At 48.0% G+C, this 55,274-nt stretch carries 49 protein-coding genes and 1 tRNA gene (1 of these 50 only partly in view); 14 read left to right on the top strand and 36 right to left on the bottom strand.

The window, feature by feature from the left end; translation table 11 throughout:
- Positions 1-152: 152 nt before the first annotated feature.
- The 7 genes from rpoC to KIU71_RS11315 all read right to left on the bottom strand — a co-directional run bounded on the left by rpoC (position 153) and on the right by KIU71_RS11315 (position 11,553).
- Positions 153-4,334, bottom strand: a complete 4,182-nt coding sequence (rpoC, locus tag KIU71_RS11345; RefSeq protein WP_214131383.1) for a DNA-directed RNA polymerase subunit beta' — start codon at positions 4,332-4,334, stop codon at positions 153-155.
- An 81-nt stretch (positions 4,335-4,415) separates the two neighbouring features.
- Positions 4,416-8,441, bottom strand: a complete 4,026-nt coding sequence (gene rpoB, locus KIU71_RS11340) for a DNA-directed RNA polymerase subunit beta (RefSeq protein ID WP_214131382.1) — start codon at positions 8,439-8,441, stop codon at positions 4,416-4,418.
- 284 nt (positions 8,442-8,725) lie between these two features.
- Positions 8,726-9,100 carry a 50S ribosomal protein L7/L12 gene (gene rplL / locus KIU71_RS11335; protein ID WP_214131381.1) on the bottom strand — a complete coding sequence of 125 codons (375 nt, stop codon included), beginning with the start codon at positions 9,098-9,100 and terminating at the stop codon, positions 8,726-8,728.
- A gap of 54 nt (positions 9,101-9,154) precedes the next feature.
- Positions 9,155-9,673 (bottom strand): 50S ribosomal protein L10, encoded by a 519-nt coding sequence (rplJ, locus tag KIU71_RS11330; protein WP_214131380.1) that lies wholly within the window; start codon positions 9,671-9,673, stop codon positions 9,155-9,157.
- 276 nt (positions 9,674-9,949) lie between these two features.
- Positions 9,950-10,642 (bottom strand): 50S ribosomal protein L1, encoded by a 693-nt coding sequence (gene rplA, locus KIU71_RS11325; RefSeq protein ID WP_214131379.1) that lies wholly within the window; start codon positions 10,640-10,642, stop codon positions 9,950-9,952.
- Between the two features lie 4 nt (positions 10,643-10,646).
- Positions 10,647-11,075 (bottom strand): 50S ribosomal protein L11, encoded by a 429-nt coding sequence (gene rplK, locus KIU71_RS11320; protein WP_214131378.1) that lies wholly within the window; start codon positions 11,073-11,075, stop codon positions 10,647-10,649.
- A 232-nt stretch (positions 11,076-11,307) separates the two neighbouring features.
- Positions 11,308-11,553, bottom strand: a complete 246-nt coding sequence (locus KIU71_RS11315) for a hypothetical protein (RefSeq protein ID WP_214131377.1) — start codon at positions 11,551-11,553, stop codon at positions 11,308-11,310.
- 277 nt (positions 11,554-11,830) lie between these two features.
- Between KIU71_RS11315 and dkgB the strand changes: the two genes are divergently transcribed.
- On the top strand, positions 11,831-12,637 hold the full coding sequence (gene dkgB / locus KIU71_RS11310; RefSeq protein ID WP_214131376.1) for a 2,5-didehydrogluconate reductase DkgB: 807 nt from the start codon (positions 11,831-11,833) through the stop codon (positions 12,635-12,637).
- A gap of 49 nt (positions 12,638-12,686) precedes the next feature.
- Here the strand turns inward: dkgB and KIU71_RS11305 are convergent, their stop codons facing one another.
- Positions 12,687-13,514, bottom strand: coding sequence for a hypothetical protein (locus tag KIU71_RS11305; protein ID WP_214131375.1), 828 nt, complete (start codon positions 13,512-13,514; stop codon positions 12,687-12,689).
- Between the two features lie 173 nt (positions 13,515-13,687).
- Between KIU71_RS11305 and KIU71_RS11300 the strand changes: the two genes are divergently transcribed.
- Positions 13,688-14,329, top strand: a complete 642-nt coding sequence (locus tag KIU71_RS11300; RefSeq protein WP_214131374.1) for a response regulator — start codon at positions 13,688-13,690, stop codon at positions 14,327-14,329.
- Here KIU71_RS11300 and KIU71_RS11295 read toward each other — a convergent pair.
- Positions 14,326-16,053 (bottom strand): ATP-binding response regulator, encoded by a 1,728-nt coding sequence (locus KIU71_RS11295; protein ID WP_214131373.1) that lies wholly within the window; start codon positions 16,051-16,053, stop codon positions 14,326-14,328. The two genes, KIU71_RS11300 and KIU71_RS11295, sit on opposite strands and share 4 nt — an antisense overlap.
- Positions 16,054-16,201: 148 nt before the next feature.
- Here KIU71_RS11295 and KIU71_RS11290 point away from each other — a divergent pair, with 148 nt between their 5' ends.
- Positions 16,202-16,675 carry a hypothetical protein gene (locus tag KIU71_RS11290; protein WP_214131372.1) on the top strand — a complete coding sequence of 158 codons (474 nt, stop codon included), beginning with the start codon at positions 16,202-16,204 and terminating at the stop codon, positions 16,673-16,675.
- A gap of 57 nt (positions 16,676-16,732) precedes the next feature.
- On the opposite strand, the gene KIU71_RS11285 is transcribed toward KIU71_RS11290, so the two are convergent.
- The 16 genes from KIU71_RS11285 to pyrC form a co-directional block, all read right to left on the bottom strand.
- Entirely contained in the window at positions 16,733-17,116 is a 384-nt protein-coding gene (locus tag KIU71_RS11285) for a hypothetical protein (protein WP_214131371.1), read from the bottom strand.
- Between the two features lie 428 nt (positions 17,117-17,544).
- Positions 17,545-18,795 carry a hypothetical protein gene (locus KIU71_RS11280; protein ID WP_214131370.1) on the bottom strand — a complete coding sequence of 417 codons (1,251 nt, stop codon included), beginning with the start codon at positions 18,793-18,795 and terminating at the stop codon, positions 17,545-17,547.
- A gap of 2 nt (positions 18,796-18,797) precedes the next feature.
- On the bottom strand, positions 18,798-19,550 hold the full coding sequence (locus KIU71_RS11275; protein WP_214131369.1) for an anti-sigma factor: 753 nt from the start codon (positions 19,548-19,550) through the stop codon (positions 18,798-18,800).
- Positions 19,535-20,086 (bottom strand): RNA polymerase sigma factor, encoded by a 552-nt coding sequence (locus KIU71_RS11270; protein WP_214131368.1) that lies wholly within the window; start codon positions 20,084-20,086, stop codon positions 19,535-19,537. Before KIU71_RS11270 ends, KIU71_RS11275 begins: the two co-directional genes overlap by 16 nt.
- A 95-nt stretch (positions 20,087-20,181) precedes the next feature.
- Positions 20,182-22,197 carry a hypothetical protein gene (locus KIU71_RS11265; RefSeq protein WP_214131367.1) on the bottom strand — a complete coding sequence of 672 codons (2,016 nt, stop codon included), beginning with the start codon at positions 22,195-22,197 and terminating at the stop codon, positions 20,182-20,184.
- Positions 22,198-22,279: 82 nt separating this feature from the next.
- Positions 22,280-22,930, bottom strand: coding sequence for a hypothetical protein (locus KIU71_RS11260; protein WP_214131366.1), 651 nt, complete (start codon positions 22,928-22,930; stop codon positions 22,280-22,282).
- Between the two features lie 796 nt (positions 22,931-23,726).
- On the bottom strand, positions 23,727-24,317 hold the full coding sequence (locus KIU71_RS11255; protein WP_214131365.1) for a DUF502 domain-containing protein: 591 nt from the start codon (positions 24,315-24,317) through the stop codon (positions 23,727-23,729).
- Positions 24,318-24,425: 108 nt separating this feature from the next.
- Positions 24,426-24,965, bottom strand: coding sequence for a transcription termination/antitermination protein NusG (nusG, locus tag KIU71_RS11250; protein WP_214131364.1), 540 nt, complete (start codon positions 24,963-24,965; stop codon positions 24,426-24,428).
- 2 nt (positions 24,966-24,967) lie between these two features.
- Complete coding sequence (gene secE, locus KIU71_RS11245) at positions 24,968-25,345, bottom strand: preprotein translocase subunit SecE (RefSeq protein WP_214131363.1); 378 nt, start codon at positions 25,343-25,345, stop codon at positions 24,968-24,970.
- A gap of 69 nt (positions 25,346-25,414) precedes the next feature.
- A tRNA-Trp gene (locus KIU71_RS11240) sits at positions 25,415-25,491 on the bottom strand.
- Positions 25,492-25,654: 163 nt separating this feature from the next.
- Positions 25,655-27,508 carry an ABC transporter ATP-binding protein gene (locus KIU71_RS11235; RefSeq protein ID WP_214131362.1) on the bottom strand — a complete coding sequence of 618 codons (1,854 nt, stop codon included), beginning with the start codon at positions 27,506-27,508 and terminating at the stop codon, positions 25,655-25,657.
- A gap of 18 nt (positions 27,509-27,526) precedes the next feature.
- A complete protein-coding gene (locus tag KIU71_RS11230) occupies positions 27,527-28,165 on the bottom strand; it encodes an RraA family protein (RefSeq protein ID WP_214131361.1) in 639 nt (212 codons plus the stop codon).
- A 10-nt stretch (positions 28,166-28,175) separates the two neighbouring features.
- The gene (locus KIU71_RS11225; RefSeq protein WP_214131360.1) at positions 28,176-28,592 is read right to left on the bottom strand and encodes an MAPEG family protein; all 417 of its coding nucleotides are present in this window, start codon (positions 28,590-28,592) and stop codon (positions 28,176-28,178) included.
- Positions 28,593-28,625: 33 nt separating this feature from the next.
- Positions 28,626-30,032 (bottom strand): ATP-dependent RNA helicase DbpA, encoded by a 1,407-nt coding sequence (gene dbpA, locus KIU71_RS11220; RefSeq protein WP_214131359.1) that lies wholly within the window; start codon positions 30,030-30,032, stop codon positions 28,626-28,628.
- Positions 30,025-31,629 carry a substrate-binding periplasmic protein gene (locus KIU71_RS11215; RefSeq protein ID WP_214131358.1) on the bottom strand — a complete coding sequence of 535 codons (1,605 nt, stop codon included), beginning with the start codon at positions 31,627-31,629 and terminating at the stop codon, positions 30,025-30,027. Before KIU71_RS11215 ends, dbpA begins: the two co-directional genes overlap by 8 nt.
- 8 nt (positions 31,630-31,637) lie before the next feature.
- A complete protein-coding gene (gene pyrC / locus KIU71_RS11210; protein ID WP_214131412.1) occupies positions 31,638-32,675 on the bottom strand; it encodes a dihydroorotase in 1,038 nt (345 codons plus the stop codon).
- A 184-nt stretch (positions 32,676-32,859) separates the two neighbouring features.
- Between pyrC and KIU71_RS11205 the strand changes: the two genes are divergently transcribed.
- Positions 32,860-34,587, top strand: a complete 1,728-nt coding sequence (locus KIU71_RS11205) for a lysophospholipid acyltransferase family protein (RefSeq protein ID WP_214131357.1) — start codon at positions 32,860-32,862, stop codon at positions 34,585-34,587.
- A 29-nt stretch (positions 34,588-34,616) separates the two neighbouring features.
- Here the strand turns inward: KIU71_RS11205 and ahr are convergent, their stop codons facing one another.
- Positions 34,617-35,618 carry an NADPH-dependent aldehyde reductase Ahr gene (gene ahr / locus KIU71_RS11200; RefSeq protein WP_214131356.1) on the bottom strand — a complete coding sequence of 334 codons (1,002 nt, stop codon included), beginning with the start codon at positions 35,616-35,618 and terminating at the stop codon, positions 34,617-34,619.
- Between the two features lie 127 nt (positions 35,619-35,745).
- Between ahr and KIU71_RS11195 the strand changes: the two genes are divergently transcribed.
- Complete coding sequence (locus KIU71_RS11195) at positions 35,746-36,657, top strand: LysR family transcriptional regulator (RefSeq protein WP_214131355.1); 912 nt, start codon at positions 35,746-35,748, stop codon at positions 36,655-36,657.
- Between the two features lie 12 nt (positions 36,658-36,669).
- On the opposite strand, the gene KIU71_RS11190 is transcribed toward KIU71_RS11195, so the two are convergent.
- Positions 36,670-37,173 carry a DinB family protein gene (locus tag KIU71_RS11190; protein ID WP_214131354.1) on the bottom strand — a complete coding sequence of 168 codons (504 nt, stop codon included), beginning with the start codon at positions 37,171-37,173 and terminating at the stop codon, positions 36,670-36,672.
- A 108-nt stretch (positions 37,174-37,281) separates the two neighbouring features.
- Positions 37,282-37,818, bottom strand: a complete 537-nt coding sequence (locus KIU71_RS11185) for a lipocalin family protein (RefSeq protein WP_214131411.1) — start codon at positions 37,816-37,818, stop codon at positions 37,282-37,284.
- A 142-nt stretch (positions 37,819-37,960) separates the two neighbouring features.
- On the opposite strand from KIU71_RS11185, the gene KIU71_RS11180 reads away from it, so the two are divergent.
- From KIU71_RS11180 to gloA2, 3 genes are read left to right on the top strand one after another with little or no spacing between them, the layout of a single operon-like run.
- Positions 37,961-38,938 (top strand): aldo/keto reductase, encoded by a 978-nt coding sequence (locus KIU71_RS11180; RefSeq protein ID WP_214131353.1) that lies wholly within the window; start codon positions 37,961-37,963, stop codon positions 38,936-38,938.
- A 34-nt stretch (positions 38,939-38,972) separates the two neighbouring features.
- On the top strand, positions 38,973-41,111 hold the full coding sequence (locus KIU71_RS11175; RefSeq protein ID WP_214131352.1) for an alpha-amylase family glycosyl hydrolase: 2,139 nt from the start codon (positions 38,973-38,975) through the stop codon (positions 41,109-41,111).
- A complete protein-coding gene (gene gloA2, locus KIU71_RS11170; RefSeq protein ID WP_214131351.1) occupies positions 41,101-41,496 on the top strand; it encodes an SMU1112c/YaeR family gloxylase I-like metalloprotein in 396 nt (131 codons plus the stop codon). Before KIU71_RS11175 ends, gloA2 begins: the two co-directional genes overlap by 11 nt.
- 1 nt (position 41,497) lies before the next feature.
- On the opposite strand, the gene KIU71_RS11165 is transcribed toward gloA2, so the two are convergent.
- A complete protein-coding gene (locus tag KIU71_RS11165) occupies positions 41,498-42,382 on the bottom strand; it encodes an ROK family protein (protein WP_214131350.1) in 885 nt (294 codons plus the stop codon).
- 227 nt (positions 42,383-42,609) lie between these two features.
- On the opposite strand from KIU71_RS11165, the gene KIU71_RS11160 reads away from it, so the two are divergent.
- Together KIU71_RS11160 and KIU71_RS11155 are read left to right on the top strand one after the other, a co-directional pair.
- Complete coding sequence (locus KIU71_RS11160; protein WP_214131410.1) at positions 42,610-44,493, top strand: amylosucrase; 1,884 nt, start codon at positions 42,610-42,612, stop codon at positions 44,491-44,493.
- Between the two features lie 110 nt (positions 44,494-44,603).
- Positions 44,604-44,825 carry a hypothetical protein gene (locus KIU71_RS11155; RefSeq protein WP_214131349.1) on the top strand — a complete coding sequence of 74 codons (222 nt, stop codon included), beginning with the start codon at positions 44,604-44,606 and terminating at the stop codon, positions 44,823-44,825.
- Here KIU71_RS11155 and KIU71_RS11150 read toward each other — a convergent pair.
- Both KIU71_RS11150 and folE read right to left on the bottom strand, forming a co-directional pair.
- Entirely contained in the window at positions 44,822-46,021 is a 1,200-nt protein-coding gene (locus KIU71_RS11150; RefSeq protein ID WP_214131348.1) for a hypothetical protein, read from the bottom strand. The two genes, KIU71_RS11155 and KIU71_RS11150, sit on opposite strands and share 4 nt — an antisense overlap.
- Positions 46,022-46,101: 80 nt before the next feature.
- The gene (gene folE, locus KIU71_RS11145; protein ID WP_214131347.1) at positions 46,102-46,788 is read right to left on the bottom strand and encodes a GTP cyclohydrolase I FolE; all 687 of its coding nucleotides are present in this window, start codon (positions 46,786-46,788) and stop codon (positions 46,102-46,104) included.
- A gap of 136 nt (positions 46,789-46,924) precedes the next feature.
- Between folE and folM the strand changes: the two genes are divergently transcribed.
- Genes folM through KIU71_RS11130 form a run of 3 tightly spaced genes read left to right on the top strand, consistent with a single transcriptional unit; the run spans position 46,925 to position 49,628 of the window.
- On the top strand, positions 46,925-47,632 hold the full coding sequence (gene folM / locus KIU71_RS11140; RefSeq protein WP_214131346.1) for a dihydromonapterin reductase: 708 nt from the start codon (positions 46,925-46,927) through the stop codon (positions 47,630-47,632).
- Between the two features lie 57 nt (positions 47,633-47,689).
- A complete protein-coding gene (locus KIU71_RS11135; protein WP_214131345.1) occupies positions 47,690-48,739 on the top strand; it encodes an agmatine deiminase family protein in 1,050 nt (349 codons plus the stop codon).
- Positions 48,726-49,628, top strand: coding sequence for a carbon-nitrogen hydrolase (locus KIU71_RS11130; RefSeq protein WP_214131344.1), 903 nt, complete (start codon positions 48,726-48,728; stop codon positions 49,626-49,628). Before KIU71_RS11135 ends, KIU71_RS11130 begins: the two co-directional genes overlap by 14 nt.
- Before the next feature lie 225 nt (positions 49,629-49,853).
- On the opposite strand, the gene KIU71_RS11125 is transcribed toward KIU71_RS11130, so the two are convergent.
- From KIU71_RS11125 to KIU71_RS11110, 4 genes are all read right to left on the bottom strand, one after another.
- Positions 49,854-50,378 carry a GNAT family N-acetyltransferase gene (locus KIU71_RS11125; protein ID WP_214131343.1) on the bottom strand — a complete coding sequence of 175 codons (525 nt, stop codon included), beginning with the start codon at positions 50,376-50,378 and terminating at the stop codon, positions 49,854-49,856.
- 145 nt (positions 50,379-50,523) lie between these two features.
- A complete protein-coding gene (gene pdeM / locus KIU71_RS11120) occupies positions 50,524-51,246 on the bottom strand; it encodes a ligase-associated DNA damage response endonuclease PdeM (protein WP_214131342.1) in 723 nt (240 codons plus the stop codon).
- Positions 51,247-51,266: 20 nt separating this feature from the next.
- Positions 51,267-53,642 (bottom strand): ligase-associated DNA damage response DEXH box helicase, encoded by a 2,376-nt coding sequence (locus KIU71_RS11115; protein ID WP_390881856.1) that lies wholly within the window; start codon positions 53,640-53,642, stop codon positions 51,267-51,269.
- A 77-nt stretch (positions 53,643-53,719) separates the two neighbouring features.
- Complete coding sequence (locus tag KIU71_RS11110; RefSeq protein WP_214131341.1) at positions 53,720-54,217, bottom strand: GNAT family N-acetyltransferase; 498 nt, start codon at positions 54,215-54,217, stop codon at positions 53,720-53,722.
- Between the two features lie 169 nt (positions 54,218-54,386).
- Here KIU71_RS11110 and ppiC point away from each other — a divergent pair, with 169 nt between their 5' ends.
- Positions 54,387-54,665, top strand: a complete 279-nt coding sequence (gene ppiC / locus KIU71_RS17840; RefSeq protein WP_315853281.1) for a peptidylprolyl isomerase PpiC — start codon at positions 54,387-54,389, stop codon at positions 54,663-54,665.
- A gap of 12 nt (positions 54,666-54,677) precedes the next feature.
- On the opposite strand, the gene KIU71_RS11100 is transcribed toward ppiC, so the two are convergent.
- On the bottom strand, positions 54,678-55,274 hold the 3' portion of the coding sequence (locus KIU71_RS11100; RefSeq protein WP_214131339.1) for a tRNA-uridine aminocarboxypropyltransferase. The gene runs 27 nt beyond the window's last position; only the last 597 of its 624 coding nucleotides appear in the window; its start codon lies beyond the right edge, outside the window; its stop codon occupies positions 54,678-54,680.

Raw genomic sequence — 55,274 nt, 5'->3', positions numbered from 1 at the left:
ATTAAAAAACAAAAAACCTTGAGCACCCTAAAAGTGCTCACGGCTATACAAAAACCGCGCCCCTATTTTTTGGGACGCGGAATATTAAAGATCAATTATTGAACTGTCAAGCCAACGGGGTAAATCGTTGGCCTGCACAGGTGCACTGATAGTTACTCGTCAGTACCTGATTGATCGGCTGTTTCAGCATTTAACGCTTCGGTTAATGCCGCTTCAGCTTCAGCCGCGGAGACAGAAGGATCTTCCTGCATCTCTGCCAGCTTATTTGCTGTGCGTTTTTGATGGTAAGCGAAACCGGTACCTGCCGGGATCAAGCGACCAACAATAACGTTCTCTTTCAGACCACGTAAGTCGTCTTCTTTGCCTTGTACCGCCGCTTCTGTCAATACGCGCGTTGTTTCCTGGAACGAAGCCGCAGAAATAAACGATTCAGTAGACAGTGACGCTTTAGTAATACCCAGCAACTGTGTTTCATACAGCGCAGGCAACTTGCCTTGGCGCTCTAATTCACGGTTAGCAATTTTCACTTGAGAAACTTCAACCTGCTCCCCTTCAAGGAACTGGCTGTCGCCCGATGCAGTGATCATGCACTTACGTAGCATTTGTCGGATAACAACTTCAATGTGCTTGTCGTTAATTTTAACACCCTGAAGGCGATAAACTTCCTGCACTTCGTTAACGATGTAATTCGCTACATTGCTGATACCGCGTAAGCGTAAGATATCGTGCGGTGACTCTGGGCCATCGGCGATAACTTCACCTTTCTCAACTGACTCACCTTCAAACACGTTGAGTTGACGCCATTTCGGGATCATCTCTTCATACGGTTCGCCATCAGGACGCGTAATCACCAAACGCTTCTTACCTTTGGTCTCTTTACCGAAACCAATAGTACCGGTAACTTCAGCAAGAATGGCTGGCTCTTTCGGCTTACGTGCTTCAAACAAGTCAGCTACGCGTGGAAGACCACCTGTGATGTCACGTGTTTTCGATGATTCCTGTGGAATACGGGCAAGTACATCACCGGCATTAACCACTTTGCCTTCAGACGCTTCAATGGTCGTAAAGCTCGGTAAGCGAATCTCTTGTAAACCTGTTTCTTCGCTTTCAAGAATCAGTTTAGGCTCTTTTGCATTCACCTTCGCTAAGTCTTTCACCACGATACGAGTCAAACCGGTTAGCTCGTCTTGTTGCATCTCTGTATTTGAGTCATCGATGTCAGCGAATGAAATTTTCGCTGCACGCTCAAGCACGATGGGGTGACTATGCGGATCCCAGTTAGCGACGATATCGCCAGCATTGACGTCTGCACCGTCATCCGTGCTCAAAATCGCACCGTAAGGCACTTTGTAGCGTTCTTTCTCACGACCTTGATCATCAATTATCGTAATTTCCGTTGAACGAGAAACGATAACGACTTTGTCATCTGTATTACGCACATATTTAGCGTTATGTAACTTCAAGCTACCCGAGGTCTTCACCTGAACGCTGTTCTCTGCTGATGCACGCGATGCCGCACCACCAATGTGGAAGGTACGCATCGTTAGCTGTGTACCTGGCTCACCGATAGATTGTGCTGCAATAACACCCACCGCTTCACCATGGCCAACCATGTGCCCACGCGCCAAATCACGACCGTAACAGTTCGCACAAACACCAAAGTCGTTGTCACAGGTAATCACAGAACGAACCATAATTTGGTCAACGCTGTTGGCCTCGAGCATGTCTACCAATTGTTCATCAAGTAGCACGTTACGCTCTACCAACACTTCATCGGTGCCTGGCTTAAGCACATCTTCTGCCACGACACGACCAAGTACACGCTCACGCAATGGTTCAACTACGTCACCACCTTCGATTAGTGGTGTCATTTTAACACCTTCGAACGTGCCGCAATCGTCATTGGTAATGACCAAATCTTGCGCAACATCAACCAAACGACGTGTTAAGTAACCCGAGTTCGCTGTTTTCAATGCCGTATCGGCAAGACCTTTACGCGCACCGTGAGTAGAAATAAAGTACTGAAGTACGTTAAGACCTTCACGGAAGTTAGCGGTAATTGGCGTTTCAATGATTGAACCATCGGGTTTCGCCATCAGACCACGCATACCGGCTAGCTGACGTATCTGCGCCGCACTACCACGAGCGCCTGAGTCGGCCATCATATAAACGGAGTTAAATGATTGCTGCTCTTCGTCTTCGCCGTCTCTGTTTTTGACCGTCTCTGACTTCAAGTTATCCATCATCGCTTTAGCGACTTTTTCATTGGCGTTTGACCAAATATCGATAACCTTGTTGTAACGCTCACCAGCAGTAACCAAACCAGACTGGAACTGTTCCTGAATTTCAATCACTTCAGCTTCCGCAGCGTCGATGATTTCTTTTTTGGCATCAGGAATAACCATGTCATCAATACCAACCGATGCACCCGCAATCATCGCGTAATGGAAACCGGTATACATGATTTGGTCAGCGGCAATAACCGTGTCTTTCAAACCTAATGTACGATAGCAAGCATTCAATAAGCGTGAAATTTGCTTTTTGCCCATCGCCTGGTTAATGATTTCGAACGGCAAACCTTTTGGCAGAATGGCTGAGAAAATAGCTCGGCCAACAGTTGTATCCGTTAGCGTGACTTTCTTCGTTTTGGTGCCATCTTCAGCAACATCAAACTCAGTGATGCGGACTTTAACGCGAGCGTGTAGCTCAGCATTGCCAGTACGGTAAGCTTTTTCCGCTTCGTTTGGCGAGGTAAATACCATCCCCTCACCCAAACCATTCACTTTGTCACGCGTTAAATAGTAAAGACCTAATACAACGTCCTGTGAAGGTACGATGATAGGCTCACCATTCGCTGGCGATAGAATGTTGTTGGTAGACATCATCAAGGCACGCGCTTCTAGCTGTGCTTCGATGGTCAACGGTACGTGTACCGCCATTTGGTCACCGTCAAAGTCGGCGTTGTAAGCCGCACAAACCAACGGGTGAAGTTGGATTGCTTTACCTTCAATCAAGGTGGGTTCAAACGCTTGAATACCCAAACGGTGAAGGGTTGGTGCACGGTTTAGCAATACCGGATGCTCACGGATCACGTCATCTAAAACGTCCCACACTTCCGGCGCTTCGCGCTCAACTAACTTCTTAGCCGCTTTGATTGTCGTTGCTAGGCCACGACCTTCAAGCTTGCCGTAGATAAACGGCTTGAACAGTTCCAATGCCATCTTCTTCGGAAGACCACATTGGTGTAAACGTAACGTAGGACCAACAGTAATAACCGAACGACCTGAATAGTCGACACGCTTACCCAGTAGGTTCTGACGGAAACGACCCTGCTTACCTTTGATCATGTCAGCCAAAGATTTCAAAGGACGTTTGTTAGAACCGGTGATGGCGCGACCGCGACGACCGTTATCGAGTAACGCATCGACCGCTTCTTGTAGCATGCGCTTTTCGTTGCGCACGATGATATCAGGCGCAGCAAGGTCCAACAGACGCTTCAAGCGGTTGTTACGGTTGATAACGCGACGATATAAATCATTCAGATCTGACGTTGCGAAACGACCACCGTCAAGTGGTACCAACGGACGTAAATCAGGCGGAAGCACTGGCAGTACTGTCATGATCATCCACTCTGGCTTGTTGCCAGACTGCTGGAATGATTCAAGCAGCTTCAAACGCTTGGTAATTTTCTTGCGCTTAGTTTCAGAGTTGATGCTTGGCAACTCTTCACGCATAGCGGCTACGTCTGCGTCGACATCAAGGTGCTTAAGCAGTTCGAAAACAGCTTCGGCGCCCATCTTCGCGTCGAACTCGTCACCGTGCTCTTCCAATGAATCAAGGTATTCTTCTTCGCCTAACAGCTGACCGCGCTCAAGCGTTGTCATACCTGGCTCAGTCACCACATAAGATTCGAAATACAATACGCGCTCAATGTCACGCAACGTCATGTCTAGCATCAAGCCAATACGCGACGGTAACGATTTAAGGAACCAGATATGTGCCACTGGGCTTGCCAGTTCAATGTGACCCATGCGTTCGCGACGGACTTTGGTCAACGTCACTTCCACGCCACATTTTTCACATATGACACCGCGATGCTTGAGGCGCTTGTACTTGCCGCACAAACATTCGTAGTCTTTTACTGGGCCAAAGATACGGGCGCAGAAAAGACCATCACGCTCAGGCTTGAACGTACGGTAGTTAATGGTTTCTGGTTTTTTCACTTCACCGAACGACCAGCTACGGATCATATCAGGCGAGGCAAGACCGATTCGAATGTTATCGAACTCTTCTGTCTTGTTTTGTTGCTTCAGAAACTTAAGTAAATCTTTCACATTTTTCTCCCAGCGGAGTCAGTCTCAACAGGCCCGATGTAATACCGGGCCTCACTCATCATGCTCAGGTAAACGACCTGATTAGTGCTCTTCCAACTCGATATTGATACCGAGCGAACGAATTTCTTTCAACAATACGTTGAACGACTCAGGCATGCCTGGTTCCATTCTGTGATCACCATCAACGATGTTTTTATACATCTTCGTACGACCGTTTACGTCATCCGACTTAACTGTCAGCATTTCCTGCAAGGTGTAAGCCGCACCGTAAGCTTCAAGTGCCCATACTTCCATCTCACCGAAGCGCTGGCCACCGAACTGTGCTTTACCACCCAACGGCTGCTGTGTCACCAAGCTGTAAGAACCGGTAGAACGCGCATGCATCTTGTCATCAACCAAGTGATTCAGTTTCAGCATGTACATGTAACCTACGGTAACTGGGCGCTCAAACGAGCGACCGGTACGACCGTCAAACAAGGTGATTTGGCCACTTTCAGGAATATCAGCAAGCTTTAACATCGCTTTGATTTCATCTTCACGCGCGCCGTCAAATACTGGCGTTGCAACCGGAACCCCTTTGCGCAAGTTCTGTGCAAGACGGTCAATTTCATCGTCAGTAAAGCTGTCGATATCCACTTCTTGATGAGACTCACCCAACTCATACACTTCTTTAATGAAGGCACGAAGCTTGGCTTTTTCTTCTTGCTCTTTGAGCATGCGGTCAATTTTTACCCCAAGACCATGAGCAGCCATGCCTAAGTGAGTTTCAAGGATCTGACCGATGTTCATCCGCGACGGAACCCCTAGCGGGTTCAGTACGATATCAACGGGTGTGCCATCACTGTCGTAAGGCATGTCTTCAACCGGTTGAATGGTTGAGATAACACCTTTGTTACCGTGACGACCAGCCATTTTGTCACCGGGCTGGATGTGGCGCTTAACCGCAAGATAAACCTTAACAATCTTAAGTACACCCGGCGCCAAGTCATCACCTTGGGTGATCTTGCGACGTTTACCTTCAAACTTCTTATCGAAATCCTCTTTGGTTGTGGTGTACTGCTCAGCCGTTTGGTCAAGCTCGTTCTGAGCATCTTCGTCTTTCAATGGTAAGTCGAACCACTTCTCACGCGGAACACTGTCAAGCTTGGCTTGATCGATACCGTTTTTAAGCAGCAGGTTCTGTGCACGAGCAAAAATGCCATCTGCCAAGATGTTAAATTCATCCGACAAATCTTTCTTCACCTGACGTAATTGCATGTCTTCGATTTCAAGCGCGCGCTTGTCTTTCTCAACACCGTCACGGGTGAATACTTGCACATCGATAACCGTACCGTGAACGCTGTTTGGTACGCGCAACGAGGTATCTTTCACGTCAGACGCTTTCTCACCAAAGATGGCTCTTAGTAGCTTCTCTTCTGGTGTTAGCTGCGTCTCGCCTTTCGGCGTCACTTTACCAACCAGAATATCGCCGCCTTTCACTTCAGCACCGATATACACAACGCCAGACTCATCCAACTTGCTTAACGCAGACTCACCCACGTTCGGGATGTCTGAGCTGATTTCTTCTGGCCCAAGCTTAGTGTCACGAGCGATACAGCTTAGCTCTTGAATGTGGATCGTGGTAAAGCGATCTTCCTGAGCAACGCGCTCAGAAATCAAGATTGAATCTTCGAAGTTATAACCATTCCACGGCATGAACGCGATACGCATGTTTTGGCCAAGCGCCAAATCACCAAGATCAGTCGAAGGGCCATCAGCTAACACGTCACCAGCAACGATGGGGTCGCCTACGTTACACGTTGGCTTCTGATTGATACAGGTGTTCTGGTTAGAACGCGTGTACTTCGTCAGGTTATAAATATCGATACCGGCTTCACCAGGTACCATTTCGTCTTCATTCACTTTGATGACAATACGGCTTGCATCGACGTAGTCGACAGAGCCGCCACGTTTAGCAACCACAGTCACACCTGAGTCAACGGCAACGGTTTTTTCCATACCCGTTCCAACTAACGGCTTGTCAGCGCGCAGGGTAGGAACGGCTTGACGTTGCATGTTCGAGCCCATCAATGCCCGGTTAGCATCATCGTGTTCCAAGAATGGAATGATGCTGGCCGCAATGGACACGATCTGCTGTGGTGAAACGTCCATATATTTAATGTCATCTTTTGACATCAATGTCGTTTCACCGCGGTAACGACAAGGAATCAGGTCTTCAGCAAGTTCGCCGTCTTTAAGTTCTACGTTTGCTTGTGCAATCGCGAACTGACCTTCTTCAATCGCAGACAAATAATCAATATCGTCGGTCAACTTACCGTCAACAATGCGGCGGTAAGGCGTTTCTAGGAAACCGAAATCATTGGTACGCGCAAAGCTTGATAAGCTGTTGATCAAACCGATGTTTGGACCTTCAGGCGTTTCGATTGGACATACACGGCCGTAGTGAGTCGGGTGAACGTCTCGCACTTCAAAGCCTGCGCGTTCGCGCGTTAGACCGCCTGGACCTAAAGCAGAAATACGACGCTTATGCGTAACTTCTGACAGCGGGTTGTTCTGATCCATAAACTGAGACAACTGGCTGGAGCCGAAGAACTCTTTGACGGCAGCAGAAATTGGCTTAGCGTTGATCAAATCTTGCGGCATGATCGCATCAAGGTCGCCCAAGCTTAACCGCTCTTTTACGGCTCTCTCAACACGCACCAAACCGACGCGGAACTGGTTTTCAGCCATTTCGCCCACTGAGCGAATACGACGGTTACCCAAGTGGTCAATATCATCAACATCGTCTTTACCATCACGAATGGTGATCAACTGCTTCATCACCGCAATGATATCTTCGTTTTGAAGCGTGCCTGACCCTGTTAATTCTTCGCGACCTAGACGACGGTTGAACTTCATACGGCCAACCGAGGAAAGGTCATAACGATCTTCTGAGAAGAACAGGTTCTCAAATAATGTTTCAGCAGCGTCTTTAGTTGGCGGCTCACCAGGGCGCATCATACGGTAAATTTCTACCAGCGCGTCTAAGCGAGACTCAGCCGAGTCGATGCGGAGTGTGTCAGAGATATACGAACCGTGATCAAGTTCGTTGATGTACAATGTTTGTACTTCAGTAATGCCGGCTGCTTTCAGCTCAGTCATATTCTCTAGAGTGACTTCATCATTCGCAGCAACAATAATTTCGCCGCTTGATTCGTCAACGTAGCTCTTCGCATAGACTTTACCGACCAAGTACTCCATAGGTACTTCAAGCTCAGTAATTTTCGCTTTTTCGAGTGCACGCGTGTGACGAGCGGAAATACGACGGCCCGTTTCGACCAACACATTTCCTTCCGCATCCATAATATCGAATTGAGCAGTCTCACCGCGTAAGCGATCAGCTACCACTTCCATCATGGCACGGTCTTCCACGAAGCGGACTTGAATAGATTCAAAGAACTCTTCAAGGATCTGCTCAGTGCTCATGTCCAGCGCACGAAGAATAATAGACGCAGGTAATTTACGGCGGCGGTCAATACGCACAAACAAGTTGTCTTTCGGATCGAACTCGAAGTCTAACCACGAACCACGGTAAGGGATAACGCGCGCGTTATACAATACTTTACCGGAGCTGTGCGTTTTACCTTTGTCGTGATCAAAGAATACACCCGGTGAACGGTGCAGCTGAGAAACGATAACGCGTTCTGTACCGTTAATGACAAAGGTACCGTTTTCCGTCATCAATGGGATTTCGCCCATATAAACTTCTTGCTCTTTGATATCTTTCACTGTGCCAGGCGCAGCTTCTTTATCAAACAACACTAACCGAAGTTTAACTCTTAGCGGTGCAGAATAGGTGACGCCACGGATCTGACATTCTTTCACGTCAAACACCGGCTCACCGAGGCGATAACTCACATATTGAAGCTCTGAGTTACCTGAATAACTTTTTATTGGGAAAACAGACCGAAATGCTGCTTCCAAGCCATATTGACCATCAGGGTCGATATCAATAAACTTTTTAAATGAATCTAGTTGGATTGAAAGGAGGTATGGAATTTCCAATACCTGTGGGCGTTTGCCAAAATCCTTACGGATACGTTTCTTTTCGCTATAAGAGTAAACCATTGGTCCCTCAGCCTGCTGATTTTTGACCCGACCTGCCACATCAGTGCGCACTGTTGTAGCAAACTTCTAGTACCCTAATTCTGGGTAATCCCATAGCATACACCAATTTGTTGCTCTAATGTTAGATAACGCGTTGGTTTTTTGAGCTATTTTATTGGAACCCCATGCGCCTTTTTGTAGAGATTTTCAGGGTGAAAAAACGTCGAACTCTACAGCGCAAAAAGGCTGGTGATCAATAAATCACCAGCCTAAGCCTTATCGGCGAGTAATTGGGTTACCCCAAATTACTTGATTTCAACTTCTGCACCAGCTTCTTCAAGCTCTTTCTTCAGTGCTTCAGCATCTTCTTTAGAAACGCCTTCTTTGATTGCTTTTGGAGCAGACTCAACGACTTCTTTAGCTTCTTTCAAGCCAAGACCCGTTGCGCCACGAACCGCTTTGATAACAGCAACTTTGTTCGCGCCGAATGAAGTCATAACAACGTCAAATTCAGTCTTTTCTTCCGCAGCTTCAGCAGCGGCAGCAGGACCAGCAGCTACTGCAACAGCAGCAGATGCATCAACGCCGAATTTTTCTTCAGCTGCTTCGATCAACTCAACCAGTTCCATAACTGGCATTTCAGCAATCGCGTTTAAAATATCTTCTTTGGTTAGAGCCATGTCTCTAAACTCCTGGGTTTAATGTTAAAAAAATCAAAATGCCAAAAACGGGAATTACTTCTCGTCTTTGATCGCCGCCAATACGCGCACAAACTTGGTTGGAACTTCGTTGATCGTGCGAACGAATTTGCCAACCGGTGCTTTGAAGGTTGCAAGTAGTTTTGCAAGTGCTTCGTCGCGAGTCGGAAGTGAAGCCACAGCGTCCAATTTATCTGGACCCAATAGACCACTGCCAAGCGAAAGTGCAGTGACTTGAAGCTTGCTATTAGTCTTCGAATAGTCTTTGAAAAGACGTGCCGCACCGCCAGGTGCGTCTATCGAAAAGCCATAGATAAGCGGGCCGGTTAGGGCGCTTTCAATATCTGAGAACTTACTGTCTGCCAAACCACGTTTTGCTAGCGTATTACGAACAACTCGTAAGTAAACGCCTTGCTCACGCGCTTTAACACGCAGGTCAGTCAGTTCTGCAACTTCCATCCCACGGTATTCAGCGACGGCAACGGATAGAGCTCGAGATGCAACGTCGTTAATCTCCGCTACGATCTCTTTTTTTGCTGCTAAGCCTAGTGCCACTGAGTTCACCTCTTTTAATCTGACATCCAGCTAACTAATAATGCTGTGTGTCAGGGTTCACAGATTGATACAAAGATAAACGTCATCGATGTACCGCTCTACGGTGTTCGTTACCCCAGAGAGTCTGAGTCGAAACCACCGTCTGCGCAGGCAGCTAATTAAGCGAGCGTTACGCGGAAGTTCTCTTACCTCTTCCACCGCGTCGCACCTGCGGTCTTGGACGGGAGCCACAATGTTAGCTGCGGCTCCAACCCATATTCTTTAAGAGAAAAAAACTTAGCTTAGTGTTGACTGATCAACAACAATACCGGCACCCATTGTCGTGCTTAAGCTAACTTTCTGAATGTATGTACCCTTTGCAGATGAAGGCTTCGCTTTACGCAAGGCTTCCAATAATGCTTCAAGGTTCTGTTGAATTTGCTCAACATCAAACGCAATCTTACCAATGCTGGCATGAATGATACCGTTCTTGTCGTTGCGGTAGCGAACCTGACCCGCTTTAGCATTTTTTACTGCCGTTGCAACGTCAGGTGTAACCGTACCCGTTTTCGGGTTTGGCATAAGGCCGCGAGGACCAAGAATTTGACCTAACTGACCAACAACACGCATTGCGTCTGGGCTGGCAACAACTACGTCGAAGTTCATTTCGCCTTTCTTGACTTGCTCCGCAAGATCGTCCATACCCACGATATCAGCACCGGCAGCTTTTGCCGCTTCTGCATTCGCGCCTTGGGTAAATACCGCTACGCGAACATCTTTACCAGTACCGTTTGGTAACACAGTTGCACCACGAACGTTTTGGTCAGATTTCTTAGCGTCGATGCCTAGGTTGACAGCAACATCGATACTTTCAGGGAACTTAGCCGTGGCGAGTTCTTTCAATAAAGCAACCGCATCTGCAATCGCATATTCTTTAGTTGAGTCTACTTTTTCAGCGATTAGACGAGCGCGTTTCGTTAACTTAGCCATTCGATTAACCCTCTACCTTCAAGCCCATGCTACGAGCAGAGCCCGCGATGGTGTTAACCGCTGCGTCAAGATCGGCCGCCGTAAGGTCTGGCTCTTTCGTTTTCGCAATTTCTTCCAATTGAGCGCGAGTAACAGTGCCCACTTTCTCAGTATTTGGACGACCTGAACCGCTTTTAATACCCGCGGCTTTCTTCAATAAGAAAGAAGCAGGCGGGGTGCGCGTTTCAAAGGTAAATGAACGGTCTTCATAGACGGTAATCACAACAGGAACCGGAGCGCCTTTTTCGATGCTCTCTGTTTTCGCGTTAAACGCTTTACAGAATTCCATGATGTTAACGCCTTTTTGGCCCAGTGCAGGACCAACAGGAGGACTTGGGTTAGCAGAACCTGCTCCCACCTGTAACTTGATGTAGCCAGTAACTTTTTTAGCCATTGCTTATCACTCTCTCAGTTTGGGTAAAGCGCCTCGCAAGTATTGAGATTACCTGCTCAAACGGCTCCCCGATAGAATTTAGGGTCGCGAATTATAGGAGATGATTAAAAGATGTGCAAGGGGAGAATGGATTTAATTTGGAGAACGGGTTAGCAGTTGAACGTCTCATCCATTAACGCTGAGATTCGAGCGCCAACAGCCTGTTGGCCTCATCCAGTTAACGACAACGTTTCTACTTATCTAAATCAGCAAACGCGTCGTTTAACTGATATTTTTTATCAGTCACGATGGCTTCGAGCACCTCAAGTCGCTTTTTCATGGCATTAACCTGGTTTTGCAAGTCATGCTTTTCTGATTCACCCAACTTGGTATTCAGTTTAGCCATATCCTTTTTATGGCTGGTCCACACGCCAATAAAGACGATTGGTAATACAAAACCGAACAAAATGATAAAGACGAAAATCATGCCGCTGTCCATAAGATCTTCCTCGCAATGCGCTCTCAACGAATAATGACCAAATTACCGCTATTTGATCGAAAAGTCAGCTTCCAGTTGTTTCAAATTGTGTAGATATTCCCTACCGCTGAGGAAATATTGCGAGCCAACCCCGGTTCTTTTTCGGTGAGCCACCTGCAACTCCCCATAAACCCGCTCCACGAGGCATATTCAGATACTGCCCCTGATTGGCATGGTTCTTTCTAGTACAACGCCACTGTTAATTGCACACGTTACGGCGTAAAGGAGAAACCAGCCTATGTATGATATTTCGCTACCCTCACCCGGATTCGGCACCTTTCGTTTAAAAGGCGACACGGTAAAGCATGCGCTGACCCATGCACTCAACGCAGGCTTCAACCACGTTGATACCGCGCAAATATATGAAAATGAACAGGATGTTGGCGAAGCCATCAGTGAACACACGCGCAAGCGCGGAGATATTTTCATTACCACCAAGGTGTGGTTTGATAATTTTGAGAAGTCTGCCTTTATCCCCAGCGTTGAGGAAAGCCTCACCAAATTAAAAACGGATTACGTCGATTTGCTACTTATCCACTGGCCTAGCCCAGACGGCAAGGTACCAATGAGCGAGTATCTGCCCGAATTGGTTAGTTGCATGCATAAAGGATTGACTCGCGGTATCGGCGTTTCAAATTTTACGCCCGAACTTCTTGAGCAAGCATTTTCGGTCATCGGTGAAGACACGATTTCGGTCAATCAAATAGAAGTGCATCCGCTCTTTCAAAATCGCGACACGGTTAACTATTGTCAGCGCAAAGGGATCGCCGTTGTGGGCTACATGCCTGTGGCGAATGGCAAGGTTATGGAAAACGATGTGTTAAAGGCGATTGCAAAAGAGCACCAAACCACACCCGCATCGATAGCCATTGCGTGGCAGCATCAGCTCGGCGTTGTTCCTATTCCTTCGTCGACTAATGAAGAACATATTCAAGCGAATTTGGATGCAATAAAAATTCGCTTAACACCTGAGCAAATGAGCAAAATAGAGAAGATCGATACAGGCAAACGCCTAATCGACCCTGATTTCGCTCCTGATTGGTAAGTGATAGCCGGGGCAGATTACTGCTCCGGCTTAATGCAATTTATCTGGCTTAACGTCTGCGCAAATATTCAAAGGCAAACAGTGATTTGCGAGAGCGCTTATTATAGTACTGACAATAAAGTTTTTCTCCAATTTTAGGAGCTAGGGTACTGCTATTGCCAAAAACGCTCAGCATTTTCTTCCCACGCTCATCTAAGTTTTTATCCCATGCTGAACTGCGATCACTGTTACTGCCTTCGCTGCATTCCTCAGCATGGGCTACATTGTGACCACAATGTAAATGATAATCCTTTGGCGATAGGTAATTAACTCTCGAAGGATATTCTGTTTTAGGCTCGTCCTGCCCTAGGGCACCCGCTCGAGGATTATCTGAACGGACGCATTGCATTTCCCAATCATTAGCACTGCCTAACGCTTCAAACTTCTGTTCATCTACTTCCATGTAGATTGCTTGGCCGGAAACGATTGAAGGTAAAATACAATCATTGCTCACTGAACTGGGAATGCGGTCAACAAAACCACTTCTTTCTTCTACGCTAAAGCCTTGTTGGAACTCATAGTTCCCAGGAGTACCCACCACAACGTTTTCGATCGGTAAACCGGCACACTGGGTAAACGCAATAAGTGAATCTGCTGGACCACCCTCCAAGCTGGGTTCACCTTTTGTTGCGAGGCCTGAATCGGACACTTTTTCTTCGGCGCTCTGAACATGACTTTCTGCTTCTTCAACGGCTGTGACTGCCTTCGACGCTTTCTCTTTCAATCTATCAAAAAACTGTGCATCTGCTTGAAGCGAACAAAGTGATAGTCCAATGCCCGTAAACGCTATTACTGCTAAGGATTTACGCATGTATTTTACCTTTTTATCTTTTATCATCTGGGATCAATAGTGAGGCGTTTACTGAAAACATCATTCGCAAACGCTTCATCAAGTTAGCGTCGATACTGATCACGTAGACGTTAATTCATACTTTAGTATTAAAATTGGTCGTTCCCTCTGAGCGTCGTGCGAAACTGCGCTCAGTTTTCTCTTGGAGTGTTAGCGCCATTATGATTGAAATTGTCAGTTTGGATGACCACCCGCTGTTCAGCCTCGGACTAAAAGAAAGCCTGCAGTCTTTATCACAAGATTTTAAGATAACGACACTTAGCCAGCCTCAACGGACTTTAGACTATTTGAAACAGCGTCCTGCCGTCGATTTATTAATACTGGACGTTAGTATGCCGGAAATTGACGGCATCTCATTCATGCACGCCATGTTGAATCGGAGTATCAATACTCCCGTTGTCATCATGTCTGCAGTCGAAGATCTCACGGTTTTTCAGTCCGCATTGTCACTAGGCGCAATGGGTATCATTCCTAAGTCTCTGCCTGTTGAGAGTATTGCAGACTTGATACGCCGAGCGTGTCAAGGTGAAGTAGTGATTCCTGAACGGCTAAAGCGCTCGTTGATGCGCGTCTCTAAATTTGCGCAAGACTCAACGGAGTCAGTATTGAGTAAACGTCAGCTTGAGATCTTGAAGATGGTTCAAGCAGGACTTAGCAATAGCGGTATCGCATCTGTATTGTTCATCAGCGAAGTGACCGTTAAATCGCATCTTCAAAACATTTTTAGAATATTGGGCGCTAAAAATAGAGTCGACTGTGTTCGCAAGGCTGAGAACTTAAACATATTGACGAAATTTTATTAACAAATATCCGACTTCTGTAGTTGGCGCTGCAGTGCACTGCGCAGATGACCTGCTTTGATGGGTTTATGAACAACCGTAAATCCTCGTTGAATAACCTCGTCAAGTCGTTCCGGTGCGGTATCGCCACTGAGGATTAATGCCGGTAAATCGGTAACTCCACGCTTTGATCTCACTGCGTCAATCACACACATGCCATTTTCATCATTTTTAAGACGCAGATCCGACAGAATGATATCGAGCTGCTTCGCCTCTGCACCTTGGCTTATAGCGTCACTCATTCCTTTACATTGCAACACATTCATTCCCCACACCTCCAACAGGGAAACCAAACTTTCTAACACAGACATATTGTCATCGACTACCAGCGCCGTCTTGCCATTCAACTGCCAAGCCATGACCGCTTGCTCGGAAACCGCTTGAGTGGGTTGGGGTTCACAGGCAGTCAACGTAAGTTCAAAGCGTGCACCTTGACCTGCAGCGGATGTCAATTTTAGTGAAATCTTCAGTTTCTCGGCAATTAACTTTACGATGGATAAACCAAGACCAAACCCCTTGTCTTCATTTCGCAAGCCAGAACCGACCTGATAGAACGGTTCAAAAACTAGATTTTGCTCGGTGACATCTATCCCTGCGCCCGTATCGGCTACGGTCACAACGACCTGATTTTGCGCATTGGTTGACGCAATCAATGACACACTGCCTTGGTCAGTGTAATGAACGGCGTTATCAAGCAAGTTGGCAAGAAGACGCTCTAGTAATAAGCCATCCGTTTTTACCCAAAGATTGTTTGCACTGACTGACAGCGCTAGACCTTTGCGTGCGGCCAACGCCTCAAACGTTTGATTTAATCGCACGAAAATTTCTGTTAGGTCGACTGACTCGACTTCAGCTTCAATCGATTGTGTATTGAGCTTCGAAACATCCAGTATCTGGTTTAACAACTCGTTCAACGCGTAGGAGCTCTGTTTAAGTTGAGAAATCAAGCGCTCTCGGTCGATTTCTTTATCACTTTGCTCCAGCGCTGAAATAAATAAGCTGAGCGCTTGTGTGGGTTGGCGCAAATCGTGGCTTGCTGCGGCAATGAACTGATTTGTGGAATGGGCAAGCACCTCGTTTTTTTTGCGCAAAGCGAGGTTTTCTAAATTGTTTTGGTAGTTCATCTGCACCATACGCGTCAAGTAGATCCCAAATGCCAGAAAAACACCAGCTAAGGTGAAAGACTGATCGGGCGTACCTAAAAGAAATGAGATGATGAAACACCCCATGAAAGGGATGAGGTAAGCAAAGAAATATCGATACCATAGCGAGCCTAAGACGGTAGCGCCCACTCCAATGCCAAGATTCACGGCTATGAGAAACACGGATTCTTGCGGGTACTGACTAAAATCCAGAACAAATGCTGCACTACCCCACAATAGCGAACTACAAACCACCAAGAACAACGTTGCTTTTTCAATCCACCCCGTCATAAGCGCAGACCCTTGGCTTTTAACATACCAGCTCATCAGTAACTTGCGCAGCAGAAGAATAATCGCGTGGGTCAAGGCCCAAATGAGTACTAAGTCAGTCGCTACAGAGTCGTATATGACTGACACAGTAACGGCAACGAACAATACCTGCATAAGTAGCGTGGGATCGTAGACTTTAACTACCTGCTTTGCTTGTTCCTGCTTTACAAATTGACTGATGATCGGGCTCTGATCATCTAAAACTATAGACTTCATAGGGAATAACGCGATGCCGTTGTTGCTGCAACTCTACCATTCTCGCAAGTGGAGTGCGCAAAAAGTTCGGAACTGCTACTAAAGGCGCAAATAATCTGTACGAAATTGCTTGGGTTTTACCATCAGAAAAACCAATAAGGAGTATGCTATGAAGAAATTATCTGCAGCGCTGTTTGTCAGTATCGTTGTCTCAATACCATCACAGTTAGTCGAGGCGGCCCCCTCGATTAATGAGATGCAAACTTGTCAAGGATTGCTCGACTATCTTTACGAAAAAACGCAATCCACCAATTTGATTTATGCACCTAGCGATAAGGAGATAATAGCGAAAGGACTTCAGCAGTATGACGATTTCATTCAAGAAACGTTTATCACACCAGGCCTTCAATCATTCGTGGAATCGACCGATACACAAGTGAGCACGCTACAAGCTCAGATTGATGACTACAAGGTATCGCTTGTTGAGCAGTTACGTTTGCAATATGCGGAAGAAAAGTTCGTAATGAATGAGGTCGTTTCGCTAAATAATTGCACTAAAAAAGCGGTGCCTAGTGGAAATGCGCTAGGTGATTTGAAGCAAGCAATGGAAAGGATGATAGCGTTGGTTAAACAACCTTCTTAGGCGGAGTATTAAAGTACGGCACGCTTGGTCGCAGTGCCGTCATATCATGATATTTTGCTAGGGTCGAAAAGCCTTGAGCTCATCAATCAAAACTTGCGCAGCATCACTGTTTCGAGCTTGTAATGCATTTAATTCTGCCATCATTCCCTGATACTCCATCGCAATTTTTGGGGTCACTTGTGCCAGCGCCTGCGCGGTTTCCATATCACCTTGATCAGCACTGTTGAGCGCCTTCATCGCGCTAGCATATTGTTGTCCAATCTCCGCAAAATCAGCTTCCAATTTTTGCGCATCTGGCACTGAATTAACCGAGGCCAGCATAGACTTTGCTTGACTGATATTACCCAGTGCAGCTTCAGCAGCTTTCACCGATTCGTCAGATGCACCGCCGCTGCAGGCTGCTAATACTGCTGATAACGCGATAATCGCTATGTATTTCATTTGATTGTCCTTAGCAAAAAGTAGTTCGTATAAAATTTTTCGGTCAGTAAAGTGAAGAATAGAGACCTCAACGATACTTTTTACATTAGGGCACGGAACCAAGCTGCCCTGCGGTTTATTTACTACTTTTGTATGATTGTGAACAACAAACGAGCGACGTCGTGCGGACCATGTGAATTCTGGTTAATGCCCGACTTGATGTCTTCCGTGCTCTCTGGATTTGACTAATTATAGGAGAAACAAATGTTAGGTTCGTTCATGATCAAACTGAAGATACTGCTGGCTCAGATATGAAAGAATTGTAGCCTTATTTGTACGAGCAAGATGTCGCATTGGGTTACGCAATGTCTCTGTGAAGCCGCGTTTCACAAAACGCGATAAGCGCCAATTTTTACAGAATTGGCTTTAATTTGGGTGACTTACGCCAACTAAAGCTGATACTTAACTGACACAAAGCCAGTTGTACGGGGCACCTGAGATTCAGCCAAGGATTCGAAACCGCTATCAGGTTTGTAGCGCGCGAATGCGGCAGACAACTCCCATTTAATTGAAGCTCTGTAGGCCAGTTCGACATTTAATTCTTTGCCAACGTCCAGCTTGTGGTCTGCCGATTGATATTGATGAATTTTAGCTCGCCACCTAAGCTTGCCACTCCGTCCACGGTACATAATGAATGTGTCGGCAATACCCTCTGGCTTATTGTACTGAGCGAAGATATCGGCCCATCCATTAAACTGATGATTAGATCCCAATGAATGAACAAAACCAAAACCATTGTCTTGACCAATATTTTCGTAGCCTAACTCAAAGCGATGACTTTTGTGTTGTGCGCTAACGTTGATAGCAATATAGGTTGCTTGATAATCCCAAGAACTGTCGTAAGCATCGGTTTGTATAGCGGTTTCTACACGATAATCGTAACGGATGGTGTCGGGTTTCAGTCGACCAGTTGCCACTACACCCAAGGTATGACTCGAAAAGCCGTTAAATGTTTGGTTATCCAACGAATACAAAAATCCAGCGATTTTTAGTGAATTATTTATCTCAAATGCAACATCAAAAAGGTGAGAGTTGTGTTTATGGACGCCCTGCTCAATGGCGGGTCTTGTGGAGAAATCATCAAATCGTATGTCGTCAGTTTGCAATTGCGCATCGGCATCACGACCAAAAATACGATTGACTTGGTTAATGTAGGTATAGCGTATCTTGAGCCCATTTAACCAAGACTGCTTGTAGAGCAGTGCATCGAACGTTTGCTCATTCTGCCAAAAGCTATTTCCGCCCAAATGACGTTCGTTGTCGACGCTAAGCTGCTGCCGTCCCAACGTGATATCAGCCCCCCAATGCAGTTGATAGCTCAACCATAGCTGGTTTAAATCGACACCTTGTGGATCGGGGATAAATGCCGCATCGCGGCGCACAACACCATCACTGTAGTTGCCTCTATTAAAAGCATACACATAATCGGTTTGAATCATTCCCGTCAATGATGGCGTTACGTTACTGGTTGCCGTTAAACGAAGCATCAAGGTGTGAGCTTGTGCATCCCCCTGCAGTGAGTCGTTAACGTTCTGAAAGCGCCATCGCGCACTGGGGTCGACAGTGATGTTATCGACCACCCCATTCGCCAAACCGGGAAGCGCAATAACACTGCAAAGTAAAAAACATGCCTTTGACATCGTCACGCTTCCCACGCACTCAACCTAACGCATAGCCCTTCGGCAACAACCTCACCTAGTGGCTCTCCTAACGGTGAACCACCCAACTCTTCAACAGTGACAAGCAAGGTTGCACTGTCTTTTATCAATCTCCATTCCGCATTGTTCAAAGGTCTTATTATGCTCGTATCAGCAGCACTAATAAGCCCCAGACTGCGTGTTTGTGCATCGGTTTTCGACGTAACCCACAACTCGTAAGAGACATCATTCTCGATCTGTGGCAGGTTGACTAAGTCAAGCACCAACCCCTGCCCTTCGCCGTAGGTGGCTGCTACGATTGCGGCATTGTTTTGCGCGTCAGTCATTACCGCAACGTAACTCAACGCTGGGCGCTGCTCTTCCGACGGCATGATAAATAGAGCTAGCAACGCCACAAAGAGCACACTTGCGGCCATACTTAAAAATGGTCCGATGTTTTTTTGTCTTACACTCGGTTTTGGCTTAAGTGGTTCTATATTGGACTCTTCACTGGTGATTTCAGCGGCCAATGAACGCCAAATTTTGGGGTCTGGTGCAATAGTTGGCGCAGCATCGTGAAGAGGTTGCAATAACATTTGTTGCTTTTCAATCTCTTGTTTGAGCGCTTGATATTCGGGAAGTCTTACAAGCGAATCCGCTCTTGCTCGCGCTCTTGGCGTTAAGTGACCAAGTGTATATCGCAATGCAATATGCTCAATCACATCGGGGTTCATGTAGCGTTTTATTGGGTTAAGCATTGCTGCAAATTCCTTACGCCTCGGTGTAGCCAAGACTTTACTGTATTCACAGATGTGGTGAATATATGCGCAATATCTTCACGGCTGTACCCGTATAGATATGCAAAAATCACTGCGTCTTTTTGATCACCTGAAAGTTGCGAAAGGCATGTTTGCATACCAAGTGACAACGTCGCCGTGTTTGTATTCTCTTTTTGCCAATGCAGCGTATTTTCTAATTCAAGATACTCTTCATCGGACAATCTGTTGAACCTTCCTTCCAACCGTCGACCTTGCTTTCTCAGCAAGTCTAACGCACGAAACTTTACAATACTGCTCATCCAGGTCATGGGCTCCGATTTGTGCTCTTGGTACTCATCGGCGTTTTTCCAAATTTGCATAAACGCATCGTGTAGCACCTCATTGGCTTTTTCAGCATCGCGTACCATTAACCGGGCAATACCATTTAGTTTTGGCGCGCACTGTTGATAAAGTTTGGCGAAAGCTATTTGATCGTCAAGCGCTACACGTTGAAGCAAATTTATTAAATCAGTCATTTCCATCAAAAGAATTACAGTGTTGTAGAGCACAGACTAATTCTGGTTAGTCTGTGCTTAATTCGAATGTTAAATATACTCTATTGAAGTCATATCTAGTTAGGTATGGCAACAAAGAAGTTGTTCACATCATGTCCATTTGCGTCGCCTGGCTGCTCGTCATTGGCAAAGAAGTAAAGAGGCATTCCACGATAGGTCCATTGATAACGAGTCTCTCCGTCGTCAGTAATGCGTGAGATCACACCATAATCGCCATATGCCTGAACCATACTTTCCGCATAAAGAGGAGGCCAAACATTTGCACAGTTACCCGTGCAGCTTGATTCACCAGAATTTGGCACGTCGTTCTCAAAGATATATAACGTAAAACCTTCCAAAGTATCGCCATCTGGCTGCGCACCTGCGATATCTAAACGATGTGCAACGAAACCAGCGCCGATGTCTTCAAACTGTGAAAGTCGCATTGGTGCTGGACGAGCTACCCACCACACATCGCCTGCCGATTCGCCAAACTGGTCACCTGCAACTTCATCAGGAGTGAAGAAATATAGGGGTTTGTAGTTTAATGCCCACTGATAATAGCCATCATCACGTTGGAATATTGAAAACGGTGCTGTGGCTTCATCATTTTCTGTGGCTAGAAGTGCCGGCCAGTTTGCTGCGCAACCGGACGATGTGCAGTTACTGCTCAGTGCCTCGTCATTATCGAAGTTATAAAGCTGAAAACCTGTTTTGTCGGAAGTCTGCACAAAGAACTCGCCATTATCATCTACTTGCAGTGTGTTCACACGTCCATGCACCGACAACGTCGCACCCAGTGGTGAGTCAATTTGATTGAAGTCAGTGGTAGATGGTGGTACCAAAAACCATACGTCACCCGCGCCTTGACCGTTAGTTTCATCTGGCGCAGAATCGCCACTAAAGAAGTATAAAGGCTGTGACTGATAGGCCCACTGCATGTAACCGTCACTGCGCTCGATAATAGAAAACTGACCCACAGCTTGATCGTGCCCAGTCGCTAAAAATGCTGGCCAACTTTCTGCGCAGCCTCCTGTGCAATTGGATACACCAGGCTCATCATTCGCAAAGGTATACAATGAGAACTGATCTTTGTCGGCAGATGTCGACACTAGATCACCGTTGTCATCTGGCGCCAGAATTTGAACGCGTCCTGTGGCCGTAAGCCATTGATTGTCATTGATAGGACGTTGAATAGCAGGAGCTTGAGTCGCCAAAAACCAAACATCCCCTGCTCCTTGACCATTGGTATCACCGGGTTCGTTGTCGTTGCCAAACAAATAAAGCGGTTTACCCCTGAACGTCCATTGCGTCACACCGCTTTCTTGTGTGATCACATCAAACAAGCCTGAAGGTTTGGCGCCATTATCTGCTAAAACAGGTGGCCACGCGTTGAGACATGCGCCATCACCTAGCGTCAAACAGGTAGCAGTATCCAGTGGATCATTGTCAAAGGTGTAAAGACTAAAGCCGTTTTTCTCTAAACGCGCCAGTTCAATTTCTCCGGCTGGATTCGATGCTGACAGTACGTGTCCATATGCAGAAAGTTCAGCACTATCGCTGTTTTCGAAACGAATGATCGGTGAAGGACGGGCAAGATCAAAAACATCTCCAGCTCCATCACCAAAAACATCACCTTGCGCTGAGTCTTCGGCGAACTGATAAACAGGATAACCGTTGTAAGCCCACTGATAAGTACCGTCAGCTCGCTCAATTTGCGTAAATGAAGGCGTGAACGCTGCCCCTTCTCCAACCAATAATGGTGGCCAGCGCCCTGCACAACTCTCACGGTCGGTTGATGCGCCTGCTGGCGCGCCTTCATCGGCGTTACAGTTGGAAGCACCGGCGTCATCATTAGCAAAAAAGTACAGAGAAAGTCCTTCTGCTGAAACAAAAACGTTTCCAACATCAGCCAATAGCACCGCTTCTGGCGTCTCTGATTGAATAGGAAAATTTTCTGCAACAGGGTCTGGCGCAGGTGCAGGTGCGGCGACAGGATCATCAATTACATCATATCCGTCATCATTGTCAGAACCACAGGCGGTTAGCACAGCGATACTTATAAGAGGAAAAAGCGTTCGTTTGAAAGTCATAGTGAGTCTCGTTTTATTTGATTCACTGTGACTTACGCCAACTTTTTTTAGGGGTTGCAGGAAACGCGTATTTTTTTAAATTTTATTTCCAATCGTCTGCATTGCCGTCATGCACGATAACAATGCCATCCTGTTCGTCAAAGAAATCGTAAAGCTCATCAGGCATAGGATTCTGCTTTACGTCAAGGAAAGTAAGTGCACTCAATCCATCGATTGATAGGTCTTCAAGTTGATTGTCAAAAAGGTAAGCAGATTCCAGGGCTTGCAAATTGCTAAGATCTAATTCCGTGATTTTATTTTGCATCAAACGCAGTTTAGTGAGCGCTGAAAGCCCATTTAAACTGACAGTCTCAAGTTGGTTGTCAAAAGCGAACAAGTTTTCTAAATGGCTCAAACCTTCAACATTAAGTATCGATAAGCGGTTTTTTGCCAGATTTAAAGTGGTGAGTTGGCTAAGTTCCCGTAAATCAGCGTGTTCAATGTGATTATTGAAAAGCGACAATGTGCTTAAATTTGGGAGCAACGCTATCCCTTCAAGGGATTCGACACCTTCGGAGTGGCATTTAAGACGTTTAACGTCGCTTAGCGCACTTCCCTCGTCCAGTGCTCGGGAGATACATGCGCGTAAAGCATCGTCTTTTATGTTATTTAATGAATCGTCATTATTAGCGTTTGCTGGAATTGCCCAGTATATCAACGCGATTAACAAAAAGCCGATTGCCGGTTTACCCATCACTTCCACCCTCAACAAAAAACATTAAACATAGCCGTGCACTATCACCTTAAATCTTATAAAAAACAAGGTCATGTGACGCCAACACCTTGTATAGACCAACTCATCAAGAGAGTTAATTGACCAGTTTCTAAAGTGCAAACCAAAGATAAATGGATTCCCATTTCCTTGGTATCCATAGCCCAGACTTGTTTCTTTGCCAAATAGTATAATTGCCGTCACTACGCTTAAGTCATTTTGACTAAACTGTTCATCGAGCGAAGCTGTAAGATATCTGATTCTTAAGTCCGAGTTTGCGCACAGGCGTTCAACTTCCAAATCAACGCTTATCTCGCTTGTGAATGACTGTAATTTACTTTTGCAGTTTAATAAACGTTATAGTCAAAGAAGATGTGACAATGGGGTGTGTTTGCAGTTGCCAACTGTTTTCGCCCATTTTATTCATAAAGACCTATTCTGATTTGACGGACGAATCTAAGCAGCATCGCTAGACAATTTAAGGAAAGATCGAGAAAAACGTAAGACTATAAAAACCAGTACTGAAATCTAACCGATGTTTTATCTGACAGGTAACAGGAGCCCCAGCGGAGCCGTTCAACCAGTGTAATGTTGCTGATAAAGCCAGCCAAACTAACTGTCCAAGGTGTGCGGATTGATCTGCGACGAACTAGGGCAATTACCCTACGTTTGCTCTCAAAACATTGTAAGGGCCGCTCACATCTACCGGCTGCGACAATGCGATTTTAGTTCACATCGAGATTCCTGAGCTCAGAGGTTCAGAAGTCTTGAGGGAACGCTAAAGCTCAGGACCCGGCTTGACCTTCTGATTGCTGCTACCACCCGTTAGGGAGATGCGCATGGCTGTTTCTACGTCTATGTCGAGCGGTGTGATCTGGTCGCGATCGATGTACAGGGTGTATCCCCCTATCTGGTAACTTAATGGAACATACACGCCGATTTTATTGGCGTCTTTGAAGATTGACTTAGCGCCTTCGTCGTTGGTGATAAAACCAATCAAGTGGATTGCGTCGGTAACTCTAACTGACACGACGCTCTTCATTTCCTGCTCTTTTCCGACTTTGATCAGATTCACCGCGTCGTGGATCGTGCCATAGACCGTTTTTACGAGCGGAATACGCTCTAACAAACCATTTCCCCATGCGATCAGCAGTTGCAGAATATAGGCGTTAACTAACAGCCCGACAATAATCAGCGCCAGCAGTGTAATCAATACGCCTAAGCCCGGAAAATATAGGGTATGTGGAATAAAGGGGAGTACACTTTCCTCGATCGTGGTCACTAGCCAAATGATCACAAACAGCGTGAGTGAAATGGGGAGTAATGCCAATAATCCCTTCGCAACCGTTAAACCTAATTTTTGAAGCATGATGTGTCCTTAACAGTGGAATATCTGCCAATGGCAATAAGTGTACCCTATATACAAAAAAACCCGATTCGCACTGGCGATATCGGGCTTATTAACCGGTCCAAAATCTTAGCCTTTTTCGACCTGGCTAAACTCTAGATCAACTGGCGTTGAGCGACCAAAGATAAGCACGGAAACCTTCACGCGGCTCTTCTCATAGTCAACTTCTTCAACCACACCATTGAAGTCCGCAAAGGGACCATCAGTAACCCGAACCACTTCGCCCGGTTCGAACAACGTTTTCGGTTTTGGCTTGTCGACCGACTCTTCCAAACGATTTAAAATGTTGTCCGCTTCGCGCTGAGTGATAGGCATAGGCCGGTCAGACGTACCACCAATAAAGCCTAGTACTCTGGGTACACTCTTAACCAAGTGCCAAGACTGCTCGTTCATGGCCATTTCAACTAACACATAACCTGGATAGAATTTACGCTCAGATTTGCGTTTCTGGCCCGCTCGCATTTCAACCACTTCTTCGGTAGGAACCAGAATTTGGCCAAAATGCTCTTCCATGTTGTGCATTTTGATATACTCTTCGAGCGTTTTCTTAACCCGGCCTTCATACTGCGAAAACGCTTGAACGACATACCATCTTTTTGTATCCGACATACTTAAGCTCCTATGCCCGTGATCCAGCCAACGACGCGAACGATAATACCGTCAAGACCCCAAAGAATGAGTGCCATAACTACCGTTGCTGCGATAACGATAAGCGTGGTTTGCGTCGCTTCTTGACGTGATGGCCAAACCACTTTTCTCACTTCTGTACGTGATTCCTTCGCATAAGTAATGAATGCACTACCCTTGGTTGTCGACGCGGCAATGAAACCGGCAATAACAACACCCACAACCGCACCTAAAGCGCGATACAGTACCGAGTAGTCTTCATACATATAATTGGCGGTGATCACACCTGCAAGTAGCGCAAATACAATCAACCACTTGAGCATATCAACCGCACCCGATGAATTTTCTACTTTCTCACTCATGACTTATTTGTCCTAAACGACAGCAACTTCATGTTGCTGAGCTGATGCACTGCACCAACATCATCAATCTGGCAGGGGTGGAGGGACTCGAACCCCCAACCATCGGTTTTGGAGACCGCTGTTCTACCAATTCGAACTACACCCCTATTGTATAGTGACCGCGCAGGCGAACACCGTTTAATAGTTACACTTACCTTGTGAAGTCTCTAGATTGTTTGAATCTGGGGGCATCGCAAGGAAGGGAGCAGCATTATACTTATTCCACTTTTGGATACAAGTCACAATTCGCTTACCACCTGTCAGTACAGGCTATTCAACACCGATAAATCCGCCGGTTTGATGCGCCCATAGCTTGGCGTAGATACCATCTTTACGAATAAGCTCAGCGTGTGTACCTGACTCAACAATTTCGCCTTTATCCAGTACCAGTAACCGATCCATCTGCGCGATTGTTGATAAACGATGCGCAATTGCCAGTACTGTTTTGTTTTCCATCATCCGATTGAGGCACTGCTGAATCGCCACTTCAACCTCTGAATCCAATGCTGACGTTGCTTCATCAAGAATTAAAATAGGCGCATCTTTTAACATCACTCGCGCAATCGCCACGCGTTGCCGCTGGCCACCGGACAATTTAACACCACGTTCACCCACATGAGCATCGTAACCGGTACGATCGTTGGGGTCGGTCAATTGTTGAATAAACTCATGTGCCTCGGCGTTTTTAGCCGCGGTTAACATGGCTTCCTCGCCGGCGTCATTTCGACCATATACGATGTTTTCACGTACCGAACGATGTAGCAATGAGGTGTCTTGCGTAACCATACTGATTTTAGCGCGCAAGCTTTCCTGATCGATGTCGCGAATATCAACGCCATCTATTTTGATGGCCCCTTTCTGCACATCGTAAAACCGTAACAGCAAATTAACCAGTGTTGACTTACCTGCGCCGGAACGCCCCACTAAACCAATTTTTTCTCCCGCTTTAATGGTCAGGTTTAAGTTATCAAATACCGGCAAACGCGAAATTTTGGCGGACTCACTAGACTCTTCATAGGCAAAGCCGACCTGTTCGAAAACCACTTCGCCGCCGCTCACGTTGAGGGCTTGGGCATTCGCTTTGTCTTGCACAGCGATGGGACGTGAAAGGGTATTAATACCGTCTTGCACAGTGCCGATATTTTCGAACAGTGATGACACTTCCCACATGATCCAGTGCGAAATGCCATTTAATCTTAAGCATAAACCCACAGCAATCGCGATATCACCCGGAGTTGCTATTTGTTGCAACCACAGATAAACAGACAACCCGCCCATAACGAATATCAAGCACCCGTTGAGCATTTCAACGCAACCCACCAGCACGGTGACCAAACGCATTTGCGGATGCACCGTATCCAGAAAGCCTTGCATTGCTTCTTTCGCGTAGCTCGACTCTCGCTGACTGTGTGAAAACAGTTTAACGGTCATCATGTTAGTGTATGAATCGACAATTCTACCCGTCATCATGGAACGTGCATCGGCTTGATGCTCGGATATCTGTTTCAGTCGCGGCAGAATGAAACGCAAAATGGTGATGTATAAACCCAGCCAGACCAACAAGGGAATACTCAGCCGCCAATCAACGGCAAAGACTAAAAACACCACGCTGAAAAAATAAACGGCCACATACACCATGAGGTCCAGTAACTTCATCACCGTTTCGCGCACCGCCAGTGCAGTTTGCATCACTTTCGTTGCCACACGTCCCGCAAATTCGTTTTGAAAAAAGCTCAGGCTCTGGCCAAGTAAATAACGATGGGCAAGCCAGCGGATCCGCATGGGATAATTTCCCATCAAAGACTGATGCTTTAACAGGGAGTGCACGATAATCAGCCCAGGTATAATTACTAACACAACCGCGCCGTAGAGGATTAGCGTGGATTGTTCTTCAGCCAGAAATGTCTCTCTGTCACGCGTTGAAAGCCAATCTACCAACTGGCCCATAAAACCGAATAGCGCCACTTCTAAACTTGCAATCACAGCACTGAACAGTGACACCATGAAGATAACCGGCCACATGCCTTTGGTGTAATAACGACAGAAAGCCCAAACCGATTTAGGCGGCTGTGTAGGCGCCTCGTCGGGGAACGCTTTGGTTAAGCGCTCGAAAAATGAAAACATGAAAACCCTTGAAGAAATTTATTCAGTAAAACCTAACGAACGCAATGCCTTTGACACCGTTGCTTCATGCTGTGCCTGCCAATCATCAAGTGACAGGCTTGCGTCTTTAAGCGCTCTCGCAGACGCGATTTTGATAGCATTCGCGACATCTGCTGCTGGGATCACGGCGATACCTTCTTCATCGGCAACGATAAAGTCGCCCCGATGGATTGCCACACCGCCGCACTCAATTGTCTCGCCGAGCGTGCCGAGTTGTTTTTTCACACCGGGTTTAGGCATAACATTGCGCGCAAACACGGGAAACGCCATGGTCCTTATCTCGGCTAGATCACGAATACTCCCGTCAATGATGAACCCTGTCACCCCGCGACGTTGCGCAATGGCGCACACATTTCCACCCGCCATAGCAGATGCGCCGCCTTTAGCGACAATAATGTCACCGGCATGCGCTCGGTAAACGGCGGCATGAAACATAAGGTGATCATTGTCGAAACATTCAACCGTAAACGCACGGCCCACTATGCGAGGCATTTTCGCCCATAAACCGGCAATAGCGGGATCAACGAATTGCTCAAACGGCAGTGCGTCGGCCAAATCACACGGCGACAGCACAGAAAGCTGTTGATAAAGGTTGTCTAGGGTCGGTTCGATTGCCATGCGCTCTCCCTTATTGGCTAAACTTGGTGACTAGCATGATTAGCCAGTAGCCACAAATGCCAAGTTGGATCAGAAACAACACGAAACGCACCTGAATCGCCAAGTTAGCCGTTGACACCATGTGCACTATGGATTGCCCAAGACGAGCAGCCAACACGATCAATGCTAAGCCATCGGTGATCACGGTACTGCCGGTCGCAATCGCGAATAACAATGTTCCACCGACAAACACGAAGCTCTCAGCGCAATTGGCTTGTGCCCGGGTGATACGGTGGCCAAGATCCGGTACGTCAGAGCCATCATTAGCAAACTTTAATGATGAACGTTTCTGCGACGAAATCAGCACGGTTCGATAGCCCGCGAGCACAATTAATAACAACATGGTCCAAGCGATATAACCCGCTAAGGCAAAATAAGTAGGTGACATAAAATATCCTCAGTAGTCGCTTACGCGAAAAAACTAATAAGACTGTAACGCATTAAGTTTGCGAGCGCGAAACCGTTTGCCTTTTATTTTTCCATCTCGAAAAAGCCCTAATGCCCGTTTCACACTGCGCGCTTTTATCGCTAAGTAGCTATGGGTGGACGTGATTTTTATTTTACCTATATCTTCTACAGGTATTTTTGCGTCCTGAGTTAGTGCGCCCAGCAAATCACCCGGTCGCAGTTTGTCTTTTTTACCACCAGCAACACTGATGCAGGCCATATCGGGCTGCACAATCCGATTGGCATGGAAACGCAGCGCCTGCCCCCCTGATTTTTCTAACACGATCTGTAGCTGCTCTTCGATTCTCGCGGCGCGGATTTCCTCATCGTCGCTCATTAACGATATCGCCATCCCTTTTTTTCCTGCCCGGCCAGTTCGACCAATACGATGGATGTGGGTGTCGGCATCGTCACTCAGACGATAATTAATGACCAACGGCACATCCTCAATGTCTAACCCACGTGCCGCAACATCAGTAGCAACCAGGGTTAGCGCACTGCCTGCCGTAAATTGAGCCAACATTTCTGTTCGCTCGCGTTGCTCTAAATCACCGTGCAAGGCAACTACCGAGAACCCCGCCGCGTTGAGTTCAGAAGCAACCTGCTGTGTTTCTTTTTTCGTGATGCAAAACACGATGGCGCTGGACGGTTGCTGGTCAGTTAACACAGCACACAGGGTTGGCAGGCGTTGTGCTTCATCAACACGGTAAACGCGCTGCCGAATATGACTAAACGACTCTGTTTTGTTGACGGTGATACGCTCTGCGTCCGTCACAACCGAAGCGACGATACTTTCAACACTGGGCGGAAAGGTCGCGGAAAACAGTAGTGTCTGCTTCGCTCTTGGCAACGCACGATTAATCACCTTAAGTTCGTCCTCAAATCCCATATCAAGCATCCGATCCGCTTCATCCAACACAAAGTGATGCACGCTGCTCAGTATCAATCGCCCTTTCATGATGTGATCGACGACTCGGCCCGGAGTGCCCACAATCACGTTCGCCCCGTGCGCCAGCGAGGAAATTTGCGGCGGCACCGGCACGCCACCACACAACAGTAATACCTTGGTGTTCGCGATATTTTTCGCCACCGTGCGAATTTGCTCAGCCACTTGCTCAGCCAACTCTCGTGTAGGGCAAAGCACCAACGCTGAAGGCTTGGTCAGGCTGCTATCCAAGTTATTGAGGAGCGTCAGCGCGAACGCCAACGTTTTTCCTGAACCCGTTTGTGCCTGAGCGACAATGTCACGTCCTGTTAAGCTGTGCGGTAACGATTGCATTTGAACCGGCGTTGCCTTATCAAAACCAAGGGACACAAGCCCTTCACGCAAATCATCTCGAAGCGGCAGTGAAGAAAACGAAAAATCAGTGGTATTAGTCATCGGTTGTTTGTTGCCATAAATTAATGACGCCCTCGTGCTGATGCATCGGCGGCATCTCGCGTTGGGCAAAAGTAGCCAGCCAGTTATCAGCAAGCTGGTGATATTCATTTGAACGCTTAAAGGTGTTTGCCGCTCGCGTTAGATTGCGTACCAACTCTGGCGACGTTCCCTTTCGTGAAACCGCCAGATAGGTTTCGGTAATGTCGGTGGTGAACACACGCTTCACATCAGCGCAGTCTGCCGCTAGCCGTTTGCACAACAGAAACAATCCACTTTCGGAGGAATAGAAATAGTCTGACTGCCCCTGCATAAAACTAAGAAATGCCTGTTCCGTCGTTTCCGATGGATGCGCGGTTAAGCCAGCCTGAACGACCTGACGCTCACGAAAATCGCCAGCCAGCACAGCAACACTGGTTTGAGAAGGTAACTCTTTAAGGCTTTGTATGCGCTTTTGCGATACCTCGTTTGACGACCATCGACCAAACAATGAATAGGCGTTGGCTGAGATGGGCGAAATCCAGTAAAAGTCATCCTCACGCTCAGGGGTACGTGCAATGGAAAACACCAACACATCGGACTTCATCTGGCTTTCAATCAATATACGTTGCCACGGTGCAGCCAAGATAGTCTGCGGCAAACCTGCTTCGGTCAAAATACCTTTCACCAGTTCTGCCGCATAGCCGGTGACTGTGCCGCGTTCATCGCGTTCACTAAAGCCAGGTTCGAGACTCGTTAGCACCCACAGCGACCGCTCTGCATTGGCTTTTTCATCGATTCGCCCCATGCTCACGACACCGTCTCTCACTTCCACATGATCGGCGACTTGCTGTAATGCAGGTATCCAGCGCTGAGTTAATGCCTCAAACTCACGAGATAATACATAGCGTTGAGCGGCTTTACCCAACGCAATCGCGTGTGCGCGATTGCCTTCAACCTTTGGCATGACCAGATAACTAAACAGCACATTGTGCGTATAAATTTTTTGTAGCGAATCACACGCCAGATTGGCGGTTCGACAGGTCAGGCCGATACCCAAGTCGGACAGAAAAACCGCATCAACGCGGTCTTTAAGCACCGCTTTCACCGCTTGCGTCCACGTGTTCACTTCTAAAACATAAGGTACATTCAATGTGTTAAGGATCTCAACGCGATAATCCCCGCGCAACACGGCAACGGAGCGGAGCTGACTCAGTTGCTCTTGAGTGAGATTAGGGTCGATGCGCCCCGATTTTGCAAACAGACCAATCACGTTCGCCGTCATCGGCGCAATCCAAAAAAATTGGTCCTCTCTTTCAGGTATGCGACCCACCCCAGTGGCAACGGCTGCGGGTCCGAGCGACATTTCTCGCATCAAACGTGCAAAGGGAAGCTGAACGATATCGGCGTTATAACCGGCGGATTTTAGTATGCCCTGTGCAAACTCAATTGAATACCCGGCAGGTTCACCGTTGGCTAACTGTTCACTGAACACCGGCAATATGCTGGAGTAAACGCCAAGCGTTTGTGCTTCTGGCGTGCTCTTCTCGGCTGCATCAAGTTTGCCAGCAACGCTGCACAACAAAACCCAAACGCATATCCAGTGAACGAGTATTTTCAAGGAATAATTTACTCCGAAACCAACTGCCAGTTAACCGCAGTACCCGCCATAAACGGTACGATGTCATTGCCATTCGGCAGTTTAATTTTAGTCGGTATTTCCCACGGCGTCCGCTTTAATGTGATTGTGCCAGCATTGCGCGGTAAGCCGTAGAAATCGGCACCGTGAAAACTGGCAAAACCTTCCAGTTTGTCAAGCGCACCCAAATCTTCAAAAACCTGCGCGTACAACTCAATCGCACTCCACGCGCTGTAACAACCCGCACAACCGCACGCACTCTCTTTGTTATGCTTTTCATGCGGTGCGGAGTCGGTGCCGAGAAAGAACTTCTCTGCACCTGACTTCACTGCCGCGCGCAGTGCCTGCTGATGCGTATTACGCTTAAGTACAGGCAAACAGTAATTGTGAGGACGAATCCCCCCCACCAGCAAGTCATTCCGATTGAGCAGTAAATGTTGAGGCGTAATGGTGGCTGCAACAAAGCGCGACGATTGTTGAACAAAATCAACCGCATCCGCGGTCGTAATATGCTCAAAGACAACTTTAAGCTCAGGAAAGTCGCGCACGATATCGTTTAGGTGTCGGTCGATGAACGATTTCTCGCGGTCAAAGATATCAATGTCGTGATCGGTAACTTCGCCGTGGATGAGCAACAAAACCCCTTGCTTCTGCATCTCTTCAAACACTGGGTACAGCGAGCGAATGCCTTTAACCGCTGCGTCGGAATTGGTGGTAGCACCCGCTGGGTACAATTTACACGCCACGATCCCTGCCTGCTTTGCCTCGATAATATCACTGGGTAGCGTGGCATTGGTTAAGTACAAAGTGACCAGCGGCTCAAAGCCTGTATGTGGGCCAGCGGCTTTGAGGATCCGGCGGCGATACTCCAGTGCCATCTCGGTGTTAGTCACAGGAGGAACCAAATTAGGCATGGCAATCGCGCGTCGAAAGCAGCGCGCCGTGGCAGGAACGGTTTCCTGTAACATATCACCATCGCGAAAATGTAAGTGCCAATCGTCAGGGGTGGTTATCGTGAGTGAGTCAATGGTAGCCATGATGTTTATCGTTACTGCTTAAAGAATGTGCGTATTATGCCTTAAACGTTAGCAGCTGGCAGCAAAAGCGCTTAGTTTCATAAAATTAACGCTATTGCAGGAAAGGTTTAACCGGTAACATGGGTCAAATAATAACAATCAACACGCCCTAGCCTACAAATCCTACGCAGTCACCATGTCTAAATCGATCAGCCTCAACAATTTAAGCCCAGCCAGTTCAAGCAATGTGGTTGTGCGCACCTGTTTGCGTGTGTTGGATTGGCTGTTAGGGATTAGAAAAATGGATCGCCTGTATCAATCGCATCGGATGCAGGGCTTAAGTAAAGAGCAGTTTGCCGATTCGTTGATCAAGCTACTCGATATTCGTGTCGAAGGTGAAGCCGAACTGTTAGACAAGATCCCACGGCAAGGCCCTGTTGTTTTGGCCAGCAATCACCCCTTCGGCGGTATAGAAGGAGTGATCTTAGCGCGGGCGATTAGCCGCGTCAGGCCTGATTTAAAAGTGCTGGCAAATCAAGGTCTACGGCTGTTCACTGAACTGCAAGATTACTTTATTTTTACCAATCCGCTGAAAGAAAAAGACCCGCGCAACGGCCCTTCGCTTCGACAATGTTTGCAGCATGTCAAACAAGGCAAGGCGCTGCTCATGTTTCCAGCCGGTCGTGTGAGCTATTATCAAGCGGATAAGAAAAGGGTCAGTGAACACACATGGAATAGGGTGATTGCCCGGTTGTGTCACTCGCCCGACTGCCTTTTTGTGCCGATTTTCGTCAGCGGTCGAAACAGCGCGTTGTTCTATCGTCTCGGACGTATTTATTATCGCTTACGCATGCTAATGCTAGCCAGAGAACTGCTGAATAAACGCGGTGCAACTGTGAGGCTGGACGCCGGTTTCGCCGTCAAGGGGCATCTAGTAGACAGCCCGGAACATTGCCGAGCACTCAGTTACGCCCAGGCTGCCCATTGGCAACAACCATGGCCGCCAGATACCGTCGGTGAACTTAACCCCCTTGCTGAGCCAACTCATGTGGGATCAATTGAAACTGAGTTGGCGCAATTGCCTGTGGAGCAGCGGCTCCACCAGCACAAGCATTTTTCCATCTACTACGCTTGGCAGCATCAAGCGCCGAATACGGTGAGAGAAATCGCCCGACTGCGAGAGTACGTGTTTCGCCAACACAATGAAGGCTCCGGTGAGCCACTGGATACTGATCGTTTTGACGCATCTTACACGCACTTATTCGTGTTTGATGAACTAGAGCGGGAAATCGTAGGTGCTTATAGGATGGGGCAAACAGACCGCTTATTGGCTGAGGCGAATGGCGACCTCAACGCGTTGTATTTAAACCGCATGTTTGAATTCGACCCAACCTTTGTCAATCGTCGCGAGCCCGCGCTTGAAATGGGTCGCTCTTTTCTCATTCCTCGGTTGCAGCGTTCACACATTGGATTATTTTTGCTGTGGCGCGGTATCGGCGCATTCGTGTGTCAATTTCCGCAATATAGAACCCTGTACGGCACGGTATCGATCAGTAAATTATACGATATGCGCAGTGTTGCCCTGATAGAAAAAGCACACGTGACACCGTCGGCCGATGCCCGTCCTCGGCATGCGTTAAACAAGGCCGTTCACGCCGAAGTGGCTGAGTTTTATGCGCATACGTCACCAGTGACGACATTATCATCGTTCCTTCGCTCACTGGAGTCGGACGGAAAAGATATCCCGGTATTGATGCGTCAGTATCTTAAGATGGGCGCGACTTTTCACTGTTTGGGCATTGACCCCAGCTTCAATCACACGCCGGGCATGTTGTTGAGCGTTGACTTACCCAAGGCTCCCGAAAAACTCAAGCGACTCTATTTGGGAGAGGGAAACCAAGACGACACGAATTGGTCAGGCTGACCTATTCGTGTCGTCGTTGATGGGAGTTATTATCGCTTCAGCACCACGCGGTAGTGTGGCTTCCCATTGCGTAAGGTATCTAATGCTTCGTTAACCTGATCAAACGAAAAATACTCCACCTTGGGCGAGATTTTATGGTGAGCCGCAAAATTCAGCATCGTCTTGATGGTCGCAGGGCTGCCCACGGGCGATGCTGAAATAGAACGCTGCCCCATGATCAGGGGGAATACATTCACATCCAGCGGTTCTAGGGTCGCTCCGACAAAATGGAGCCTGCCTTTCGGTGCTAAGGTTTCAATATAGGCATTCCAATCCAACTTCACGTTCACCGTGGATAAGATAAAATCAAACCGCCCTTGCGCCGCTTCGAGTTCGTCAGGATCGTTGCTGACTAAAATGTTATCAGCGCCCAAGTCGCGTAGTTCTTTTTCAGCGCTCTTATCGCGCGTGAATGCGGTAACCTCACATCCCCAGGCATTTAAAAATTGCAATGCAATGTGGCCCAAGCCACCAATTCCGATCACACCCACTTTGGAGGTTGGTTTGATACCGAATTGAACCAGAGGGTTAAATACGGTAATACCACCGCACATCATCGGCCCCACAGCATCTGGCTCAAGTTCATCCGGGATGGGTACAACCGCAGTCGCTTGTGCACGAACTTGCTCAGCAAATCCGCCATGACGCCCGCCAATAGTCATGCTTGCCGAAGAACACAGGTTATGATCACCAGACTCACAGGTATGACACGTATTGCAGTAGCCAGAATGCCATCCTAACCCAACACGCTGACCTTGCTTCAATGACGACACGTTTTCACCAACCGCGCTGATCCTCCCGACCACTTCATGCCCAGGAACGAAGGGATATTCAGTGAAACCCCAGTCATTATCGAGCATGCTTAAATCACTGTGGCAGATCCCACAGGATTCCACATCAATTTCTACTTCATCGGGATTCAACTCACCGGGGTCATATTCAAACGACTCTAATTTGGCGCCTGCGGATTTGGCTGCATAGGCTTTGATCATCTGTCTTTCCTTATATCGATACTTTTTTGTCGTTCCATTGTGAATAAACTGCATAATAGAAACAATAGGACATTTTGAAACTCAACGTTTCCATATTAGAAACGGTAAAATAGGATATCGATCGCCTATGAATCTTGTGAAAAATCTGGACATGACTTTGCTTCATCATTTCGTCGTGACCGCAGAGCTGCTGAGCTTTACACGCGCCAGTCAGACGCTCCAAATCACTAAATCAAAACTGAGCAAAGACATTCGCCGACTTGAAGACACATTGGATACGCAGCTACTTGAACGGTCATCACGTGTCGTAAGACTGACTGAAAGCGGCACGATTTTATTCACACGCGCTCAGTTTTTACTGGACGAATGCCAGCACTTGCTCAGTGATATGACTTCTCTGAATCACAGCGTGTCGGGTACATTGCGGCTGGCGGCGTCGCCCGCACTGGGCCGCTTGATCAGTCAGCAGTTGCTGCCCGATTTTATCCGCCGCTGGCCCGATGTTGATGTGGTATTAAAACTTTCTTATGAATACGAGAACCTGTTTCAGGAAGGATTAGATTTAGCCTTTCGTATTGGCAAAAATACCGACCACAATTTAATTCAAAAACGACTCGGCTATTCGCATCGCGTGATTGTCGCCGCACCGGCCTATCTTGAACGTCAGAATGTTCCCCGTACGGTTCAGGCGCTCACTCAGCATCGCAGTGTTGAGCTTTTTCAGCGCACCAACGTGAATTGGTTGTTGGAAACAAAAACCGGCGTTGAGTCGGTCAACGTTCCACCTATCCTGCGCTGCGAAGATTTTGTGTCAGTCATCAATGCTGTGCTAGCCGGCGTGGGCATTGCACAAGTGCCGTGGTTCGTTGCGAGAGAGCATATTCAATCGGGCCACTTAAGCCAAGTACTGCCCGACTTAAACAGCCCATCACTGCCCATCTATGCCGTCTACCGCCAAGGGCTAAATAAGCCGAAAAAAGTCAGCGAATTTATTCAACACATCACACATCACGAGTCGATGTTCAATCTCACGCAATAAACAACAAGGTCGCTAAACGTGTTCAGAAAGGTGCGTCAACGTTGCGGGTGCAAAACCAAAATAGTCCGGCACTGGCTGGCCTTGTAAGGAACGGATGATGCTAATCAGCGAGAAGTGGTGAATAGCATGGCTCGACGCAAACACAATTTCCCGCGCCAGCGTCGACTCACACGTTGCATTGACGGTGTCTGACAATGATATCTCACTGCGAACTTCAAATTTCCCCGCCAAGTCAGTGGGTTCTAGCGCGCGCAGCCAGCGCTGGATAGCTTCCAACGTGTCGACAGTGGCACTGATGGAGACTTCAATATTCGCGTTTCGATTTCGCTGATTGTAGTCGATAACACCCGTTAACAAACCGTTCTCTATGGCCAGAAAATGATCAATAACGTGGCGCAAATGTTTGCCGATTGAGCCGGATAGATGCGGGTGCATCACCCTCTGAAAGTCGTCAGTAGAAACATCATTTAGTAAATCAATGGCTTGTTGCAACACTTCTATGTGGCTTTGTAGCATAAAACGCCTTTCGTTTTGGGTCATCATTCTCACAACATATGAAAATGTGCTGAACCGTATTTTTAGACTATCAGAATTAGATGACCCGCTAAATGGGTGTTTTCTTTCCTAACGGCTTTGCTCGTGTTCAACCCAAATCAACTGATCGGTGTTATAGCCTTTCTGCTGCGCATACGCGACCAATTCACTGATCGTCGCTTCAGAGATAGCGGGGCTGCGTGCCAGGATCCATAGGTAATCCCTGTCTGGCCCGGTTACCAACGCATACTGATAGTCTTGCTGGTCAAGTTTCATGATCACATAGCTGGCGTAAAACGGACCAAAAAAAGACACTTTTAAATGCCCGGTATTGGCATCATCAACGAAATAGGCTTTTCCCTGCGCCTCATCCCATTCATCTTTCTCAGCTGAAAATCCGCGGTTGACGACATTCACGCCACCATCATCGCGCACGGTGTAAGTGGCAGTGACATGACTCAGTCCACGCTCAAAGCGATGATCAAAACGAGCCACCTCGTACCATGTGCCAAGGTAGCGTTGCAGATCAAACGGGGAAACCGGTTTAACCCCCTCTGGCACTGAGGTGCAGCCCTGTAACAGCAAGCCGAGCAGTGGCAGAAACAGTAGCCTGATATCTAATTTCATGCGGTAAAAAATCATTAACGACTCCTTTACAATCGTATTCAATACGCGGGTGAGCAGAAAAATGTTTAAGCTGATAAGCTTTGCGACTGAGATGCATATTCAATAGTCATTTGAATTCACTAGCCTGAGAGTAATACGCGATATGAGCCCAGACAAGCTTTCGCCCTTAAATCGAGCCTTTCCGAATGCGAGTCGCATTATATATGGGTGCATGGGTCTAGGCGGAGGCTGGAACAATGAGGCTATCACCGCGGCCGATGAAGCCCAGGCGCATCAGGTCATTGAAAGCGCGCTCGACAACCGAATTACGGTATTCGACCACGCAGACATTTATACCTTCGGTAAAGCGGAGCAAGTGTTTGGCCAGGTCATACGACAGAATCCCTCATTGCGTGAACGCATGGTCATTCAGACTAAATGTGCCATCCGCTTTGCTGATGAAGACGGGCCAAAACGCTATGATTTTTCCGCGGCTTGGCTGCAGCATTCGGTTGAAAAAAGCCTAAAGCAACTGAATGTGGAGCGCTTAGATGTTTTACTGCTGCATCGCCCTGACCCCCTGATGCACTTGGATGAAACCGCTGCAACACTAAACGCAATGATCAAGGCAGGTAAGATTGACCAAATAGGCGTATCCAATATGCATAGCCGTCATATCGCGTGGCTACAGAGCGCACTGCAACAGCCCATTGTGGCTAACCAAATTGAGATGAGTTTGGCACACTGTCCGCTACTGGAAGATAGCATGACCAGCGGCAGCACGAATGCATTAGGCGCTAGCATAGATACAGGCCTGCTGGAATATTGTCAGCTAAACCAGATTCAAATTCAGGCATGGGGAAGCCTGGCGCAGGGTAATATTACCTCAGCTAAGCCACAGGCGACCGCACAGCATCAGCGAATTTATGCCTGTGTCCGCCAACTCGCGGCAGAATACCAAACGACGAGCGAAGCCATTGCGCTAGCCTGGTTAATGCGACTTCCAATGAATATTCAGCCAATTATAGGAACAACAAATACGAAACGTATCGCATCCTGTACGAAGGCAGAACAGCTCACGTTAACTAGAGAGCATTGGTATCAATTATTTGAAGCAAGTCGCGGCACTGAAGTGCCTTAAACCCGTATATTAAACCGTAGAAAGGATCCGTTATATGGTCACCTGTAAACATACTTTGGTCGCTCTGGGCATGGCCATCACCTTCATCAGCGGGTGTAAGCCAACGTCGAACGTTTCGCCAGAACCGCAAAACCCTACTCAAGCCGCGCAACAGAGCATGGTTCAACCCAAAATATTTGAGACGCATCAGCGGGATGTGCGCGACGATGTATTTTACTTTGTCCTTCCCGATCGCTTTTACAATGCCAATCCTGACAATGACAATGGTTCAGACTCCCTTGAAATAAGCCGTGGCGGGTTAGACGTGACTTCGAAATGGGCGTTTCATGGCGGTGACATGCAGGGCATTGAGGCTAAACTGGATTACCTGCAAAACCTAGGCGTGACGGCGATTTGGATGACGCCCATTCTACGCAACCAAGCCATTCAATTGACCGGGTTTGCCCACCACGGCTATTGGATCCTCGATTTCACCCAAATCGATCCACACTTTGGCAGCAATGATGATTTGAAGAGTTTGATTGATGCGGCACATCAACGCGGCCTGAAAATATTTTTTGATATCATTACCAACCATACCGCAGACGTTATCCGGTATGAGGAATGCCACAATCCCGACGGTACCTTTAAAGAAGGTAATGAAGGTTGTGAATATAAAAGCACAGAGGCGCTCGCAGCGGGCGATACCTACACCCCGTTTATTCCCGACGGTTTAGACAAGGTTAAAACGCCGGATTGGCTGAATGATCCTCAGTACTACCATAATCAAGGCGATAGCTTTTGGCAGGGAGAAAGTGCTTTAAACGGTGACTTTGTTGGTTTGGACGATTTAAAAACGTCGCATCCACGCGTGGTGGAAGGAATGATTGATATTTATAAAGATATCATCACCGAATTCAAGCCGGACGGGTTTAGAATCGACACCGTTAAACACGTGGATTTATCCTTCTGGCAGCAATTCACACCCGCAATTATGGCGCACGCCAAATCTTTGGGCATTGACCATTTTCATGTGTTTGGCGAAGTCTACGACGGCAACCCTGCTGTGCTAAGTCGTTACACGACCTTAGGCCAGATGCCATCGGTGTTGGACTTCGGTATGCAGTATGCGGTAGCTGATACCTTCTACCGTGACGGGACCAATGAGCCGCTTCACCGATTATTAGAAAACGACGATTATTATAATGATGCCGACAGTGATGCCACACTGTTGATGAACTTTTTGGGTAACCACGACATGGGCCGAGCTGGTATGTTTTTACGCCAGGCTCAGAAGGGCGCATCAGACGAAGAATTGGTAGCGCGGAATCTACTTTCGCATGCATTTATGTATCTCTCGCGCGGTATTCCAGTCATTTACTACGGTGATGAACAAGGTTTTACCGGCGATGGCGGTGATGTTGATGCACGTGAGAATATGTTTCCTTCTCGGGTCGAAAGCTACAACGATAACGAATTGATTGGCACTGATGCCACTACCGCAGACAGTAATTTCGACCAAAGCCATCCACTCTATCTTGGGCTTGGTGCTTTAGCTAAGTTGCGGCAGGAACATACTGCACTGCGCTATGGCCATCAACAAGCGCGCCAGCTTCTTCATGAAGACGGGACGCCAATGGCTGCTTCCACGGGTGTATTTGCCTTTTCACGCATTGAACCGAATGAGTTGATTGACTACCTTGCGTTGTTCAACCCTTCGGGCGAAGAACAGACGGTGACCGTTGCGGCGTATGGTAATTATCAACCAATTGTTGCAGGTAAGGCGGTGCGTCTCAGCGAACCCAATACCAGTGGTAATGCACATATCAGCATAACTTTGCCGCCTTTTAGCTATGCGCTATACCAAACCAGCGAAGCGATAACGCCTGCCGAACCAGTAAGCATCTCACTTACATCTGAAACCCACGACAACGAACGCGTACAGTTGAGATACACACTGGATTTCGCCGGCTCAACTCAACAGTCTTCGGCTAGAGACTTGCCCGCCGTCACGGTAAGCACTTACTTGGTCCGCGCTGATGGCAGCAGAGAGCTTGCTGCAAGCGACTTTACAGCCCCTTATCAAGCCATTATCCCCCCGGCTTTGCTTGAGGGTGTGAGTGAAATTGAAGTTGTGGCTGAGGATTCTGCTGGTACGACGGTCAGTCATCGAGCGACGTTAAATGGCAATTGATGGTATTGAGGGCATTCATCACGTTGCGATCATTTGTAGCGACTATGCGCGCTCAAAGGCATTTTATTGCGACGTACTAGGCTGCACTATTATTGCCGAGCATTTTAGACAAGCTCGGCATTCCCATAAGTTGGATCTTGCCGTGCCGGGTGGCGGCCAATTGGAGCTGTTTTCCTTTCCTGATCCACCGGCTAGACCGTCACAACCAGAAGCGCAGGGGTTGCGCCATTTGGCCTTGCGCGTCACTGATATCGAAAAGGCAGTCGCGCAATTGGTGGGGTTAGGCGTGAAAGTCGAAGCCATCCGTACAGACCCCTACACAGGAAAGCGTTTTACTTTTTTTCAGGATCCAGACGGCCTTCCACTGGAACTCTATAGTCGCTAGCTCAATCGCAAACCAGTGCCAGCGCCCCCATGAGACCAGAGCGAGTGCCTAACCCCGGTGCTTGGATGATGTCACTTAGCGTAGTGTTGTCAGGTAGCCGCAGGTATTCGCCTATCTGATGTTGCAGTTTCGTTATGACAAGAGGCAGGAGCCACGACACTTGCATCACGCCGCCGCCAAAGATGATTTTATTGGGGCTTAACGTCAGCAACAGCGAGTGCGCCAACTGCGCTAGAACATCCGCTTGTGCATCCCAAGCTTCATGGCTAGGCGCCAATGTTTCTGCCGATTGGCCCCACAACGACGCCATCGCGGTGCCCGATGCGAAGCCTTCAACGCAGTGAGAATGAAACGGACAACAACCCCGGTTAAACACAGCATGTCTGGCCGGCAGGTGACCTATTTCAGGGTGAATGAGACCTTTCACTGTTTGTCCGTTGATGGCCACACCTCCCCCCACGCCAGTACCCACGGTGATGTAAACAACAACCTCGGCACCGATCCCAGCCCCCCAACGCGACTCTGCTAATGCGGCAGCGTTAACATCGGTGTCAATCGCGCCCCGACAGTTCAGTGCATCGGTCAATCGGGATAGCAACGCCGCGTTTGACCAGTACGGTTTGGGTGTTTGAGTGATATTGCCATAGGTCGCAGAAAGCGGGTTGAGATCCAAAGGCCCAAAACTTGCGACCCCAAGCTGTTCGAAACTTAAACCGCTGACTCGTGCCTGTTGAAAAAATGCAATAACGTCGGCAAGCGTTTCATCCGGCGAGGTAGTGGCAACTCGCTGTTCACGCAGGATGTCGCGATCAGCCGACACTACAGCGCAATTAAATTTAGTTCCACCCGCTTCGATGACAGCGAAATTTGGCGGTGTTCTCGTCACGGTTTTCTCCCTATGGCAAAGTACAATGAATGATGTTTCCGAAAAAGCACAGAGATCTTGACTTAAAAACTTAATCGATTAAGATAAAATTAGCAAAATTTATGCATAGTGTAAACTTCAATCCATTCGCTTTTTTGTGTCACATCACTCAGTGACAACACAGCGGTAGGGTAGGTAACGCGGTGAAAAATATTCAGCAAGAAGCACATCGTTGTCAGCAGCGACTTATGTCGTCGCTAGACTTTTCCCACACCTCCAAGACGGATCGTGCGTTGTTCGAGAAGCGAATGAGCGCTCACTTCGCGGTGTTGTTTCCGCTACTTATTGACGTGTATGGGCATCGTTACGACTTTTATTATCACCTGCAAGAGTTAACCCAAACCCTTCTGAATGGGCTTTCCTCCCGTTCGCGTGCTTTGAAAAAAAGAGATGGTGAACGACTCGCTGAGCCGCAGTGGTTTCGACAAGAAAACATGTTGGGCATGGCGTGTTATGTGGATTTATTCGCAGGTAATTTAACCCACCTGCAATCTCGCATCCCTTACCTTAAAGACTTAGGGGTTACCTATTTGCACCTTATGCCCTTATACGCCGCGCCGGAGGGTGACAGTGATGGAGGCTATGCTGTCTCAGATTATCGCACTGTCGACCGCCGCCTAGGCACTATGCGCGACCTTAGCGCATTGGCAGAGGCGCTGCGCAACGAAGGAATCAGTCTGGTGCTTGATTTTGTGTTTAACCATACGTCGGATGAACACCCCTGGGCACTGGCAGCACAGCAGGGCGATAGTCAGTATCAGGATTATTATTACCTGTTTGATGATCGACGTATTCCAGATGAGTACGAAAAGAATCTGCGTGAAATTTTCCCGCAGGTGCGCCGTGGTAATTTCACGTGGAATGAGAACACGCAAAAGTGGGTGTGGACTACCTTTAACAGTTTCCAATGGGATTTGAATTATTCAAACCCCGAAGTATTCACCGCCATCGTTGGCGAAATGCTGTTTCTCGCGAACATCGGTTGCGATGCGCTACGTTTGGATGCGTTGGCCTTTATCTGGAAAGAGATGGGCACTGACTGTGAAAATCAGCACAAAGCGCATGTATTGATTAAGGCGTTCAACGCGTGCCTGCAAATTGCAGCGCCAGCCGTGGTATTTAAGTCAGAAGCCATTGTTCACCCTGATGAAGTTAACAAGTATATAGCCAAGGACGAGTGCCAACTCTCTTACAACCCGCTACTGATGGCTTTGATTTGGAACAGTCTGGCCACTCGAAAAACCCGTTTGCTCACTCACAGCATGCAAAAAAGTTTTAGGATCACTGACGACTGCGCCTGGGTCAATTACGTGCGTTGTCATGATGATATTGGTTGGACGTTTGACGATGCAGTGGCGTGGGATCTAGGCATTAACCCTCAGGATCATCGGCATTTTTTGAACCAATTTTTCACCGGTCGTTTCGACGGTTCGTTTGCCAGCGGTGTAGCTTTTGCAGAAAACCCCAGCACGGGTGATTGCAGAGTCTGCGGCTCATTGGCGTCACTTTGTGGCGTAGAGTTAGCCTTGATGGAGCACGATGATGCAGCATTGACCACAGCCATCAAACGCGTTCTTCTGGTTCATTCGATTATTCTGAGTATTGGCGGTATCCCCTTGTTGTATAGCGGTGATGAACTTGGCTTACTGAATGACTATGGATACCGCAACGATCCCGCGAAAACCCATGATGACCGTTGGGTACAGCGCATCCCTATCGATGATGATGCTATTCAACAATTAACCACGCAGGGGGATTACCATCAGATAATATATGATGGCATCAAGCGAATGGTTGCGATCAGAAAATCACACGCTGTGTTCGGTTCAAGCCAGACACGGATTTTGCGCGTGGACAATGAGCATTGTTTTGCCTTTCGACGCTACGCGGCCAGTGCCAAAAGCGCTGAGCAATTGACCGTGATCGTCAATTTCTCAGAGCATGCGCAAACCGTTAATATTGCCGAAGGTCAATTGTGCGGAGTCGATTTGCTAAGCCACCCTACGGAAACGGTTAAACCACATAAAACCATCGCGATGGCCCCCTATCAAACACGCTGGATTTTACATTAGATCGCAAAATATCGGTCAATCAACGCGATATTTGCGTTAAATCATGATTTAAGGCTACGCTTAACTACAGTGCGACTAGGAATTCGCCCACCCTGTTCAAGGAGAACACCATGCAGGAAAGTATAGGCAAAACCACGACCGCTGAATTTTTGTGCCCCGATTGTGGTGCCATCAACACAATATCCACCCAACTTCTGGGTGAAAAATATCGTGACCATGAAATGAAGTGTTGCCAATGTAACCATTTGCTCGAAGTGGTCGTTGCCGACGGCCTTCGCGATTCAGTGAATATTATTGCCAGCAGCGTGGAAGAAAATACAGCGGGACGTTAAGGCTCCTCCACAAGCGCTAGAACGGCTCGTTTCGCTGTATACAATTTCTCAGTCTCAGGTAATTGGCTGAGCTGTGCCGCTGTTGTCAGTGCGTCATCCGCTTTACTCAATTCCTGAGTAAGGTAGTAACTTTTCGCTAAACTAAAGTAGGCTTCGTGAAGGTATGGAGCGCGATCGATAGCCTTTTGAAGCATTGAGCGCGCGATAAAGTGTTCACCACTGGCAATCCGTTCTTCAGCAGCGTCTATCCATTGATAAGGGTTGTCGCTGTGAGCACGTAACAGGCGCTCTGAAAACTGATCCGCCCGCGCCTTTTGTCCGGTTTTTGTCAGTAAATCCGTGTAATTAGCAATCAAATTCAGAGAAACATCATTTTGATTGGCGGCATAGGCGTAGAGTGCGAGCGCCTGTTGCGTCTCGCCTAACTTATTCAGTATGACTGCCATGGTATTCAAATTCTCTTGATCACTTGGCAAGATAGACAGCGCTTTTTGCATAATGATATAGGCGTAGGCATAGTCTCGCTGAATGATGGCGTCGCTGGCGAGATTGCGATAGTACATCGACAAAAACGCGGCTTCGGAAATCATGTCGCCACGAATGTTGGAGCTTTGAGGGTAGTAATCGACTATCAACCGAGGCCGGATCACCACCAGCTCGTTGTGTGCTGGCTCTATGGTTTCGTACAGGTGAGTTCGAACGTGCGTTGACAAGGTCATCACATTCACGAAGCGGCGATAAACGGGCGCAACATTGACGCGTTGATAGGCCACATCAACATTCACCAAACGAGCCAGCGCGCTGGTAAGTATGGCCAGTGAAATACAATTGCCACTTTCCAGCGTCAACGCGGTGGATGCGTCATACGTTTGACCAAGGTAGCTAAAGTTAGTAAAAATATTATCGATGTAGCGGAACAAGCGCTTATTGTCAGGCAGGTTTGCCACCGTGGGCGAATGATAAAACGCTAAAAAATGCGCCTGTTGCGCTGGGGTTAACTGAAAGATTTCAGTCTCTGAAGGAACCCTATTCGAAACAGCAGCAAGCAATGTAGGCGGGATAGTAGTTAACGACTCAATCTGCGCTTTTGCGTGCTTTGCCTCAACGGTATCCGTATTACCCGTGAACGTAGCGTGGCCGGCACAGCCTTGAAGCATCAACGCAGCGCCTAGTAATGCCCCTATCTGCAAGCGCATTCGATATCCTATGAAACACCTATCCTTGGCGTAGCCTAAAAGACACTGACGTAAATATCAACTGAACATGAACGGGCACTTTAGGCGCGATAGAACTCGTTGCGTAATCCGCTATCGGTTAAAAACCGCCCGCCGAGCGAGGATGTCTTGGTAAATGAATTGCTGTCTCTGATCCCGCGAGCTTTGACGCAATAGTGTGTTGCATTAATCGACACTGCAACGTCTTCTGTGCCAGTCAAGGCCTGAAGCGCTACCATCACCTGCTGCGTCAAACGCTCCTGAACTTGCGGCCGCTGCGCAAAGAATCCGACTAACCGATTAATTTTGGACAAGCCAATCACGGTGTCTTTGGGAATATACGCGACCGTTGCCGTACCATCAATGGTCACAAAATGGTGTTCACAGGTACTGGTTAAGCTGATATCTGACACTTGAACAGGCTGGTCGATGTGCATTTTGTTTTCGATTTGCGTGATCTTCGGAAATTTAGCGTAATCAAGCCCCGAAAAGATTTCATTCACATACATTTTAGCAATGCGTTTAGGCGTGTCACACAAGCTATCATCGCTCAAATCTAAGCCAAGCGTTTCCATCACCGTTTGCATCGCCTGCTGAATGCGCTCGCGCTTTTGTTCGTCACTAAAACGATTTGCCGTCATCGGCGTTTCCAATCCTTTGGCTTCGAGAGCGCGTTTAACTAAACTGGCTTCCCGGGAAATAACTGGCTCCAATGCATCACGCACGACCACTGCTTCGTTTGTTAACATAGTCTATTCCAACCCTTATATGAGCCGCTTATACGTCGCGACTGTTTGTTTGGGATTAATTGACGTGAAAAAAAACCAATGTCACCATCACATCCCACGGCCCGGCACATTCATTTTTACCTGAAAGGAAATTTTCTTGACTGCACCCATACTCATTACCGGCGGCGCTCAACGACTCGGCCTTGCCGTTGCGGAATCACTTCTCGCCAATAATCAGCGAGTGATTATAACATACCGGCGCAAAAAACCGTCAGTGGATCATTTAATTGCTGCCGGAGCGGTAGCGATCCATGCTGATTTTGCGAACCAACAAGGCATCGAGGCAGCAATCGCTGCGATCAAATCGGAAACCCATTCACTGCGCGGCATTATTCACAACGCCTCTGACTGGGATCAAGAGGCTGATACCGATGACTATGGCCAACTCATGCACAAAATGATGCAAGTGCATGCCTCTGCCCCTTACCAGCTCAATCTTGCACTGGCTGACCTTCTCGACGCCTCAGAGGGCGTAGCAGACATTATCCATATGACCGATTATGTGCAGGAGAAAGGCAGTAAAAAACATATAGCCTACGCTGCTAGTAAAGCGGCGCTACACAATCTTACGTTATCGTTTGCCGCAAAGTTTGCTCCACAGGTAAAAGTGAACAGCATCGCTCCCGCATTGGTGATGTTTAACGAACATGATTCGCAGGAATACCGAACAAGAGCGCTTAAAAAGTCTGTTTTAGAGATTTGCCCCGGCCCGCAGGAAGCCGTGTTGGCCGTTGAGTACCTGCTGCGTTGCCAATATGTTACGGGCCAAACATTGCACCTTAACGGCGGACGCCATCTGAAATAGCCGAACGATGGCTCACATTGTATAATTGGTCCAAACAGTAATTTGGGCACACACTTTATGCGATTGATCCCGGAATGGGCCGCAGTAGACGCGATTGTTTTGGCTTGGCCAAATGAGAATACCGATTGGGCACCGTGGCTTGAAGAGGTCAAAGTGACCTACAGCGCTTTGATTTCAGCCATTAACGCCGCAGGGGCGAGTGTTATCCTCCTGCATCGTGAAGGCGATAATCAAGACATTAAACGTCGCCTTGAGGAAAACGCCAATGTCTTGCTGGTTGAAGCACAGTTTAACGACACTTGGGCCAGAGATTATGCATTTCTAACCTGCGAAATGGATGGAGTGCGCTACCCGGTCGAATTTGAGTTTAACGGCTGGGGTAACAAGTTTGATGCGCGCTTAGATAATCAGGTTAACCAACGCTATCTCGCCCCACTCTGTCAGCAAGCGCTGGTAAGCATTCCCATCGTTTGTGAAGGCGGTGCATTAGAAATTGACGCCGAAGGACATTTGCTCACTACGCAAATGTGCTTAAGTAATCCGCAGCGCAATGGAGACTTCAGTCTTGTTGCCTATCAGGAAACGCTTGAGCGCCATTTAGGTGCGGATAAAGTATCTATTTTAAAAAATGGCCATCTTGAAGGTGATGATACCGACGGGCACATCGACACGTTGGTGCGCTTTACACCACAGCAGGGGCTGGTGATCCAGTCTTGCGCTAATCGTAAAGAAGACGATCACTGTGAAGGACTCGGTGCGTTAGTGGAAGAATGTCAACGTGCATTGCCCGACCACGATATTTTTGAACTGCCGTTACCCTTCATTGTCAACGGTGATGGTGAGCGGCTACCTGCGTCGTATGCAAATTATCTGATTTGCAATCGCGCCGTGATTTGTCCCATTTATCAGCAGCCGGAAGACCAGCAAGCCTTGGAAGTTTTGGTTGCCGCGTACCCTGATCACGCCATTGTTCCAGTGAACTGCTTACCCTTGGTACAGCAATTTGGCAGTCTGCATTGTGTGACAATGCAGATACCGCAACATACTTTGCGCTCAGATATCGTAGCGCTGTTACAACAAGGAGTGACTGATTATGCCAACCAATAATTCAAAAACGCTTTCAATTGGCGTAGTTCAACAATCCGTTGCTGGTAATGATAAGCAACAGAACTGGCAGAAAAGCGCTCAAATGGTACGGCAACTTGCCAGTCAAGGCTGCCAATGTGTGTTACTTCAAGAGCTACACAGCACGCTGTATTTTTGTCAAAACGAAGATGTAAACGCATTTGATTTAGCTGAACCGATCCCGGGTGCAGCGACTGAATTTTTCGGCCAGTTAGCGGCAGAACTGAATATCGTGTTGGTCACATCACTGTTCGAAAAGCGCGCTTCCGGTCTGTACCATAACACCGCAGTTGTTTTTGACCGCAGCACAGAAATGGCCGGTATCTATCGAAAAATGCATATTCCCGATGATCCGGGGTTTTATGAAAAGTTCTATTTCACGCCGGGCGACATGGGCTTCAAGCCGATTGAAACCTCTGTAGGTAAACTTGGTGTGCTGGTTTGCTGGGATCAATGGTATCCCGAAGCTGCGCGTTTAATGGCTATGGCAGGTGCAGATATTCTGTTCTATCCCACAGCAATTGGCTGGGATCCGAATGATGATGACGCCGAGAAGCATCGCCAGCACGGTGCATGGCACACTATACAGCGCTCTCACGCCGTGGCTAATTCAGTGCCCGTGGTGGTGGCAAACCGCACTGGTTTCGAAGCGTCTCCTGATGATCCTAACGTGGGTATTCAGTTTTGGGGGCAAAGCTTCATCGCAGGGCCACAAGGGGAAGTATTAGCTCAAGCTAGCGTGGATGAGGAGCAAACGCTTATGGTTGAGCTGGATTTAGGCCGCACAGAAGATATAAAACGCATTTGGCCTTATTTCAGAGACCGACGCATCGACGCCTATGATGAATTAACAAAGCGCTGGCGCGATTAACGCGGTTAGCGCCGAAAGTGGGGGCAACTGACTATCCAGTAGCAACTTGTTCCCACAGTTCTGTAGGGTCCTGCACCTTCAAATCGAGCGCATCATGTGAATTTTGTCATGACGCACGGCATGACTAAACGCGAGTTCGGCGAGTCGTATCCCCATATCGTACTCTCGCAAAGCCCGCTTTGTCGATACTGTGTGCACTAGCAGCCGTTAGCGTTGGTGTGTCATTTACGCGTGAACAACATACCGGCGAATAACGCCTTGGTGTGCGTCCTCAATGTGCGATTCAAGCTCACCACCCACCGATTCAATCACTTTACTGGACGCAGTGTTACTTGCATGGCAGTGCAGATGAATGGGTGACACGCCGTGCTCGCGTGCTTTCTCAACCAGCTGAGCTAAAAAGTATGAGCCTAACCCCTGATTTCGATAGCGAGGTCGAATACCAAAACCGATGTGCCCACCTATGCGCGCGATGGCGGGATTGAGTTTAGGTCGAACATTGCCAACGCCGACCAACTCTTCCTGTTCCACCAGCCAGTAAGTGTGATTGACAACAGCGCCTTCTGGCACAACTTTACCACTGGCCAAATCCTGAAGTCGGGTGATGAGACTCTGAAACGGTTGTTGCTCGAAGTCCATCACAAACGGATACCGCTCTTCATCGCCAAGCTCGACGATATAAGCATTGTAACTCGCCTCAAGCTCACGCGTGGGTAATACGATGTTGTAGTCGGTGTTGAATGACGCCATAAAGCTGCCCAATTTGGGATTTCTCGATTGATCGTCAGTGTAATACATCCGAGGAGGCGACGATGAGCTAAATAGACGACAACCTGAGTCGCCGAGATAATAGGTTGAGAGAGTTACGCGTAGAACGGGCAGAGCTCAGCCTCAGCTAAAGGGGTATCGCTTTGTCGGCATAAAGCAGCACTGCACGTCGGTTTAGCTTCGGCACTAACTCAGTAATCGCCGGGTCATCGATTGATAACCCACCGGTATAAGCCCCGAAGGCGGGCATGATCAGCCTGTGTTCGTGGTACACAGCGCATTTGCCAGTCAGTCTCTGGCGTGCCACTTTATAGCTCAATTTGGGATGAAAGTGGCCGAATATTTGCGCTTCTGCGCCCGCAGGCAAGGGACACTCTGGTTCGTGGCTCAGCAGCACGTTTTCGTAAACTAAAGTATGTGCCACCTCGCCACTCAGCGCCTCAGGTAGCTCTGGATCGTGATTGCCAACAATCCACGTCCATCTATCTGATTGTTGAATCAAGTCACGTAGCGTGACTTTTAAACTTTCATCAAGTCTCTGCCATGCACGCTGATCATGAAAACTATCACCTAAACACACCGTATGACGTGGCTGGTAAGCTTTTATCACATGAGCCAATTGCTGCAGGGTTTTACGCGAATCATAATTCGGCACTGGGCTACCTAACACAGCAAAGTAGCTACCTTTTTCAAAATGAAGATCAGACACAATCAACATATCGTGTGCCGGCCAGAACAGGCAGCCTGCGCCATCAACGAAAAGCGTATTGCCCGCAAATTTAATCGGTACGGCATGGCGTGATTCAGCACGTTGCATTGCTCTTGAAAAGGCGTTAGCGATATTGTTCATAAACTTCTCACACTAAGCGGTTACTGCTGACTTTCAAGTAATCGGCGCACATCTTCCATCATGTCCTGAGCTTCTGCATACAGGCTCGCTTGTTCAAGAAGTGCCTCTCGGCCAGCCCCTTTCACAGCTTCGCTACGTACATCCAGCACGATAGGTATCGCCAGAGGGGACACCTTTTCTAACGCAACGTAATCTGTCTTTCCCACATAGCGGATCAGTAAATCACCTAATCGGCTTAGATCGAGCAATTCACGTTCAGCATCTTGCCGGGTCACGCGCAATAAAACGTGGTCCGGATCGTATTCACGCAAGGTGTCGTAAATGAGGTCTGTACTAAAGGTGACCTGACGCATGGTTTTTCGCTGACCATGATACTGCTGCTCAATCAACCCACTCACCATGGCAACCCGTCGAAACGAACGCTTTAACATCGGTGACTCCAGCATCCAATCTTCCAACTCATCGCCCAAAATATCTGGGTTGAACAGACTTTGGATATGCTCTGGTAAAATCGGTTTTAGCGAGCAAATTGATAAACCATAGTCCGTGATGCTAAAGCTTAAAGGCTTGAGTTTCAGCTTTTCCATGCGTCGCGTTAGCAACATGCCCAGCGTTTGATGCGCTTTCCGGCCATCAAAGGTATAGAACAACGTGTATTGCGCCTGACGAAAAGGAAATTGCTCAATTAAGATAGAATCCGGCGTTGGGAGTTTGGAAAAAGCGCGCTGCAGTTCTAACCATTCCAGCACATCACGGGGCAGCTTTGCCCATTCGTCCGGCGAAGCAAGTAGCGCTTTCACGCCCTCTGCCAGAAAGGTAGACAGTGGCATCTGTCCGCCCACGTAACTGGGTATTTTGGGCTCACCTTTTTGACTCGGGCTGGCTTCCAAAAACATGTCACGAATACCTTCAAACTTAAGCACTTCACCGGCAAACAGAAAGGTATCGCCCTTGACCAGAGTCTGCGCAAAATATTCTTCGACTTCACCGATCACTTTACCTTGATGCGCTCGGCGTAAACGCTTTACCTTGAGCCTACCCGCTTCAACAATGGTTCCAATGTTTTGCCGATGTCGCTGAATAACCCGCCGAGAGGCCGGTTTGTAGGTTCCATCAGTTTGTTTCTCCAATCGTTTATATCGGTCATAGGCTTGTAGCGCATAGCCGCCATCCACGGTAAATTGCCACAACGCGTCAAATAGCAAGCGAGACAGACCACAGTAGGGCGGCGCTTCCAACAATTGCTGGTAGATCTGTTCTGGTGTTGCGGGCTCACTGCACACGCAATTGAAAATGAACTGCGGGATCACATCAAGCGCGCCGCTATGCAAGGGCTCACCATCGAGTTGCTGCCGTGCAATTGCATCAATGGCCGTTTTGCATTCCAGCACCTCAAATCGGTTGGCTGGCACTAGGAGCGCCTCCGATGGTTCATCCATGCGGTGATTACTGCGGCCAATTCGTTGTAGCAGGCGGCTTACACCTTTCGGCGCTCCTACTTGGATCACCAGCTCAACATCCCCCCAGTCAATCCCAAGCTCTAATGCTGACGTCGTGACCACCGCGCGGATCTGCCCGGTTGACATCATACTTTCTGTTTTGCGGCGCTGCTCTTTACTCAACGAGCCGTGATAGATGGCGATAGGCAACGCTTTGTCATTGGCTTCCCATAAAAACTGGAACATGAGCTCAGCCTGAGCACGTGTATTCACAAAAATGAGTGACGTGTTAACGCGCTGAATAGCTGCGTAAATTTCCGGCACGGCATACTTGGCCATAAAGCCACCAAACGGGATGCGTGCCTGACTCGGCAGTATGTTGATATTTGGCAGCACATCACTATTCACTCTGTGGATATCCGCAGGCGTTCCCGTCGGTCCCAGCCAGGCTCCTAGCAATTCCGGTTCTGCTATGGTTGCCGAGAGGCCAAAGGTGACAAGCTGCGGGGAATAATAGCGCAGCCGCGCCAGAATGAGCGCGGTGAAATCGCCCCGCTTGCCATGAGCAAAAGCATGCACTTCATCCACGATGACCGCTTTGACTTTACCGAACAGCTTGTCGGCATCGGCGTAGCTAAGCATTAACATTAGCGACTCTGGCGTGATCAGCAGCATATTCGGTGGCTTTTTACGTTGCCGTTGACGCTTATGACTGGGTGTATCGCCAGTGCGGGTTTCAATACTGATGTTTAACTGCATATCGGCGACTGGCTGTATCAGATTTCGCTCAATATCGTGAGTGAGTGCCTTCAACGGTGAAATGTACAGCGTGTGCAATCCCGTTGTCGGCGTGTGATACAAATCAACCAGACTGGGTAGGAGCCCACTGAGCGTTTTCCCTGCCCCTGTCGGCGCTATCAACAATGTTGAGCGCTGTGCTTGAAAGGCCGCCAGCATATGCGCTTGATAGGAACGCAACGACCATCCGCGCTGTTGAAACCAGCGGTCGAACACGGGGGGGAGAAGTGAGTCAGTTATAACGCTTTTTCCCAAAACATGGCGCTGCCTGAGGCAGGATCGAGACCATACTCAGCAAAACCGAACTTACGGTAAGCTCCCTGCGCTTGCACATTTCCCTGCAAAACCTCAAGAGTGATTTTGCAGCAGTTGCGCTCTCGACCAATCAATTCTATCTCATGTAATAGCTGTTGACCGACATGCTGCCCACGGCATTCAGGGGCAACGTAACAATCATGAATGTTGATTAACGGTTTTGCTTTGAACGTTGAAAACCCCATCAAACAATTGGCCAGCGCAACGGGAGAATGCTCTTCCGACTCAGTCTTCATCCAACCCAACACAGAGAAGGCATGAGGTGTTTCAATCAATGTGGCAATTAAACGCTGTTGAACATCATCTGCTAGCGCTTCGCCGCCGCCCATGGGGTCGCGCGCGTAGGCGTTAAGCAGGGTGAAAACGGCGTCCGCATGAACAGGATCACGATAATCCGCAATCTTAAAATCTACCTGCATCTTTTCAATCCTTTTGACTTAGGGCTTTACCCAAATGAAGCCCTGTTTATCGCTGATTCTTTCATCAGACTTCAGTCTGTGCGTCAAGACTATCAAATTCTTCGCGAATATAGACCTCAAATTCGCGTATCATTACGTTCTACACACTTTTTGGTTCATAGGAGTGAGTGTGGCTACAGCCTCTGCGCTTCATATTCTGGTTCGCACGGAAAAGCAGGCTAATGATCTGCTTGAGCAGTTGAAGAAAGGCAAGAACTTCGCGGCACTGGCAAAGCGACATTCGATATGCCCCTCGGGTAAACGAGGCGGTGATCTGGGTGAGTTTCGTCGTGGTCAAATGGTCAAAGCATTCGATGATGTGGTGTTTAAGAAAGACGTGCTGGTGATCCATGGCCCGATTAAAACGCGCTTCGGTTACCACTTAATCAAGACGTTATATCGGCGTTGACACCGGCATGTATCACGGTGTGTTATGCGGCTCAGGTGCGAACGCAAACCATCGCTGCTGAAGGGCCGCTAAGGCTCTGTTGAACGGTAACATGGGTGTGCCGTCGATAACGCCAAGCGCAATACCTGCAGCCTCCAACGTACTCAGCGTGCCGTTGAACGGCGCTTTACGCATCACATATTCCGTTTTACCGGTTGTGACAATCGCGCAGTCGAGCGCGTGCAACCACGGGTTGTTCAACCACAGTTTTTTGGCTTTGCGCCACGTGCCATCGAGTAAAATGAGGTGATCAACCCTAACGGCCAGATTGGCAAAGTCTTGCACAGGTTTGGCCCGGCTTTGCGGAAACAAAACCAGCGACCGTTGACTACGCTGAACTCGCTCACGAATTGGCTTAAAATCGCTTGGCAGTATGCCAGTGGTGAGTTGCACACTCCTCATCAATAAGGGTATCAATCGGGCGGTATTCTTCGCGTGCTTCACTTCGCTTGGATCTTGCATCACACTCACCGATACTGTCGTACTGACCGGCTCGATATCGGCACAAATGCAGACTTTTCGTGGATAGCGGCATGCCGGACAGACTTCACGCCAAGTCGATAAAGCTTC

This window comes from Alteromonas oceanisediminis (assembly GCF_018474025.1).
GTDB lineage: Bacteria > Pseudomonadota > Gammaproteobacteria > Enterobacterales > Alteromonadaceae > Alteromonas_E > Alteromonas_E oceanisediminis.
This window is presented reverse-complemented; position numbering and strand designations above follow the sequence as displayed.

What these genes read in the sequence shown, in the direction of transcription:
- KIU71_RS11125 (WP_214131343.1), bottom strand. Translation starts at nt 50,378, where the DNA reads ATGGCGTCATTCAACACCGACTACAACATCGTATTACCCACGCGTGAG.
- KIU71_RS11260 (WP_214131366.1), bottom strand. Translation starts at nt 22,930, where the DNA reads ATGGGTAAACCGGCAATCGGCTTTTTGTTAATCGCGTTGATATACTGG.
- rplA (WP_214131379.1), bottom strand. Translation starts at nt 10,642, where the DNA reads ATGGCTAAGTTAACGAAACGCGCTCGTCTAATCGCTGAAAAAGTAGAC.
- KIU71_RS11305 (WP_214131375.1), bottom strand. Translation starts at nt 13,514, where the DNA reads ATGATAAAAGATAAAAAGGTAAAATACATGCGTAAATCCTTAGCAGTA.
- dbpA (WP_214131359.1), bottom strand. Translation starts at nt 30,032, where the DNA reads ATGACTAATACCACTGATTTTTCGTTTTCTTCACTGCCGCTTCGAGAT.
- KIU71_RS11315 (WP_214131377.1), bottom strand. Translation starts at nt 11,553, where the DNA reads ATGGACAGCGGCATGATTTTCGTCTTTATCATTTTGTTCGGTTTTGTA.
- KIU71_RS11265 (WP_214131367.1), bottom strand. Translation starts at nt 22,197, where the DNA reads ATGACTTTCAAACGAACGCTTTTTCCTCTTATAAGTATCGCTGTGCTA.
- KIU71_RS11290 (WP_214131372.1), top strand. Translation starts at nt 16,202, where the DNA reads ATGAAGAAATTATCTGCAGCGCTGTTTGTCAGTATCGTTGTCTCAATA.
- dkgB (WP_214131376.1), top strand. Translation starts at nt 11,831, where the DNA reads ATGTATGATATTTCGCTACCCTCACCCGGATTCGGCACCTTTCGTTTA.
- KIU71_RS11115 (WP_390881856.1), bottom strand. Translation starts at nt 53,642, where the DNA reads ATGCTGGCGGCCTTTCAAGCACAGCGCTCAACATTGTTGATAGCGCCG.
- pdeM (WP_214131342.1), bottom strand. Translation starts at nt 51,246, where the DNA reads ATGAACAATATCGCTAACGCCTTTTCAAGAGCAATGCAACGTGCTGAA.
- KIU71_RS11205 (WP_214131357.1), top strand. Translation starts at nt 32,860, where the DNA reads ATGTCTAAATCGATCAGCCTCAACAATTTAAGCCCAGCCAGTTCAAGC.
- KIU71_RS11285 (WP_214131371.1), bottom strand. Translation starts at nt 17,116, where the DNA reads ATGAAATACATAGCGATTATCGCGTTATCAGCAGTATTAGCAGCCTGC.
- KIU71_RS11130 (WP_214131344.1), top strand. Translation starts at nt 48,726, where the DNA reads ATGCCAACCAATAATTCAAAAACGCTTTCAATTGGCGTAGTTCAACAA.
- KIU71_RS11175 (WP_214131352.1), top strand. Translation starts at nt 38,973, where the DNA reads ATGGTCACCTGTAAACATACTTTGGTCGCTCTGGGCATGGCCATCACC.
- KIU71_RS11195 (WP_214131355.1), top strand. Translation starts at nt 35,746, where the DNA reads ATGAATCTTGTGAAAAATCTGGACATGACTTTGCTTCATCATTTCGTC.
- KIU71_RS11225 (WP_214131360.1), bottom strand. Translation starts at nt 28,592, where the DNA reads ATGTCACCTACTTATTTTGCCTTAGCGGGTTATATCGCTTGGACCATG.
- KIU71_RS11180 (WP_214131353.1), top strand. Translation starts at nt 37,961, where the DNA reads ATGAGCCCAGACAAGCTTTCGCCCTTAAATCGAGCCTTTCCGAATGCG.
- rpoB (WP_214131382.1), bottom strand. Translation starts at nt 8,441, where the DNA reads ATGGTTTACTCTTATAGCGAAAAGAAACGTATCCGTAAGGATTTTGGC.
- KIU71_RS11185 (WP_214131411.1), bottom strand. Translation starts at nt 37,818, where the DNA reads ATGAAATTAGATATCAGGCTACTGTTTCTGCCACTGCTCGGCTTGCTG.
- KIU71_RS11300 (WP_214131374.1), top strand. Translation starts at nt 13,688, where the DNA reads ATGATTGAAATTGTCAGTTTGGATGACCACCCGCTGTTCAGCCTCGGA.
- KIU71_RS11280 (WP_214131370.1), bottom strand. Translation starts at nt 18,795, where the DNA reads ATGTCAAAGGCATGTTTTTTACTTTGCAGTGTTATTGCGCTTCCCGGT.
- KIU71_RS11255 (WP_214131365.1), bottom strand. Translation starts at nt 24,317, where the DNA reads ATGCTTCAAAAATTAGGTTTAACGGTTGCGAAGGGATTATTGGCATTA.
- KIU71_RS11275 (WP_214131369.1), bottom strand. Translation starts at nt 19,550, where the DNA reads ATGCTTAACCCAATAAAACGCTACATGAACCCCGATGTGATTGAGCAT.
- secE (WP_214131363.1), bottom strand. Translation starts at nt 25,345, where the DNA reads ATGAGTGAGAAAGTAGAAAATTCATCGGGTGCGGTTGATATGCTCAAG.
- rplK (WP_214131378.1), bottom strand. Translation starts at nt 11,075, where the DNA reads ATGGCTAAAAAAGTTACTGGCTACATCAAGTTACAGGTGGGAGCAGGT.
- gloA2 (WP_214131351.1), top strand. Translation starts at nt 41,101, where the DNA reads ATGGCAATTGATGGTATTGAGGGCATTCATCACGTTGCGATCATTTGT.
- KIU71_RS11110 (WP_214131341.1), bottom strand. Translation starts at nt 54,217, where the DNA reads ATGCAGGTAGATTTTAAGATTGCGGATTATCGTGATCCTGTTCATGCG.
- KIU71_RS11270 (WP_214131368.1), bottom strand. Translation starts at nt 20,086, where the DNA reads ATGACTGATTTAATAAATTTGCTTCAACGTGTAGCGCTTGACGATCAA.
- KIU71_RS11295 (WP_214131373.1), bottom strand. Translation starts at nt 16,053, where the DNA reads ATGAAGTCTATAGTTTTAGATGATCAGAGCCCGATCATCAGTCAATTT.
- rplL (WP_214131381.1), bottom strand. Translation starts at nt 9,100, where the DNA reads ATGGCTCTAACCAAAGAAGATATTTTAAACGCGATTGCTGAAATGCCA.
- KIU71_RS11155 (WP_214131349.1), top strand. Translation starts at nt 44,604, where the DNA reads ATGCAGGAAAGTATAGGCAAAACCACGACCGCTGAATTTTTGTGCCCC.
- KIU71_RS11230 (WP_214131361.1), bottom strand. Translation starts at nt 28,165, where the DNA reads ATGGCAATCGAACCGACCCTAGACAACCTTTATCAACAGCTTTCTGTG.
- folE (WP_214131347.1), bottom strand. Translation starts at nt 46,788, where the DNA reads ATGTTAACAAACGAAGCAGTGGTCGTGCGTGATGCATTGGAGCCAGTT.
- KIU71_RS11160 (WP_214131410.1), top strand. Translation starts at nt 42,610, where the DNA reads ATGTCGTCGCTAGACTTTTCCCACACCTCCAAGACGGATCGTGCGTTG.
- KIU71_RS11235 (WP_214131362.1), bottom strand. Translation starts at nt 27,508, where the DNA reads ATGTTTTCATTTTTCGAGCGCTTAACCAAAGCGTTCCCCGACGAGGCG.
- KIU71_RS11150 (WP_214131348.1), bottom strand. Translation starts at nt 46,021, where the DNA reads ATGCGCTTGCAGATAGGGGCATTACTAGGCGCTGCGTTGATGCTTCAA.
- nusG (WP_214131364.1), bottom strand. Translation starts at nt 24,965, where the DNA reads ATGTCGGATACAAAAAGATGGTATGTCGTTCAAGCGTTTTCGCAGTAT.
- KIU71_RS11135 (WP_214131345.1), top strand. Translation starts at nt 47,690, where the DNA reads ATGCGATTGATCCCGGAATGGGCCGCAGTAGACGCGATTGTTTTGGCT.
- ahr (WP_214131356.1), bottom strand. Translation starts at nt 35,618, where the DNA reads ATGATCAAAGCCTATGCAGCCAAATCCGCAGGCGCCAAATTAGAGTCG.
- KIU71_RS11190 (WP_214131354.1), bottom strand. Translation starts at nt 37,173, where the DNA reads ATGCTACAAAGCCACATAGAAGTGTTGCAACAAGCCATTGATTTACTA.